Origin of the sequence: Candidatus Tisiphia endosymbiont of Xenochironomus xenolabis, assembly GCF_964264705.1 — a bacterium.
In the GTDB taxonomy this organism is placed as follows: Bacteria; Pseudomonadota; Alphaproteobacteria; order Rickettsiales; family Rickettsiaceae; genus Tisiphia.
Genome location: NZ_OZ183473.1, coordinates 1,153,433 through 1,211,103, shown reverse-complemented (window position 1 = coordinate 1,211,103; position 57,671 = coordinate 1,153,433). Strand labels below are relative to the sequence as shown.

52 protein-coding genes, 1 other RNA gene and 1 pseudogene (2 of these 54 running past the window's edge) are annotated in these 57,671 nt (G+C 32.9%); 41 read left to right on the top strand and 13 right to left on the bottom strand.

Annotated features, from left to right (window positions below):
• Window positions 1-114 carry the 3' end of a class I SAM-dependent methyltransferase gene (locus tag ACFELY_RS05875; protein WP_375333897.1) on the top strand. It extends 1,236 nt beyond the left edge of the window, so the window shows 114 of its 1,350 coding nt (coding positions 1,237-1,350); its start codon lies off the left edge, out of view; its stop codon occupies window positions 112-114.
• A 194-nt stretch (window positions 115-308) separates the two neighbouring features.
• On the opposite strand, the gene clpX is transcribed toward ACFELY_RS05875, so the two are convergent.
• The 3 genes from clpX to ACFELY_RS05860 all read right to left on the bottom strand — a co-directional run bounded on the left by clpX (window position 309) and on the right by ACFELY_RS05860 (window position 3,564).
• Window positions 309-1,574 carry an ATP-dependent Clp protease ATP-binding subunit ClpX gene (clpX, locus tag ACFELY_RS05870; RefSeq protein ID WP_375333896.1) on the bottom strand — a complete coding sequence of 422 codons (1,266 nt, stop codon included), beginning with the start codon at window positions 1,572-1,574 and terminating at the stop codon, window positions 309-311.
• A gap of 212 nt (window positions 1,575-1,786) precedes the next feature.
• Entirely contained in the window at window positions 1,787-3,196 is a 1,410-nt protein-coding gene (gene dnaA / locus ACFELY_RS05865) for a chromosomal replication initiator protein DnaA (RefSeq protein ID WP_094648963.1), read from the bottom strand.
• Window positions 3,181-3,564 carry a rhodanese-like domain-containing protein gene (locus ACFELY_RS05860; protein WP_094648962.1) on the bottom strand — a complete coding sequence of 128 codons (384 nt, stop codon included), beginning with the start codon at window positions 3,562-3,564 and terminating at the stop codon, window positions 3,181-3,183. The genes dnaA and ACFELY_RS05860 overlap by 16 nt, the downstream gene beginning before the upstream one ends.
• A 134-nt stretch (window positions 3,565-3,698) precedes the next feature.
• On the opposite strand from ACFELY_RS05860, the gene ACFELY_RS05855 reads away from it, so the two are divergent.
• The 3 genes from ACFELY_RS05855 to radA are packed head-to-tail and all read left to right on the top strand — an operon-like array spanning window position 3,699 to window position 8,731.
• On the top strand, window positions 3,699-4,001 hold the full coding sequence (locus tag ACFELY_RS05855) for a succinate dehydrogenase assembly factor 2 (protein ID WP_375333895.1): 303 nt from the start codon (window positions 3,699-3,701) through the stop codon (window positions 3,999-4,001).
• 6 nt (window positions 4,002-4,007) lie between these two features.
• The gene (mfd, locus tag ACFELY_RS05850) at window positions 4,008-7,400 is read left to right on the top strand and encodes a transcription-repair coupling factor (RefSeq protein WP_375333894.1); all 3,393 of its coding nucleotides are present in this window, start codon (window positions 4,008-4,010) and stop codon (window positions 7,398-7,400) included.
• Window positions 7,397-8,731: a DNA repair protein RadA gene (gene radA, locus ACFELY_RS05845; RefSeq protein ID WP_375333893.1), complete on the top strand. Its 1,335-nt coding sequence runs from the start codon at window positions 7,397-7,399 to the stop codon at window positions 8,729-8,731. The genes mfd and radA overlap by 4 nt, the downstream gene beginning before the upstream one ends.
• 106 nt (window positions 8,732-8,837) lie before the next feature.
• Here radA and ACFELY_RS05840 read toward each other — a convergent pair whose 3' ends face one another.
• Window positions 8,838-9,557: a metal ABC transporter ATP-binding protein gene (locus ACFELY_RS05840; RefSeq protein WP_094649157.1), complete on the bottom strand. Its 720-nt coding sequence runs from the start codon at window positions 9,555-9,557 to the stop codon at window positions 8,838-8,840.
• Between the two features lie 93 nt (window positions 9,558-9,650).
• Window positions 9,651-10,121 carry an RT0821/Lpp0805 family surface protein gene (locus ACFELY_RS05835; RefSeq protein WP_341748766.1) on the bottom strand — a complete coding sequence of 157 codons (471 nt, stop codon included), beginning with the start codon at window positions 10,119-10,121 and terminating at the stop codon, window positions 9,651-9,653.
• Between the two features lie 135 nt (window positions 10,122-10,256).
• On the opposite strand from ACFELY_RS05835, the gene ACFELY_RS05830 reads away from it, so the two are divergent.
• Both ACFELY_RS05830 and ACFELY_RS05825 read left to right on the top strand, forming a co-directional pair.
• Window positions 10,257-11,165 (top strand): cation diffusion facilitator family transporter, encoded by a 909-nt coding sequence (locus tag ACFELY_RS05830; protein WP_375333892.1) that lies wholly within the window; start codon window positions 10,257-10,259, stop codon window positions 11,163-11,165.
• The gene (locus tag ACFELY_RS05825) at window positions 11,122-11,637 is read left to right on the top strand and encodes a nucleoside deaminase (RefSeq protein ID WP_375333891.1); all 516 of its coding nucleotides are present in this window, start codon (window positions 11,122-11,124) and stop codon (window positions 11,635-11,637) included. Before ACFELY_RS05830 ends, ACFELY_RS05825 begins: the two co-directional genes overlap by 44 nt.
• A gap of 2 nt (window positions 11,638-11,639) precedes the next feature.
• Here the strand turns inward: ACFELY_RS05825 and ACFELY_RS05820 are convergent, their stop codons facing one another.
• The 3 genes from ACFELY_RS05820 to ACFELY_RS05810 form a co-directional block, all read right to left on the bottom strand.
• Window positions 11,640-12,392, bottom strand: coding sequence for a class I SAM-dependent methyltransferase (locus tag ACFELY_RS05820; protein WP_375333890.1), 753 nt, complete (start codon window positions 12,390-12,392; stop codon window positions 11,640-11,642).
• Between the two features lie 25 nt (window positions 12,393-12,417).
• Window positions 12,418-12,930: an RNA pyrophosphohydrolase gene (locus ACFELY_RS05815; RefSeq protein WP_375333889.1), complete on the bottom strand. Its 513-nt coding sequence runs from the start codon at window positions 12,928-12,930 to the stop codon at window positions 12,418-12,420.
• Between the two features lie 97 nt (window positions 12,931-13,027).
• A complete protein-coding gene (locus tag ACFELY_RS05810; protein ID WP_341759110.1) occupies window positions 13,028-14,386 on the bottom strand; it encodes a PleD family two-component system response regulator in 1,359 nt (452 codons plus the stop codon).
• Window positions 14,387-15,105: 719 nt separating this feature from the next.
• Between ACFELY_RS05810 and efp the strand changes: the two genes are divergently transcribed.
• The 7 genes from efp (at window position 15,106) to ACFELY_RS05775 (ending at window position 19,749) form a co-directional block, all read left to right on the top strand.
• Entirely contained in the window at window positions 15,106-15,672 is a 567-nt protein-coding gene (efp, locus tag ACFELY_RS05805) for an elongation factor P (RefSeq protein WP_375333888.1), read from the top strand.
• A 6-nt stretch (window positions 15,673-15,678) separates the two neighbouring features.
• The gene (locus ACFELY_RS05800) at window positions 15,679-16,428 is read left to right on the top strand and encodes an inositol monophosphatase family protein (RefSeq protein ID WP_375333887.1); all 750 of its coding nucleotides are present in this window, start codon (window positions 15,679-15,681) and stop codon (window positions 16,426-16,428) included.
• A 263-nt stretch (window positions 16,429-16,691) separates the two neighbouring features.
• Window positions 16,692-17,003, top strand: coding sequence for a DUF2610 domain-containing protein (locus tag ACFELY_RS05795; RefSeq protein WP_341759108.1), 312 nt, complete (start codon window positions 16,692-16,694; stop codon window positions 17,001-17,003).
• A 17-nt stretch (window positions 17,004-17,020) separates the two neighbouring features.
• Window positions 17,021-17,185 carry a hypothetical protein gene (locus tag ACFELY_RS05790; RefSeq protein WP_375333886.1) on the top strand — a complete coding sequence of 55 codons (165 nt, stop codon included), beginning with the start codon at window positions 17,021-17,023 and terminating at the stop codon, window positions 17,183-17,185.
• Window positions 17,186-17,204: 19 nt separating this feature from the next.
• Entirely contained in the window at window positions 17,205-17,900 is a 696-nt protein-coding gene (locus ACFELY_RS05785) for a phosphatidylserine decarboxylase (protein WP_094649169.1), read from the top strand.
• Window positions 17,901-17,937: 37 nt separating this feature from the next.
• Window positions 17,938-18,699 (top strand): CDP-alcohol phosphatidyltransferase family protein, encoded by a 762-nt coding sequence (locus ACFELY_RS05780; RefSeq protein ID WP_375333885.1) that lies wholly within the window; start codon window positions 17,938-17,940, stop codon window positions 18,697-18,699.
• 3 nt (window positions 18,700-18,702) lie between these two features.
• Window positions 18,703-19,749 (top strand): HlyD family secretion protein, encoded by a 1,047-nt coding sequence (locus ACFELY_RS05775; RefSeq protein WP_375329790.1) that lies wholly within the window; start codon window positions 18,703-18,705, stop codon window positions 19,747-19,749.
• 230 nt (window positions 19,750-19,979) lie between these two features.
• Here ACFELY_RS05775 and greA read toward each other — a convergent pair whose 3' ends face one another.
• Complete coding sequence (gene greA, locus ACFELY_RS05770) at window positions 19,980-20,471, bottom strand: transcription elongation factor GreA (RefSeq protein WP_341759875.1); 492 nt, start codon at window positions 20,469-20,471, stop codon at window positions 19,980-19,982.
• Between the two features lie 76 nt (window positions 20,472-20,547).
• On the opposite strand from greA, the gene ACFELY_RS05765 reads away from it, so the two are divergent.
• The 5 genes from ACFELY_RS05765 (at window position 20,548) to ACFELY_RS05745 (ending at window position 26,291) form a co-directional block, all read left to right on the top strand.
• Entirely contained in the window at window positions 20,548-21,168 is a 621-nt protein-coding gene (locus ACFELY_RS05765) for a hypothetical protein (protein WP_375333884.1), read from the top strand.
• Complete coding sequence (dnaG, locus tag ACFELY_RS05760) at window positions 21,165-22,937, top strand: DNA primase (RefSeq protein WP_375333883.1); 1,773 nt, start codon at window positions 21,165-21,167, stop codon at window positions 22,935-22,937. Before ACFELY_RS05765 ends, dnaG begins: the two co-directional genes overlap by 4 nt.
• A gap of 17 nt (window positions 22,938-22,954) precedes the next feature.
• Window positions 22,955-24,871, top strand: a complete 1,917-nt coding sequence (rpoD, locus tag ACFELY_RS05755) for an RNA polymerase sigma factor RpoD (RefSeq protein ID WP_341759104.1) — start codon at window positions 22,955-22,957, stop codon at window positions 24,869-24,871.
• A 133-nt stretch (window positions 24,872-25,004) separates the two neighbouring features.
• Window positions 25,005-25,418: a helix-turn-helix domain-containing protein gene (locus ACFELY_RS05750; protein ID WP_341759103.1), complete on the top strand. Its 414-nt coding sequence runs from the start codon at window positions 25,005-25,007 to the stop codon at window positions 25,416-25,418.
• A 165-nt stretch (window positions 25,419-25,583) separates the two neighbouring features.
• The gene (locus ACFELY_RS05745) at window positions 25,584-26,291 is read left to right on the top strand and encodes a M48 family metallopeptidase (RefSeq protein ID WP_375333882.1); all 708 of its coding nucleotides are present in this window, start codon (window positions 25,584-25,586) and stop codon (window positions 26,289-26,291) included.
• 11 nt (window positions 26,292-26,302) lie between these two features.
• Here the strand turns inward: ACFELY_RS05745 and rpe are convergent, their stop codons facing one another.
• Window positions 26,303-26,953: a ribulose-phosphate 3-epimerase gene (gene rpe, locus ACFELY_RS05740; RefSeq protein ID WP_341759101.1), complete on the bottom strand. Its 651-nt coding sequence runs from the start codon at window positions 26,951-26,953 to the stop codon at window positions 26,303-26,305.
• A 136-nt stretch (window positions 26,954-27,089) separates the two neighbouring features.
• On the opposite strand from rpe, the gene ACFELY_RS05735 reads away from it, so the two are divergent.
• From ACFELY_RS05735 to ACFELY_RS05675, 13 genes are all read left to right on the top strand, one after another.
• On the top strand, window positions 27,090-28,634 hold the full coding sequence (locus ACFELY_RS05735) for an acyl-CoA carboxylase subunit beta (protein ID WP_375329784.1): 1,545 nt from the start codon (window positions 27,090-27,092) through the stop codon (window positions 28,632-28,634).
• Window positions 28,635-28,772: 138 nt separating this feature from the next.
• On the top strand, window positions 28,773-30,770 hold the full coding sequence (locus ACFELY_RS05730; RefSeq protein WP_341759099.1) for an acetyl/propionyl/methylcrotonyl-CoA carboxylase subunit alpha: 1,998 nt from the start codon (window positions 28,773-28,775) through the stop codon (window positions 30,768-30,770).
• Window positions 30,771-30,777: 7 nt separating this feature from the next.
• A complete protein-coding gene (locus ACFELY_RS05725) occupies window positions 30,778-32,616 on the top strand; it encodes a sensor histidine kinase NtrY-like (protein ID WP_375333881.1) in 1,839 nt (612 codons plus the stop codon).
• Window positions 32,617-32,845: 229 nt separating this feature from the next.
• The gene (locus tag ACFELY_RS05720; RefSeq protein WP_341759097.1) at window positions 32,846-33,094 is read left to right on the top strand and encodes a type II toxin-antitoxin system Phd/YefM family antitoxin; all 249 of its coding nucleotides are present in this window, start codon (window positions 32,846-32,848) and stop codon (window positions 33,092-33,094) included.
• Window positions 33,088-33,366 carry a Txe/YoeB family addiction module toxin gene (locus tag ACFELY_RS05715; protein WP_341759096.1) on the top strand — a complete coding sequence of 93 codons (279 nt, stop codon included), beginning with the start codon at window positions 33,088-33,090 and terminating at the stop codon, window positions 33,364-33,366. Before ACFELY_RS05720 ends, ACFELY_RS05715 begins: the two co-directional genes overlap by 7 nt.
• Window positions 33,367-33,390: 24 nt before the next feature.
• Window positions 33,391-33,669: a nucleotidyltransferase family protein gene (locus ACFELY_RS05710; protein ID WP_375333880.1), complete on the top strand. Its 279-nt coding sequence runs from the start codon at window positions 33,391-33,393 to the stop codon at window positions 33,667-33,669.
• Window positions 33,670-33,698: 29 nt separating this feature from the next.
• Entirely contained in the window at window positions 33,699-33,866 is a 168-nt protein-coding gene (locus ACFELY_RS05705; RefSeq protein ID WP_375333879.1) for a nucleotidyltransferase substrate binding protein, read from the top strand.
• Between the two features lie 16 nt (window positions 33,867-33,882).
• A complete protein-coding gene (locus ACFELY_RS05700; protein ID WP_375333878.1) occupies window positions 33,883-34,128 on the top strand; it encodes a palindromic element RPE2 domain-containing protein in 246 nt (81 codons plus the stop codon).
• A 98-nt stretch (window positions 34,129-34,226) separates the two neighbouring features.
• Window positions 34,227-35,087: a ribonuclease D gene (locus ACFELY_RS05695; protein WP_375333877.1), complete on the top strand. Its 861-nt coding sequence runs from the start codon at window positions 34,227-34,229 to the stop codon at window positions 35,085-35,087.
• Window positions 35,088-35,178: 91 nt separating this feature from the next.
• Window positions 35,179-36,108 (top strand): AEC family transporter, encoded by a 930-nt coding sequence (locus ACFELY_RS05690; RefSeq protein WP_341749552.1) that lies wholly within the window; start codon window positions 35,179-35,181, stop codon window positions 36,106-36,108.
• Between the two features lie 9 nt (window positions 36,109-36,117).
• Entirely contained in the window at window positions 36,118-36,996 is an 879-nt protein-coding gene (locus tag ACFELY_RS05685) for an alpha/beta fold hydrolase (protein ID WP_375333876.1), read from the top strand.
• A gap of 21 nt (window positions 36,997-37,017) precedes the next feature.
• Window positions 37,018-37,950 (top strand): thioredoxin-disulfide reductase, encoded by a 933-nt coding sequence (trxB, locus tag ACFELY_RS05680; RefSeq protein WP_375333875.1) that lies wholly within the window; start codon window positions 37,018-37,020, stop codon window positions 37,948-37,950.
• 70 nt (window positions 37,951-38,020) lie between these two features.
• Window positions 38,021-39,445, top strand: coding sequence for a replicative DNA helicase (locus ACFELY_RS05675; RefSeq protein ID WP_375334157.1), 1,425 nt, complete (start codon window positions 38,021-38,023; stop codon window positions 39,443-39,445).
• 86 nt (window positions 39,446-39,531) lie between these two features.
• On the opposite strand, the gene ACFELY_RS05670 is transcribed toward ACFELY_RS05675, so the two are convergent.
• Entirely contained in the window at window positions 39,532-41,784 is a 2,253-nt protein-coding gene (locus ACFELY_RS05670) for a tetratricopeptide repeat protein (protein ID WP_375333874.1), read from the bottom strand.
• 293 nt (window positions 41,785-42,077) lie between these two features.
• On the bottom strand, window positions 42,078-44,864 hold the full coding sequence (locus ACFELY_RS05665) for a cell envelope integrity protein TolA (protein ID WP_375333873.1): 2,787 nt from the start codon (window positions 44,862-44,864) through the stop codon (window positions 42,078-42,080).
• Window positions 44,865-45,624: 760 nt separating this feature from the next.
• Between ACFELY_RS05665 and gatB the strand changes: the two genes are divergently transcribed.
• From gatB to ACFELY_RS05620, 8 genes and pseudogenes are all read left to right on the top strand, one after another.
• Window positions 45,625-47,073 carry an Asp-tRNA(Asn)/Glu-tRNA(Gln) amidotransferase subunit GatB gene (gatB, locus tag ACFELY_RS05655; protein WP_375333872.1) on the top strand — a complete coding sequence of 483 codons (1,449 nt, stop codon included), beginning with the start codon at window positions 45,625-45,627 and terminating at the stop codon, window positions 47,071-47,073.
• Entirely contained in the window at window positions 47,070-48,110 is a 1,041-nt protein-coding gene (gene tsaD / locus ACFELY_RS05650; protein ID WP_375334155.1) for a tRNA (adenosine(37)-N6)-threonylcarbamoyltransferase complex transferase subunit TsaD, read from the top strand. Before gatB ends, tsaD begins: the two co-directional genes overlap by 4 nt.
• A gap of 561 nt (window positions 48,111-48,671) precedes the next feature.
• Window positions 48,672-49,298 carry a BON domain-containing protein gene (locus ACFELY_RS05645; RefSeq protein ID WP_341759086.1) on the top strand — a complete coding sequence of 209 codons (627 nt, stop codon included), beginning with the start codon at window positions 48,672-48,674 and terminating at the stop codon, window positions 49,296-49,298.
• Between the two features lie 4 nt (window positions 49,299-49,302).
• Window positions 49,303-49,923, top strand: a pseudogene (locus tag ACFELY_RS05640) (septal ring lytic transglycosylase RlpA family protein); the annotation flags it as partial.
• 505 nt (window positions 49,924-50,428) lie between these two features.
• Window positions 50,429-51,415: a pyruvate dehydrogenase (acetyl-transferring) E1 component subunit alpha gene (gene pdhA, locus ACFELY_RS05635; protein WP_341748751.1), complete on the top strand. Its 987-nt coding sequence runs from the start codon at window positions 50,429-50,431 to the stop codon at window positions 51,413-51,415.
• A 4-nt stretch (window positions 51,416-51,419) separates the two neighbouring features.
• A complete protein-coding gene (locus ACFELY_RS05630) occupies window positions 51,420-52,400 on the top strand; it encodes a pyruvate dehydrogenase complex E1 component subunit beta (protein ID WP_375333871.1) in 981 nt (326 codons plus the stop codon).
• A 49-nt stretch (window positions 52,401-52,449) separates the two neighbouring features.
• Window positions 52,450-52,853: RNase P RNA component class A (gene rnpB / locus ACFELY_RS05625), an RNA gene on the top strand.
• 127 nt (window positions 52,854-52,980) lie between these two features.
• The gene (locus tag ACFELY_RS05620) at window positions 52,981-53,847 is read left to right on the top strand and encodes a glycosyltransferase family 25 protein (RefSeq protein WP_375333870.1); all 867 of its coding nucleotides are present in this window, start codon (window positions 52,981-52,983) and stop codon (window positions 53,845-53,847) included.
• Between the two features lie 157 nt (window positions 53,848-54,004).
• Here ACFELY_RS05620 and ACFELY_RS05615 read toward each other — a convergent pair whose 3' ends face one another.
• Window positions 54,005-54,181, bottom strand: a complete 177-nt coding sequence (locus ACFELY_RS05615; protein WP_341748929.1) for a hypothetical protein — start codon at window positions 54,179-54,181, stop codon at window positions 54,005-54,007.
• A gap of 183 nt (window positions 54,182-54,364) precedes the next feature.
• On the opposite strand from ACFELY_RS05615, the gene gyrA reads away from it, so the two are divergent.
• Window positions 54,365-57,082, top strand: coding sequence for a DNA topoisomerase (ATP-hydrolyzing) subunit A (gene gyrA, locus ACFELY_RS05610; protein ID WP_375333869.1), 2,718 nt, complete (start codon window positions 54,365-54,367; stop codon window positions 57,080-57,082).
• 114 nt (window positions 57,083-57,196) lie between these two features.
• On the top strand, window positions 57,197-57,671 hold the 5' portion of the coding sequence (queA, locus tag ACFELY_RS05605; protein WP_375333868.1) for a tRNA preQ1(34) S-adenosylmethionine ribosyltransferase-isomerase QueA. It continues 617 nt past the right edge of the window; 475 of the gene's 1,092 nt are visible here — the first part of the coding sequence; the start codon lies at window positions 57,197-57,199; its stop codon lies beyond the right edge, outside the window.

Below are 57,671 nucleotides of genomic sequence, written 5' to 3'. Positions count from 1 at the left end.
TTGCAACAAGAAATTAGTAACGAAGCATTGTTGTCTGAAGTAAAGACTATATTTGCTCCATTTTTTACTACAGGGATTATGTTGCTTCATGACAAATCAGTAAAACTTTTTTAAAATATACTTAACATTTGTAACTAACTTCAAAAGCTGGAAAACAGCTTTTGAAGTGGTGGGGTTGTATATTAGTATTAGCTCTCGTATATAGATATCCTATTAATTGGAAAGAGAGATTATATAATATTTATCAAAAAATATTATACAACTTTTCGTTAATATCAGAAATTAGCAATAAATCTATAGAAATTACTCTAAACCGCTATACGTTTTTTAGTAGCTTTTACATAATTTTTTGGAGTGACTATCGGCTGAGCTTTGCCATCTATCACATCTTTTGAAATATGTACGTGCATTTTTTTCAAATTGGTAACATTATACATACTGTCAAGTAGAAGTGTTTCGATTATAGAACGGAGTCCCCTAGCACCGGTTTTTCGTGTTAGTGCTTTTTCGGCTATTGCTTCTAAAGCATCATTATCAATTGATAGTTCGACATCGTCTAACTCAAATAATTTATGATATTGTTTGATAACAGCATTCTTTGGTTGGGTTAGAATTGCCACTAAAGATGCTTTATCTAAGTCATCTAAAGTTGCTACTACTGGAAGCCTACCAATAAATTCAGGAATTAATCCAAATTTTACTAAATCTTCAATTTCTAATGATTTTAGTGTTTCACTGTGGTTTTTCTCTTGTTTTGATTGGACATTTGCCGCAAAACCAATTGAACTTTGAGCGGTACGAGCATTAATGATAGTATCTATTCCCATGAAAGCCCCGCCACATATAAATAAAATATTGGAAGTATCTACTTGCACAAAATCTTGCTGCGGATGTTTTCTTCCTCCTTGTGGTGGTACAGATGCAACAGTTCCTTCCATGATTTTAAGTAACGCTTGTTGAACTCCTTCTCCTGAGACGTCTCTTGTTATAGAAGGGTTTTCGGATTTTCTAGCGATTTTATCTACTTCATCTATATAAACAATGCCTCGTTGGGCTTTAGCTATATTAAAATCAGCTGCTTGTAATAATCTTAGCAAGATATTTTCAACGTCTTCACCAACATAACCAGCTTCGGTTAAAGAAGTGGCGTCTGCCATAGTAAAAGGTACATCAAGAATTTTTGCTAAGGTTTGTGCCAAAAGAGTTTTTCCTGAGCCAGTAGAGCCAATAACCAGGATATTTGATTTATTTAATTCGACATCATTATTACCTGATTCGATATATTCTAATCGTTTATAGTGATTATATACCGCGACTGATAAGACTTTTTTTGCTTGATCCTGACCAATTACGTAATCATTAAGAGTAGAAAAAATCTTTTGTGGTGTTGGGATTGAAGATGAAATTTTCTTAAGTGCTACTTTAGTTTCTTCTTTTATAATATCAAGACAAAGTTCAATACATTCATTACAAATGAATACTGTTGGTCCAGCAATTAATTTTATCACCTCATATTGATTTTTACCACAAAAAGAACAGTTTAACTCTTTTCTTTCGACTTCACCACTTGACATAATTTTGCTTTTTTAATTTATGATTTTAATATTATCTTATGTAAGTATATAATATTATCTATGTAAGTATAAATATAGATAAGTTATTTAGCTAAGTCTAATATATTTTCAATGCTATCTCATATTATAGCTAACCAGATTAGTATTTATCTATACAAACAACCGTCATTGCGAGCGAACGTACGTGAACGTGTCAATCCACATTCAGAATTTTAATTTTGCAATATCTTCATTAATAGACTAAGTTCTTCTCGGAATTCTATATCAATCTCACATAATTCTTCTACCTTTTTGATAGCATGCATTATTGTAGTATGATCTTTTTTGCCAAATTTCTTACCGATATCAGTCAGGCTTTTTGGCGTTAATGTTTTACTCAAATACATAGCTACTTGTCTTGGTCTAGCTATTGAGCGAATACGCCTAGGAGAAGACATATCAGAAAATTTAATATTATAACGATCAGCTACTTTTCTTTGAATATCCTCAATGGTGATAATTTTCTCATTGGAACGTAGCAAATCACGCAAGATATTTTGGGTGTTTTCTAAAGTTATTTCCCTACCAACTAAGGTAGAATGAGCGATAACTTTATTAAGAGCTCCCTCTAACTCTCTGACATTTGATGTTATTTTAGCTGCTAAAAATTCCACAACATTTTTAGGTATATGGATATTCATTTGTTCAAGTTTAGATTCTAAGATTCCTAATCTTAGTTCATAAGTAGTACTGTGGACATCGGCAACCAATCCCCAACCAAGTCTGGATTTAATTCGATCTTCGATATTATCTAAATCTGACGGGGAACGGTCACACGATATAACCATTTGACGATTATTATCAATCAAAGCATTGAAAGTATGAAAAAACTCTTCTTGGGTGCTATCTTTACCTGATATAAATTGAATATCATCGATCATTAATACGTCAACTGAACGAAATTCTTCTTTAAAAGACATAACATCTTTATTACGTAGTGCCTTGATGAATTGATACATAAACTTTTCTGCCGACATGTAAATTACCTTACGAGTCGGATTATTATGTTTTATATACCAAGCAATGGCATGCATTAAGTGTGTTTTGCCAAGACCGACTCCTCCATATAAAAATAAAGGGTTAGATTCAGCTACGGCTCCTTCCGACTCAGCAACTGCTCTAGATGCTGCATAGGCTAATTCATTTGGTCCACCCACCACAAAATTTTCAAAAGTAAATCGTAAGTCTAAGGCTGAAAAAATGCCTTCGGAATTGCTATCCATCCCTTCTTTTATTGATGGAACTTTTGCTAAATATTCAGGTATATTTTGGTTTTGTTCTGATAATTCTTTAGTAATGATCTCAATTGATTTGATATCTTTATCATAGGACTGCCAAGATTGCAATATAGCCCTTGCATACCTAGATTCCACCCAATCTCGAATAAAATTTGTTGGTGTAGAAAGTATAACAGTATTAGTAGCAGCTTCTAAAAAGTTAATCTTACTGAACCAGCTTTTATATAAGGCATCGCCGTAATGTTTATTAAGGTCAGAGCAAACTTGTTGCCAAATATCTCTATGATAAGTCACTTCCTTTGCTATAGTCAATTGATTATGGTTAGTATTCACAGAATTTGCCATGGTAAATTATTTTGTTTCCAACCAGCTCCATTAGTTCCTCCTTCAAAACCATCAATTATATTATAGCACTCTTTATAACCTAGAGTACTAGCAAATTGTGCAGCTTCATAGGATCTACCCCCGGAGCGACAAAGGAATAATAGTGTATGTTTATTACTGATTTTCGACATCAACTGGTTCTTAAATTCGTTATTTAGTGACATATTAGGCAATAAACGCCAACTAATAAAAATTATTTTATCTTTATCAAGCTTTGGAATGCCTACTTGTTGCCATTCTTCACCAGTCCTAACATCAATTATCATGTTGTTATTATCTATTTCTAGCAACTTATAAGCTTTTAAGGAAGATATATTTTTAATGCTCATAAAGTTTAGCGTTTCTTTGATATATTAAATATTATTGGATAAAGAAGATTTGGAGCAATTAAGTTCTAGCACCATTTTATACAGTTTACATTTTATTTTATATTTGGTAATTGTCAAACTATCTGAATTATATTATGATGTTTTTTTGTAATATTGTAAATATGGATTATTTTAACAAAACATCTTTAACCAAAAAATTGTTATATCAAAGCAAAAATCGTGGTTGCAAAGAAATTGGCTTAATATTGGGTAAATTTGCTGAAAAATTTCTTGCTAACATGGATGCAGCTAATTTAGCAGATTTTGCTTTAATACTTAACCAAAATGACATAGATATTTATGATTGGATTACCAGTAAAACTGCTCCTCCTTCTCACTTAAACTCAAAAGTAATGTTACAAATACTTAGTTTTGATATTAACAACATAGAAGCTTAGTAAATAATGATACAACAACCACTTCCGCTCAGTGCAAAAAGTTTTTTTGCTAGTGAGTATTTATCAAATAAACATTTATCAAATAAACGTACCAAGAATATTTTACTTATCTTTGCCAGTGAAGATGATTCAATCAATAGCCATAAACAATTATTATTTATGGCACAAAATATTAAAACTAGCAACATATTATATTTTCCTAGTCTTGATACTATACCATATGATCGTATTTCGCCAAATCAAAATATTTTATCAGAAAGAGCGAATATATTGAGTTACTTGGCAAGTAATAACGATACAAAATTGGTAGTGACTAGTGCTATAAATTTACTGACAAAATTACCTCCTCCAGAGTTATTGGTTAAGTCTTTTTTAAGATTACATAATAAAATGCAGCTCTCAGCCGATAAATTAGCGGAATTCTTGGTACATAATAGTTTTACTAGGAGTAGCAGTAGTATTGATAGTGGTGAATTTTCGGTAAGAGGAGAGATAGTAGATATAGTCTTGCCTGGTTCTAAAGCTCATCGTATTAATTTTAGTTGGGATCACATAGAGTCAATAAAAGAATTTGATATTGATAGTCAGATTTCTACTAATAATTGCACAGAGCTAATACTTAATTCTGTTAGTGAGGTGATATTAAATCCAGAAACAATAAAGAATTTTAGAGATAATTATTTAAAAGTTTTTGGAGTTAATTATGTCAATACCCCTTTATATGAATCAGTGATTGAGGGGAAAAAATTCCAAGGATATGAACATTTATCTCCTTTATTTTATAATTCTTTCAGTAGCCTAATTAATTACTTGGATGATCCTGTTATTATTTACGATAATTTATCGTTGCAATCAATTATTGAGCAGGAAAATAATTATACGGATCTTTATAGATCGCGGATTGAGTCTAACAAAATAAAATTAAATACCTTTTATCCTGCATTGCCTCCCGAACAAGTTTATTTTACCAGCCAGGAAATACAAAAGTTCTTGGAACAGGATAATAATATTTTAATTACACCAGAAGATTCGTCTTATGCCCATTCATTAGAAAAAATTACGGTAACTAGTTTTATGGAGGATAAGACAGTTTTTAATAAGCTATTCGAAATTATAGAAAATAATAAAAATAAAATACCGATTATTTTTTGTCATTCTAAAAGTAATTTAGAAAGATTTAAAAGCCTAATAGATAGTTACTCACGAAAATATATCGAGATAGACAATTTACAACAAGCAAAAATTGCAGTTATAAATCTTGCCTATGTTCAACTTAGCCAAGGGTTTTATAGTGATAAATATTTGTTTATTGCCGCTCATGATATTCTAGGAAAAAGTGCGGTGAATTTTCGTCAGCAAGGTGCTAAACGTAAGCTCAAAAACATTTTAATGGAATTAGATAATTTAACTGAAGGAGAGCTAATTGTTCATAAGGATCATGGTATTGGTCAGTTTCTTAACGTTGAAACACTACATGTTAAAGGCAAAGCTCATGATTTCCTAAAAATTCTATATGAAAATAATGATAAATTATATATTCCTGTTGAAAATATAGAACTAATTAAAAAATATGGCAGTGGTGAAGCACAGCTTGCCAAATTGGGTAGTAGTGCATGGCAAAGAAGTAAAGCCAAGCTTAAAAACCGTATTACAGAAATTGCTGAACAATTATTAAAAATAGCTGCGAAGAGAAAGTTAACTGTAGCAAATCCAATAGAATTTGATCATACAGAGTATGAGCAATTTTGTCATAGATTTAAATATACTGAAACTGAAGATCAATTAAATGCCATAAACGACATTAAAAAAGATTTTGACTCTGGTATTTTAATGGATAGATTAATTTGCGGAGATGTTGGTTTTGGGAAAACCGAAGTAGCTATACGAGCAACCTTTATGGTAGCAAAATCAATTACGATGACTTCTCAAGTAGCGATCATCGTACCAACTACTATTCTAGGTAAGCAGCATTATTTAAGGTTTGTTAAAAGATTTAAAGATTTTGGTTTAGATATAGTACAATTATCCAGTCTGGTTAGCAATAAAGATGCTAAAATTATTAAAGAACAAATCAAAAATGGTACAGCTAATATAATAATTGGCACGCATGCTTTATTAAGTAAAAATGTAGAATTTAATAATCTCCGATTATTAATAATTGATGAAGAACAACATTTTGGTGTTGCTCAAAAAGAATATTTAAAGAGTCTCAGAGCTACAATGCATGTTCTATCTCTTTCAGCAACACCAATTCCTCGTACAATGCAAATGTCAATGGTTGGTCTTAAAGATCTTAGCATCATTGCCACCCCGCCAATTGATAGGTTAGAAGTTCGAACAACAGTGATGCCATTTGACCAAGTAATTATCAGAGATGCTTTACTTAGAGAACGTTTCCGTGGTGGTAGAAGCTTCTATGTGGTACCTAGAATTAAGGATATTCCAGATATAGAAAGATATTTACAAATAATTGTGCCAGAATTAAAATATAAAGTTGCTCATGGTCAGATGCCAGCTGGTAAAATAGATGAGATTATGGGTGAATTTTGTGATGGTAAATTTGATATACTAGTTTCTACTACAATAATTGAATCCGGTATAGATATTGCCGAAGCTAATACGATGATTATTCATAAATCTGATACTCTTGGTCTAAGTCAGTTATATCAGCTCAGGGGGAGGATAGGGCGAAGTAAATTCAGAGGTTATGCCTATCTAACCTTAGCAAATTATAAAAAGATGACTGCCCATTCAATAAAACGTCTAGAAATAATGCAGAGTAGCTGCACTCTTGGTTCCGGGTTTACTATTGCTAGCCATGATATGGATTTACGTGGTTTTGGTAATTTAGTAGGGGAGGAACAATCAGGCCAGATTAAAGAAGTAGGGGTAGAGCTTTATCAGGAAATGTTAGATGAACAAATAGCAATTTTTAAGGGTGAAGTTACTGAAAATCCAAAATCTTTTGTTCCGACAATTAATTTGGGGTTACCTGTTTTCATTCCCGATAATTATATTGCAGATTCTTCTCTTAAACTAAGTTTGTATAGACGAATTGGCAATTTAACTGACGATACAGATATTGAAAATTTTAAGGATGAAATGGTTGATCGTTTTGGTCCTATTCCATTAGAGTTTAATAATCTACTTGATATAGTGAAAATAAAACATAAATGCAGTAAACTTAATATTGAAAATTTAGACTCTGGTGAACGAGGATTTGTTTTAAAATTTTACAAAGAAGCGGATATAGCTGGTAAGGTTATGAATTTTGTTATAAAACATCCTCAGCAAACCAAAATAAAACCGGATACTAAATTAATATTTAGCAAAATATTGGTAGGAAAGGATATTATAGAAGAAACAAATAGTTTGTTAGAACAATTATTAGCAGCGTGAGCAAAATTAAAAAACAATATATATGCACAAATTGTGGTAATAGTACGTCAAAATGGACAGGGCAATGTTTTGATTGTGGCTTATGGGGAGGGATTGAAGAAGAGATAATTAGTCAAACGCAAGTTAAGTTAGGTAATAAACAAGAAATACGAAAGCTGGATGGGGTGGTAGTGGATTCGTTACGTATCCCTACGCCTATAAAGGAATTAAATAGGGTGTTGGGAGGCGGGTTGGTATGCTCTTCTGCAATTTTAATTGGCGGTGACCCTGGAATTGGGAAATCAACTTTATTATTACACTTAGTGGCAACCTCCTCTTGTGTTACAATGAAGTGCTGTCTGTATGTAACTGGAGAGGAATCTATTGACCAAATAAAACTCCGAGCTTTAAGACTAGGACTTACTAATAAAACAACCTCCATCTTAGCCGCCACTAGCATTGAAGATATTATCTCAACTATTGATGCCGATAAGAACAATATTGATTTGGTAGTGATTGATTCAATTCAAACGATGGTAACTCGTACATTATCATCGCCCCCTGGTACTATTTCCCAGATTCGTGCCTGTGCTAATGAATTAGTTAACTATGCTAAACATAATAATATTATTATTTTGCTTAGTTGTCATGTGACAAAAGATGGGCAATTAGCTGGTCCTAAGTTACTTGAGCATCTCGTTGATACCGTACTATATTTTGAGGGTGATCATAATAGTCATTTTCGGATTTTACGGTCTATTAAAAATAGGTTTGGTGGAGTAGGAGAAATTGGTGTTTTTGAAATGACTGCTAGTGGTCTTATTGAAGTCTCTAGCCCTTCTGAACTATTTCTGATGAAAAGAGACAAAAACGTTAGCGGTACAACAGTATTTGCTGGAATCGAAGGATCAAGACCTTTATTAATCGAAATTCAAGCATTAATTGCTCCGTCAAATATACCAATGCCAAGACGTTCAGTTGTAGGCTGGGATTTGAATAGGCTAGCAATGATAATAGCTGTATTAAATGTACGATTTGGTCTTAATTTATCTTCTCATGAGGTATATTTGAGCGTTGCTGGTGGGCTTAAAATTTCAGACCCAGCTTCAGACTTAGCTGTTGCAGCTGCTTTAATTTCTGCTGCAAAAAATAAAGCTGTGCCAGAACATAGTATTTTCTTTGGAGAAATTGGTTTATCTGGTGAAATAAGGAAAGTAACTGCGGCAGAAGTCAGAATAAAAGAAGCAACAAAATTAGGATTCAATAAATTAATTTGCTCCAAACTTGAAAAACTGAGTAGTAACCTAATTTGTCCAATTGGTAATCTAAAGGAATTAAAAGAGTTAATATAATAATTGTATATGATAGCATTATGTTATAATTTACAAGTGTAAATCAACTTATAAATGATTGGCATATTTTATTTATAAAGAAGTGAACCCTATTTTCTTACAACTCCTAATGTTTATGGTCATGATGATGGACGTAAAAACCAATTGCTGACAAGGTATTTAGGAATTCTTGGTTTTCTGCTAAATCATTTGGTTTGCCACTACAGCAGATATGACCATTTAAACATATTACTTGGTCGGAATTTTTCATTACCGTAAATAAATCATGTGAGATCATAAAAATTGTAATATTTAGACGTTTTTTTATTTGATTAATGATTCGGTAAAATTCTTGTTGGCTAGTAACATCTAATGATTGAGTTGGTTCATCTAAAATAATTAGATCAGGATTGTTCAGTAAGCTAGCAGTTAGCATTAACTTCTGAAATTGACCACCAGAAAGCTCAGAAATATCGTGATGCTTATAATTATCAAAATCAATAAAATTGCTCAATTCTTGCCAATCCTTGTTAGTACTATTTGAAGCTAATAAATACAAAAAATTTTCGGCTGTAATTGGTAAATCTGAGGCAAAATCTAATCTCTGAGGGACATAGCCAATTTTTAGATTAGGGTGAATTATTATGTTACCAGAGGAAGGGCGATCTAAACCTAAGATTAACCTAGCTATTGTTGTTTTGCCAGCACCATTTGGACCAATTAAAGTCGTTACTTCGCCTTTTTTGATAGTAAAATTAATATTGGTAAGGGGAATTTTTTTGCCAAATTGCTTAGATACATTACTGAACTTTATTAATATAGTATCTTCTGATTTAGAAATAGGCATTAGAATCCTTGCGAAACTTTACAAATGGCGTCATTGCAAGGAAGATCGTAGATCGACGAAGCAATGACGATGTGTTGCTAAATTTATGATAGTCTATTTAACAATTTCCCACTGCCCATCTGGTTTACGACAAGCTTGGCCATAAGCTTTCTCCTGCTTACCACCGACAACGACGGTTTGAGTATACTCACGACAATATTGTCCTTGATCGTTTTTAAAAGCTCTTTCTGGTGTTACATATCCGTAATTACCACTATCCGGATTACGCCACTCTACACTTTGACCACTAGAGCCAGTCTCCAATGCTTTTTGAGAGCTTAATTGTGCCAATTTTCTGTCATTCTCATCCATAGTTTGACCAATATGACCGCCAACAAGTGCCCCAATTAGAACACCTGCACCAGTTGCTACAAGTTGTCCTGTGCCTTTGCCAAATTGAGATCCTAAAAGCCCACCAGCTACACCGCCAATTAATGTTCCACCACCTTGTTTATTCATGCCAGAACAGCCGTGCAACATTGTTGTTGCCAAAATGATTGCCGTAATTTTGAATGTTAAATTCATAAAAAACCATATAATTTTAAATTAAAGATATACAAAAAATCTTATTAAGTGTCGTTAAATTTGATACACCCCTTGACTATAGTACACTAGCTGGATAATAATGTATTTTATATTATAAAACAATTGAAATTTTATATGACGACTTCAGAGCATCAAAATTTAATTAAATCGGCATCTTATGTATCTTTTATTTTAGCTGCATTCATCTTATTTATTAAATCTTATGGATGGATTGTGACTGATTCTCAGTCTATTTTAGCATCTTTAATTGATGCTATACTTGATATTTCATCGTCTTTTATTAATTTGATTGCTATTCGTTTTGCACTGCAACCCCCTGATTATCACCATAGATTTGGGCATGAAAAAATCCAAGATTTAGCAATTTTTTCACAATCAGTATTCTTTTGTATTTCTGGTTTATTTATTTGTTTCTCTTCGATAAAATCTCTTATTGATAAATCTGTTCCAAGCAATATAGAGTCTGGTATCAATGTAATGTATTTGTGTATTATACTAACTTTTATTTTGGTAGCTTATCAAACTTATGTGATAAAAAAGACTAGTTCAGAAATAATAAAAGTAGATAAATTACATTATTTTACAGACTTACTAACAAATATTGCGGTAATCTTTTCTATAAACTTAACTACTCGTTTTTGGTTTATAGATTCATTATTGGGTATAGCTATTTCATTGTACATAATATATGCTTCTTATGCTTTGTTCAGAAAAGCTTTAAAAAATCTTATTGATGAAGAGTTACCAGAAAAAGATAGAAGAAAAATTATATCAATAATTAGTAGCTTTAAAGAAGTAAAAGGCATCCATGAAATGAAAACTAGATATGCTGCAAGTAAGCCGTTTATACAATGTCACATAGAAATGGATGCAGATATGTCATTATATAATTCTCATTATCATAGTGATCAAATTTGTAGTGCATTGCTATTAGAGTTTCCAGGGGCAGAAATAATTATTCATCTAGATCCATATGGTTATGAAGAAAAAGTTAATTACCGTGAAAAGATCAACAGAATTTAACAATTTTTTTATGGAGGAAGCTCTAAAGCAAGCACAATTTGCTTTAGATAAAAATGAAATTCCAGTAGGGGCTATTATAGTCAATAGAATAACTAACAAAGTTATTGCAAAGGCTCATAATATTGTTGAGCAAACCAAAAATCCGGTATTGCATGCTGAAATTGTAGCGATAAATCAATCTTGTCAGATTCTATCTAGTAAAAATTTATCAGATTGTGATATGTATGTTACTTTAGAGCCATGCGTTATGTGTTCTGGGGCAATATCTTTCGCTAGAATAGGTAGATTATTTTATGCAGCAAATGATCCAAAACAAGGGGCGATTGAAAATGGTGGACGTTTCTTTAATAGCAAATCTTGTTTTTACCGCCCTGAAATATATAGTGGCTTTTCGGCAAAAGTTTCTGAAAATCTAATCAAGGAGTTTTTTTACAAGGTAAGATATCAAAAATGTAATCCCCGTTTACTATAAATCTATATTGCCTTATCTGACTTCTTAGCAACAATCTGAATTTCGATGCATAGGCTAGGAATTAGTTTACCTAATTTAAGGTTAAAATCTAACCACCATTTATGATTTTCAAGTGGTCGAAGAATACCTCCTGAAATAACTCGAAATCCTCTATGTTCTAAAATTTCCAATTCAGTATATTTATGAAGTAATTTTGTAAATGTAAGTAATGAAAATGCTTGAACATGACCTCTAATTTTTTTTACTCGACATATTTTATCAATTAAAGGCACTAAATATTGACGTACTAAATGTATTCCATGAGGGAAAATTGGAACCCCCAGAAATAAGATCCCGCCAGGCTTTAATACTCTTTCTATCGATTTAAAAGCAAGTTCTAATTCATATAAATGTTCTAAAACTTGTTCACAAATTACAATGTCAAAACTGTTGCTCGGAACATTTAACATTCCTTGCATTAAATCAGCTTGGTATAAACAACTATAAGATTCCTTCTTATATATATCACCTCTTATTTCAATATCGGCTCCATAATAATCTATCACTTCATTATTTGGTTGGTTTTCGATATAACGCCGAGATACACCAGAAGCAACACCAATATCTAATAACTTTACTCTTTGGTTTTTAGATTTAATTTCACTTACAATACGACTAACATCTTTTGCAATAACGTAATATCTACTTTGACGCAAACTATATTTCTCGCATCTACGAGAATCTACACCAAAAGCCAACTGTTTTTTATTAGTCATAATACCAAATTTAATTTCTAATTTCTTACTTTACAGAACATAGTGTATCATTAATGATCGGAGAAAATTCTTTAACTACAGCTTTATAAAGTTTTCGTTTAAAGGGAATTATAATTGACAATAATTCGTCAAATTTAACCCAACGCCATTCCTCAAATTCTGGGTTACTAGTGTTAATATTAATATCTTCATTAGTGCCTTTAAACCTAATTAAAAACCACTTTTGTTTTTGCCCTCGGAAATTACCATTCCATAATTTAGGTATTAAAATTTTAGGTACGTCATAACTATACCAATATTTGCTTTCTGCAAGAATATCACCTTTATTACAACCTATTTCTTCTAGCATTTCCCTAAGAGCTGCAACACTGGGTGTTTCTCCCAAATCTATACCGCCTTGGGGCATTTGCCAAGCCGATATTTTAGTGTCGATTCCTTTACCAACAAACACTCTATTAGTACCATCAATTATCATCATACCTACACTTGGTCTGTATGGTAATTCATGGTAACATTTACGAAGAGTTTTATTTTTCATATTCTTAAGTTTTGTATGAAAGGCAGATTTGCAAAATGCCCATCTCTCAACCTATTATACCTGATTGCTCTTCATTTGTGTACCTAAATTATTAATCTTAAGTTATTTTAATCACTCTATTTCTCCCTTGTTCCTTTCCTTGATAAAGAGCTTTGTCGGCACGCTCTATAAAATCACTAATAGTTTCTCCAGTTTTATATTCAGTTACTCCTATTGAGATAGTTTTTTTAATAGGATTTTCTTGAGTTTTAACTTTAAACTCAATAGATTCCACTCTTGTTCTTACCCGCTCCGCTACATACATAGCCTCGTCAATTGTTATATCGTTTAACAGGACAGCAAATTCCTCACCTCCATATCTAGCAATTAAGTCTGTAACCCTAAAAATATTCTTCAGAACATTAGCAACGGTTTTTAGCACTACGTCTCCCGCTTGATGACCATAATTATCATTAACTTGTTTAAAATAATCAATATCACACATTAGTAAGCATAAAGGTCTTTTGCTATCATCAGCTTTTTTTACCATTTGCTTTATATGCGTATCAAAATAATGACGGTTAAATATACCAGTCAAACCATCTTTAATAGATAAGTTTACGCTTAATTCTAAATCATTGCGTAATTTATCTTGATAGTGTTTTCTTCTCAGTTGAGTTCTAATTCTAGCTAACAGCTCATTCTTATCTACTGGATACATAAAATAATCATTAATACCCAGTTCTAAACCCTTGATAACTGTTGCTCTATTTTCTTCTTCAGCTTGTAATATCAGCACTATATCATGAAATTTAGTATTAGAGCGTAACATCACGCTTATTCTCAAAGGGTCTCCTTGTTCTAATTGGCAGCTAATAATTACTAAATCTAGAGTATCTTCACTATCTTTCTCCAATTCATTGATATCAGATATTATTTTGATATTGGGGGTAAGAGTTAGAAGCATTTTATTGATATTTCTTGCCTGTACTATATCATCGTTAATTAACAGTATTTTACTATCTGAAAAATTATCTTGTATTTCTATGACAGAGCCACCTAATTCAGCATTAGTAGTGTTTCTTAGTTTGAGTTCATCAATAACCGCCTTCATTCTAGCAAGAGATCGTACCCTGGCAAAAAGAGCAGTATCATCAATAGGTTTTGTTAAGAACTCATCAGCTCCAGCTTCCAGACCTTTGATGCGATCTTCAGTATCAGAAAGGGCTGTAACCATAATAACTGGTATATGCATGGTAGAAATATTAGACTTAATTCTTCTACAGGTTTCAAATCCGTCCATATCAGGCATCATGGCATCAAGCAATACAATATCAATTCTATTAACGGCAAGAACATTTAGAGCGTCTTTGGCGTTATTGGCAGTAAAGACAGTGTAATATTCCCCTAAAAGTTTAGCTTCCAGTAATTTAATATTTGCTTCTATATCATCAACTACTAGTACATTGGCAGTCATAAAATAAATATATTCTCTTTGATGTTTTTTAATAATATTAGACCTCTTGCATAACCTAAAGATAATTGAGGAATTTTTAGGAAAAACGAAGTCGAGTACCGCAGCGTACTAAGATGTACGTGAGGAACGGAGACGAGTTTTGACAACAAAATTACCAATTAGATTAGGTTATGCAATAGGTCTATTGTGATTGTATCATAATTTTTTATAGCACTAAGTAATTTTACTAAATTATTATCAGGATAATTTAAAATTTGCAGGAAAGTACAAGACGTCATTGCAAGGAGCTTAAGTAGCATTGAAGTAATCCATAAGAAGTAACCAAAAATGGATTGCTTCGTTGGCTTACGCCTCCTCGCAATGACGAGTTATACAAGTATACGTCATTGCGAGACCACATAGTGGTCGCGGCAATCCACACATTATTGGATTGCTTCATCGGTTTACGCCTCCTAGCAATGACGTTTTTACCCTGTCATTCCCGCGTAGACGGGAATCTAGACCCTGCCCCAAAGCAGGGGTGACACAAAAATGGATTGCTTCGTCGCAATGACGTCGATTGTTTTTTCCTACGATTTCTAAACTACTCTGAAATTATATTACTTAAATATACTTGTTTTTATAGCAGTTATTGTATATTCTTCCTAATAAATTCATGTCCTTAATAGTTAATTTGGGACTAGATTTTAGATAAGTGATAATAATAAAGTAATAATAATATGAAAATTTCAGCAAATGCTATTAGAGCTGGCAACATTATAGTATATAATAATGAGCTATGGGTTGTGCATAAAACGCCTGAACATACTAAACCCGGTAAAGGTGGGGCTTATGTACAAGTAGAGATGAAAAATTTTAAAACTGGTACAAAGCTTAACGAGCGGTTTAATTCATCTGATTATGTTGAAAAAGCACAACTTGATACCAAAGATTTACAATTCCTCTATTTTGAGGAAGATAATATAGTGTTAATGGATAATGAGACCTTTGAGCAAATTTTAATTAATAAGTCAATTCTTGGTGAAAGTTTGCCATTCCTTGAAGATAATATGGTATTAAAGGTACAGTTTTATGAGGAAAAAGCTTTAAGTGCTGAATTACCACAAACCGTTATTGCTGAAATTATGCAAACTGATCCCGTAATTAAAGGGGCTATGGTCACATCTTCTTACAAACCAGCAATTTTAACTAATGGAGTAAAGGTAATGGTACCACCTTATTTAGTGGTAGGTGAGAAAATAGTGGTAAAAATTGAAGATGTTAGCTTTGTTGAAAGAGCTAAGTAATATCTTATGCAACAACCGATAACCAATTTACTTATTGCTGCTTCACGTAAAGCTGTTAAATTTTTGCATAGAGATTTTTTGGAGCTAGGAATGCTTCAAAGGTCTAGTAAAGGAAATTATGATTTTTGTAATAAAGCTTATGTTAAAGCACAAGATTTATTACGTAATGAGTTGCAAAAATATACAAGTGCGTTATTCTTTCCAGAGGATAAGTTTAAACTAGATAATAGTGAAGAGATGGTTTTACTAATAAATCCGCTGGATGGTTTTAGTAATTTAGAAAAGAGCCTACCATTTTTTGCTCTATCTATAACGTGTTTAAAGAAGATTAATCAAATTTTAACTACGATATGTACGGTGATAAATTTTCCAGCTTTTGATGAGATTTATTATGTTGAAAAAGGAAGAGGGGTATGGTCAGAAAATAATACTAGTAACAATAGTAGATTAAGGGTTTCTGGTTGTAGTAGTGTTGATAATTTTCTAATCGCTACCGATGATCTTAATATTAACCCAGTTTTTTTGAAAAATGCTAGGGTTTTTGGTTGTCATTGTTATGGAATGCTACTACTGGCAGCTGGTAAGATTGATGTTGTTTATTGTTCATCATTAAATTATACTTTGAAAGCTGGCTTTGATCTAATCGTCCGAGAAGCAGGCGGAGCAATAATAAATAATGATGAAATGTTTGTTGCTACTAATTATGAACTTTCTAAAAAATTTGAACATTTATTAGCAGAAAAAACATCTATTTGAAAAATATTTTATTTTTATTTTTTTGTTATATCATGTACATTAAGGTAACCCCAAAGTCATTGCGAGACCACGCAAGTAGGTCAAAGCAATCCATTTCTAACCATTTTCTTGGATTTGCTTCGTCGGCTCACGCCTCCTCTCAATGACGTTTTTACCATGTCATTCCCGCGTAGGCGGGAATCTAGCCTCCTGCTTATGCAGGGGTGACACAAAAATGATTTAGATTTGCTATATAGGGATTTTTAATAATTTGATGTTATATTATGAAGAAATTTACTGTTAATTGTGATTTTGGTGGGCAAATGGCACCGTTTACCATATATGTAGGGCAGCCTGAGCCGGGACATCATCCTTTACATTTTCAGGATGACTGGTTATCAAAGCAACGTGGTGGAAAAATACCCACAGAGGTAATGGATGCAATCACTAAACTACAAGAACTGGCTAATAAGAATAATGTATTACTTGAAGAATTATGTGTGTATGCTCTTGGTTCAGCCCAAGAAGAGGACGATAGAGCTGAAAAAAATGAAGAATCAGAAAGTAATAATGATATTAGCGATGATATAAAGTGACAGGACGAAAAAGTTAGATGTCACCCCTGCGAAATCAGGGGTCTAGATTCTCGAGAAAGCAAGAATTACATCATGTAATCGGATTAGCTATAGTAATAAAAAAAAATAAAAATAAAATGCAATTACCTATTAGTGTCATTAATAATATAATGTATAATAACAATATTGCCAAAAGTAAATAATACAAATTAGAGAGTGAGAATGAAGCAATATAATGATTTGTCGAAGATTATTCATCGAGAAGGCTACATATTTATTGTAAGCTTTGCTGTGATAACTTTTTTACTCTTTACTGTCAATAATACCTGTGGGTATATAGGATTGGTTATGACAATTTGGTGTGTATATTTTTTTAGAAATCCGGATCGATTTACCCCGATTAGTGACGATTTGGTGGTTAGCCCAGCAGACGGAATAGTACAAAAAATAACTGAAGCAGTTCCGCCGATAGAACTTGGTCTTGGCGATCAGGAGATGATTAGAGTTAGTATTTTTTTGAATATTTTTAATATTCATGTAAATCGTATTCCAGCTAACGGTAAGATTTTATCTCTACATTATAATCCAGGAAAGTTTTTTAATGCTTCTCTTGATAAAGCCAGTATATATAATGAACGTCAATCTGTTTTAATGGAAACAAAAAGTGGGCATAAAATTGCTTTTGTCCAAATAGCAGGATTAATAGCCAGAAGGATATTATGTGACTTAGAAGAAGATACTGAGGTTAGAATTGGTGATAGATATGGTATTATCCGTTTTGGTAGTAGAGCGGACGTTTATTTGCCACTTAAAACTGCCCTTTGTGTTACTGAAGGGCAAACTGCAGTTGGTGGAGAAACTATTATTGCTGATTTTAAGAACAAAAAAACATCTGAACTTAAATTTGAAAGAAGGTGAGGCTATTGCTACTTTAATGTAAGTATATAGGTATAAATTGATTAGAATACGCAAAGTTAGAATAACAAAACCAATTCCGTTTATAAAATTGCTTCCTAATTTTATCACTCTATTGGGGCTTGTGATTGGTATTAGTGCCATTAAATTTGGATTGGATGGTATATGGGAAAGGGCTGTATATTGTACCTTAGTTGCTGCTATAATAGATGGAATTGATGGTAGGATAGCACGGATGCTAAATGCTACTAGTCCTTTTGGTGCTGAACTGGACTCATTATGTGATTTTGCTAATTTTGGAGTAGTGCCGGCTTGTCTTGTATATTTATGGTCTTTTCAACAATATGAATATAAAGTATTTTCATGGGGAACTATATTGCTATTTATCGTATGTATGGCATTAAGGCTTGCGAGATTTAATACTGCTATTTTTCATGAGGCAAATAATAAGAAACTAGAATATTTTTTTACTGGTGTACCTGCTCCTTGTGGAGCTTTACTTGCTTTAATTCCCATGATTTTAGATTTTGAAGTGAGTGGCATTTTAGGTATCAATATTCGTACCCATACCATTATAATAGGTCTATATATTGTGGTAATTGCTTTTTTACTGGCTAGTAGGTTGCCAACATTTTCGACAAAAAATATTAAGATAAAACACGAATATTTATCATTAGCTATGATGGTGTTTGCTGTTATCATCATAAGTTTTATTATATATCCATGGTATTTATTACCATTCATTGCCTCTATATATATTTTGTCTATACCAATTTGCTGTTTTATTAGTAAGAAAATTTAAATTATGTTAGAAGCTTTTGAAAAATATAAGTCTCATCCATTTTTTAAATATTTTCTAGTTTTGTTCAGTGTAATAGTTGTATATCTAGCTTATAATATTTATATTTGGAGTCATACAGAGTCGACTGATAATGCATATATTGAGGCAGACATATCTAGCGTTAGTTCTGAGATTAGTGGAGTGATTAAGAATGTATTGATTTCAGATAATATGAGAGTAAAAAAAGGTGACCTTATTGCTGAAATCGATGATCAGGATTATAAGTCACGCCTTGCGTCGCTTGAATCTTCTATTAATGCATCTATTAAAAATATAGAAATCATAGAACAAAAAACTTTAATCACACAATTTAATTTACAACAAAGTAAAGAGGCTGTTGATTTTGCTAATACTAATTTGGAAATTAATTCAACTGAGTATACAAGAGTTCAAGAACTTAACAAAGGGAATTTTTCTAGTAAGAAGACATTAGATGAATCTAGAATGTCTTTTACTAAAGCAAAAACTGATTATAATCAAGCAAAGTTAAACTTGCAAATAGCCCAGCAAAAATTACTACTTTTAGCTTTGCAAAAAACTGCTGAAGAAGAAAAATTGAAAGGGTTATTGCAAGATAAAAATATAATAGCCAGGAGTGTAGTAAATACCAAAATTACAGCTCCGGTTAATGGAATAATAGCAAATAGTAGTTTGCAGGTAGGAAATTTCATTAGCCCGGGTAGGGTATTATTTTTTGTTGTACAGGATGAACGAATATATGTAAAAGCTAATTTTAAAGAAACACAAATTGCTAAATTTCAGTCAGGGCAAAAAGTTAAATTACAGTTTGATTCTTTACCCAAAAAAGTTATATATGGTATAATACGTAACGTATCACCAGCTACCGGCTCGAAATTTAGTCTAATTCCCAGTGATAATGCAACTGGGAATTTTACTAAGATTGTTCAACGGGTTCCTGTATTAATAGATTTTGAGGTTCCTAAAAATGGTACTAGTAATTTGATGCCAGGAATGTCTGTGATAGTTTCGGTTAGGACTGATGAGACGTAAGTATTCACGAAAAAAAGTTAAAATACAAATGTCTATTAGCGAGGCTTGCAATATCTTTTAACGTCATTGCGAGCGAACGTATTTGAGCGTGGCAAGCCACACATTTATTAGATTGGATTGCTTCACCGACCTACGTTCTCCTCGCAATGACGTTTGAGGCTTTTTACTCCTTGCTAATAGACGTCTTGTACTTTAACTTTTTTCCGTAAACATTCACTTTATAATTACTGTCAAATATCTACTAGTTCTTGATAGGTTACTTCCAAAACCTCATAAGATTTTGAACCTTTAGGAATTGTCACTTCTACTACATCTCCAACTCCTTTACCGATGAGAGCCTTAGCAATTGGCGATACTATCGATACTCTCTTTTTAGTTATATCTGCTTCATATTCTCCAACAATATGGTACACAACTACTTCTTCTGTTTCGTCATCGATCAACTTAACTGTGGCACCAAATTTTATGCTGTCACCTGAGAGCTTTGAGGTATCAATAATTTCCGCCCTTGCCATTTTATCTTCAAGATCTAAAATACGACCTTCAATAAAACTTTGTTTTTCCCTTGCTGCATGATATTCTGCATTCTCAGATAAATCTCCAAAATCTCTAGCTGTTGCTATAGCCTCAATTACTTTTGGTCTTTCTACATGTTTAAGGTGCTTGATTTCTTTCTCTAGACTATCGAACCCTTTATGTGTAATAGGAAATTTTGTCATAATAATATGTCTTGTCTAAGTTAAGTTTTCTAGTATATTTGTTGTGTTAAACTTTGTCAAACAGCCCTTTTAGATTATCATGCAAACTAAAATATTTAAATTTGAGATACAACGTAAAACTTTCCATTTATATAGCTTAATTGTACCGCTTTTTTATTTATTTTCATCTAAATTAGTTGTTACTACACTATTATTTTTACTTACCGCCTGTGTATTATATATAGATATTGCCAGGAACTACAATTTATATGTTAAGAAATTTACAGATAGATTTCTTAGAAAGTTTATGAGACCCGAGGAACGGAGTGGTTCATTCAGACTAAGTGGTGGTAGTTTTATGGCAATTGGATTTTTTTTGACAGCTCTTTTATTTTCAAAAGGTTTAGCGATTTCATCTTGGTTGATATTGATAATAGCTGATTGTCTTGCTGCGTTAGTTGGTACCAAAATAGGTAAGCCTTTAGAAAATGGTAAATCATTGGAAGGTTCTATTGCCTTTCTAACTTCTGCAATTTTTATTAGTATGTTAGTGTATTTTTTCATTGGCTATCATACTAGTTTTACTGTTATCATCATTAGTTCTATAGTTACTACTATTGGTGAATTTTATGCAAAGGATTTATTGATCAACGATAATTTATTAATACCTCTTACTTACTGCTTTTCTACGATTATATTCACCTTTATTTTAGGTTTATGAGAATTCCATTAGAATTTTATGAACTTCTTAGAACCCGGATTAATTTATCAGATATTGTTCGGCAGAAAGTAGTTTTAACTAAAAAATCTGGAAATTACCTAGGGCTGTGTCCTTTTCATGTTGAAAAATCTCCATCATTCACTGTAAATGATGCCAAGAGATTTTATTATTGTTTTGGCTGCACTGTTCACGGAGATGTTATAAAATTTGTTGCTAGTCTTAGCGGTTTATCTTACAAAGAGGCGGCTATTAAACTTGCCAATGATTATGGCATTGAATTGCCTAAATTAACCGTAGAGCAACAAAAATTGCATGAAGAATCGGATGAACTACTTGATATCTTAGAGATGGCAGCAAGGTTTTTTACCTCACAATTGTCACAAGAAGTATGTAATTATTTACGTGACCGCGGTATTAGTAAAGAGTCAATTAAAGAATTTTCCATTGGTTTTGCTCCTCCGGCTAAGGAATTGCAGAAATTTTTTGAAAAAAAATCAATATCTTTGAAAAAACTTCAAAAAGCAGGCTTAGTGGGCAAGGGAAATGATGGTACAATGTATGAGATATTTTATAACCGGATAATTTTTCCGATTAGGAATATTTATAACAAGGTAATTGGGTTCGGGGGACGAGTAATTGGTAATGGATTGCCTAAATATTTAAATTCTCCGGAAACCATATTATTTCAAAAAAATGAAACATTATATGGAGAGAATAATGCGATTAGTGTTGCTTATAAGAAAAACCATTCAATCTTGGTTGAGGGGTACTTAGATGTTATTGCCTTGCATCAAGCTGGTTTTAAAGAGACAGTAGCAAGTCTTGGTACTGCGGTTACAGAGAATCATTTGCAGAAATTATGGCGTGCCGGAGATGAAATAGCACTTTGTTTAGATGGTGATATGGCGGGGATAAAAGCTACTCAACGAGTAATTAACCTAGTATTGCCGTTGATAAATGGTAATAAGAAAATTTCCTTTGTGATGTTACCTGGCGGCAGTGATCCTAATGATATTATCAATAAAGATGGGGCAGGGGGCTTTACCAAAATTTTTGATAAAAGGATTAATCTATCCGAAATGATTTGGCGTTCCGAATATGAAGGTAAGATTTTTGCAACCCCGGAAGATAAAGCTATTTTGGAAAAAAATCTTGAAGATTACTGTAAGCAAATAAAAGATAGGACACTTAGCCATAATTACTATAGATATTTTAAAGACCAAATATGGCAAAATTTAATTAAACGCCAAAGTAAAGGGATTGCAAAAAATTCAAATGTAATATTTTCAGCTCCTGACTATTCGGAAATTGAGATGTTAGAACAAGTTTTTTGTATGATGTTAGTAAAATTTCCAGAGATAGTTAAAAAGCAAGAAATAAAGGGTTTTTTATTAACGTTACATTTTCAAAATAAAATGCTTGAAGATTTTCGTGATTGGTATTTTGCAGAGATTATTAGCAATGATATGTTAGATCAGGAGAATATTATTGATTTGGCAGAAAAAGCTGGATTTTATGAGACTTTTTCGCTATTGTCAAAACCTAATAACCTATTCCTAGATATATCATTTAATAAGAATGATATAGATTCTGAGTTGCTTTGGCAATGGTTGCATAAGAAACATCACCTAGTACTATTAAAACAAGAATATAGTTCCATTATTCAAAATGGAACGGATGAAGAATTGAAAAAAGCTATGCTATACCGAGAAGAAATTATGAAGGTCTCTAAAGAACTTTATAATCTAAACGAATCTTTTACTAATTGACTTAAGGTTTATAAATTATGACAGAAGTGAAAAAGAATATAGATGAAAAAGGCGAAGCAGTTGATAACTTAGTTAAATCAGCCAAAGCAAAAGGTAAGGCAGTTACTTATTATGATATAAATAAAGTTATTCCAATCACTAATAATATATCAGTAAATGATCTAGAAAAGGTAATATCAAAGTTTTCTGAGGCTGGAGTTGATATTATAGAAGGTGATGAAGATGAGATTAAACTTGATATTAATGTAGATGAAGAATTTAAACTATCTAATAATGTTGATAGTGAGCCTGAAGATGACAGTGAAGAAGAAAATATAGGCTCAACCGATGATCCAGTAAGATTATATTTACGAGATATGGGCGGAGTAGGACTCTTTTCTCGTGAGGCTGAAATAGAAGTAGCTCAAGATATTGAGGAAGGTAAAGAGATAATGGTTAAGTCACTTTGTGAAAATCCAATATCGATGAAGTTCTTTATTAAATGGCATGAAGATTTAGCTAATGAAAAAATACTACTTAGGGATTTGATTGATTTAGAAGCTAATATGGTTCACGAATATTGTGGTAGTTCTGAAGAAAATCACAATAACGATCTGGAATCAGAACATGAAGAGCATGAAGAAGCTAGTAATTTATCAATAGCTACTATTGAATTACAGTTATTACCTGCTGTTGTCAAGCGTATGGAGAAAATTTCTAAACTTTCTGAAGAGTTGTTAGTTGAAGCAAAAAAACATTATACACGTTATTCTCAGCCTAAAGGATTGCAAGATAACAAAAAATATGTCAAGAATCTACAATTACTAATTGTTGAAATTTCTGGCATCCATTTTCATTCTAAAAGGACGGAGGAAATTCTTAATAGGATATATAGTTTGAATAGAGAATTAGTAAATAAAGAAGCTAATTTTCTTAAATTAGCTGAAAAATATGGCGTAACTCGTCAGTGTTTCCTAAGTGAATATATGGGAGCAGTAATTGATGAGAACTGGAAGAAGCAAATGCAAAAAAATAAGAATTCTAATTGGAGGAATTTCCTTACTAAAGAATCTGATGTTACTGATCAAATGATTAGCGAATTAAAGAGCATGGAGATGATTAGTGGTTTGCCAATTATTGAATTTAAAAAATTAGTGCATACCATACAAAAAGGTGAAAGACAGGTTCTCCGAGCAAAAAAAGCTATGATAGAAGCTAACCTTCGTCTAGTTATTTCGATTGCTAAAAAATATGCAAATCGTGGATTGCAGTTTTTAGATTTAATTCAGGAAGGAAATATTGGATTAATGAAGGCTGTTGATAAATTTGAATATCGTAGGGGGTATAAATTTTCTACTTATGCTACTTGGTGGATTAGGCAAGCTATTACTAGAGCCATTGCTGATCAAGCTAGAACCATACGTATTCCTGTACATATGATTGAAACGATCAACAAAATTATCCGTACTTCTAGGCAGATGCTGAACGAACTAGGTTATGAACCAACTCCAGCAGAAATTGCTGCTCGCCTTTCTATGCCAGTTGATAAAGTACGTAAAGTGATGAAGATAGCTAAAGAGCCAATTAGCTTGCAAAATCCAGTAGGAGATGATGATGGTAGTTATTTGGGAGACTTTATTGAAGACCCGAATGCCATATTACCACTTGATGCAGCAATTCAATCGAACTTACGAGAGGTTACCACTAGAGTATTAGCAACTCTTACTCCTCGTGAAGAAAGGGTTCTAAGGATGAGATTTGGTATAGGGATGAATACTGATCATACTTTGGAAGAAGTAGGGCAGCAATTCAATGTTACTAGGGAACGTATTAGGCAAATAGAATCCAAAGCACTGCGTAAATTAAAACATCCGACTAGATCTAAAAAACTTAGTAGCTTCCGGAGTGGTTCTAGAAAGCACAACAATTCTTCAGAATCTGCTTTTGGTGGCTAATTTACATAAGATTGTTTAATGATTTGTGTCCAAATATAATTGAATCCAAATCAATTAATTATTATTTGTTTACTTTCTAATAGAGATACCTTAATATTTACAAACATTAATTTTTATAAACAAAGCTTTATTTATGGTAAACTTACAAACCAAACTTAACTCATTAATGATTCAAAAAAATATCAATGCGGTAGAGATAGAGAAGAAAACTGGAATAAGTAGAAATACTGTTTATAGTATTTTGTACGGTAGTTCAAAAAACCCTAGTGCTACTAATTTACAATTAATTGCTAAGGCATTAGATGTTAATTTGGAAGCTCTTGTTGTTGATAACGAAGCAAACCTTGAGGTGATGACTGTTGATCAGATGAAAATCTTTAGCAAAGCCACTAGTTTAACTATTAATATATTAACTGAGAAAAATTTAAACTTTTCATTTGGCAATCTTACAGCCCTAATAAAAGAAGTATATGAATATGCTCTAAAAAAGCAGTCTGTTGATAATACATTTATAGATTGGATGATTGATAAATATCATAAACCTTAATCTTTCTTTGTGAGCGTTCACGGAGGTGAAACTTCTCCTTCAAATTCCTCAGCATAAGCGAGTTTTGCAAGGGGTCTAATATGTGTTATTTTATCAACTTTAATAGTATCATATGATACTATCATTTGCTATAAATAACATTAGATAACATAGATAATATTAGGTATGAATAATCAGCTGCAATTAATACCAAATTTTATTACTTTAGATAAGCTTGGTTATGGTATTGACATTCCAATAAGATGTAGTAATAAAGCCAAACGCATTGCAATTAAAATAAACCACAAAGGAGCTGAATTAGTTCTGCCTAATAAAAATTTTTATGCAGGATATAAATTTTTATTAGACAAAGAATCTTGGATAAGACGGAATTTATCAGACTATTCAAAACAAGACCCTATAGATAATAATACTATAACAGTCTTTGATAAAATGTACTCATTACTACATATTGATGCAGATTATAATAAAGTACAAATAGGAGAGGATATTATTCAGATATATTCTTTACCTTCCCAACACAAAAGTACTTTAACAAGGTTCTTGCAAGATAAATTGTTACTAGAAGCAGTAAACCTGGTGACTTTTCTAGGCAAAAAACATAATATAAATTTTAGTAAAATAAAAATTACGAATAATAAGAACAAATGGGGGAGTTGTTCCAGTAATGCTGTACTTGCTTTTAATTGGCGACTTATTTTTGCTCCAAAAAAAATATTAAAATACTTAGTGGTACATGAAATATGTCATATAATGGAAATGAATCACAGTAAACATTTCTGGCATTTAGTGGCAAGACTCTATCCGGATTATAAGTTGGCTAGATTATGGCTTAAGGAAAATGGCAATAAATTGCATCAATATCTACAATAGATTTAACCAAACTAATATTTTAGTAAATCTATTTGTTTTTGATAATTTTTTGATTGAAAAATAAAGTTACCTGATACTAAAAGATCAGCTCCTGCTTTGATACAATTTTTACCGGTAATATCATTTATTCCTCCATCGACAGAAAGCAATATATTTTTGCCGGAATTTTTAATCTTTTCTGAAATAATTTTTATTTTTTCTAACTGATTTTCTATAAATTTTTGACCAGAAAATCCAGGGTTTACAGTCATTACTAGTATCAAATCCAATTTATCAATAATATAATCTATATAATTTGGATTAGTGGAAGGAAGTAGTGCCACTCCCACTTTTACTCCTAAATTTTGAATAATGTCTAAAGTTCTGTCAAGATGAATAGTTGTTTCAGGGTGTATAGTGATAATATCTGCTCCACTATTCGCATAATCTTTAATTGAATATTCTGGGTTATTAATCATTAAATGTACATCAAATGGTAATGTAGTATGAGTTCTCAAGGATTTTATTATAGGATATCCAAATGTTAAATTAGGTACAAAATGTCCATCCATAACGTCTATATGAATCATATCAGCACCAGCTTTTTCCAAAGAACTAATTTCTTTTTGTAAATTAGCAAAATCTGCTGATAGTAAAGAAGGAGCAATCTTAATTATTTTCACTTTTATCCTTTAATATAAAATTTTTAAGTAAGCACATTACATTCTATAAAACTAATTCAGATAAATTTCTACTATCTTTTCGTCATTTTGTTATTATACTACGAGTTATGATTATAATGAACTATAATAGCCATATATGAGTCAACATATTGCAAATTCTTCTGATTCACTTGATGAAAAGCGTAATAATGCCCGTCAAGGGGGAGGAGAAGAAAGAATTACCTTACAACATAAGAAAGGTAAGCTCACTGCTAGAGAAAGAATAGAAGTGTTGCTAGACCCTGAGAGTTTTGAAGAAACAGGAATGTTCGTTGAACATAGATGTAGTAATTTTGGAATGGAAGAAAAAAAATTCCTAGGGGACGGTATAATAACTGGACATGGCACCATAAATGGTAGGTTAGTTTTTGTGTATAGCCAAGATTTTACTGTATTAGGTGGCTCTCTTGGTGAGTATCATGCTAAAAAAATATGCTCTATACTCGATTCTGCTTTGGCAGTAGGAGCACCAGTTATTGGGATAAATGATTCGGGAGGAGCAAGAATCCAGGAAGGAGTTGATGGTCTTGGTGGTTATGGTGAATTATTCCAACGCAATGTAATTGCTTCTGGTATTATTCCACAAATCACCTTAATTATGGGACCTTGTGCTGGAGGAGCTGTTTATTCTCCTGCCTTAACAGACTTTATCTTCATGGTTAAAAATACTTCTTATATGTTTGTAACCGGACCGGAGGTAATTAAGACTGTTACAGGTGAAGAAGTAAGTCAAGAACAACTTGGTGGTGCAAAGATGCATACTACCAAGAGTGGTGTTGCTGACTTTGCTTTTAAAAATGATATAGAACTACTTCTAGAAACTAGAAGATTCTTTAATTTTTTACCTCTATCAAATCGTAGTCCACTACCATGTCGTCGTACTGAAGATCCAGCCGATCGAGTTGATATGTCTCTAAACACCTTAGTCCCAAATATTCCAAACAAAGCTTACGATATGAAAGAATTAATTGAACGTATTGTGGATGAAGGAGACTTTTTTGAGTTACAACCAGATTTTGCTAAAAACATTATAACCGGCTTTGGTTATATGGAAGGAAGATCTATAGGATTTGTTGCGAATCAACCATTACATTTAGCTGGCTGTTTGGATATTAACGCATCAAGAAAGGCAGCAAGATTTGTACGTTTTTGTGATGCATTTAATATTCCGATAGTGACTTTAGTTGATGTCCCAGGCTTTTTACCTGGTATTGCTCAGGAGCATAACGGTATTATTAAACATGGTGCGAAATTATTATATGCATACGCTGAAGCAACTGTACCGAAAATTACCATAATTACTAGAAAAGCTTATGGTGGGGCTTATATCGTAATGAACTCAAAACATCTTCGTGGTGATGTCAATTATGCGTGGTTCAACTCGGAAATTTCAGTACTTGGAGCTGAAGGGGCTGCTGAAATAATATTTAAAGCAGAATGTAAAGACCCAGAATCGAAAAAACAAAAGATTCAGGAGTATAAAGATACAGTTACTTCTCCTTTCGTTGCAGCATCTAGAGGGTACCTAGACGATATTATTAAGCCTCAAAACACTAGATGGCGTATATGTAAAGCCCTAAACTTTCTTCAACACAAGAAAGTACAGTTACCATGGAAGAAACATGATAACTTACCGCTTTAGCATATTCTTCTATTTTAAAAAATTAACCAAGAATGCTAATCGGGTTAGCTATATAAAAATTAGTGAAATTATCTATTAGTGAGGAGCAGGACATCTGGTATAATGTCTAATATTATATTTAATTAAGCACGAGATTTTATGACTAAACCATTATTTGATAAAATTTTAATCGCCAATCGTGGTGAAATAGCTTTGAGAATAATGCGAACACTAAAAAAGATGGGTATTACATCAGTTGCTGTATATTCTGAAGCCGATACACACTCAATGCATGTACAATATGCTGATGAAGCTTATTATATTGGCAATTCCCCTGCTACTGAAAGTTATTTGTCGATTAAAAATATTATAAATGCTATTAGAACAAGTGGAGCTTCGGCGGTGCATCCAGGATATGGGTTTCTATCGGAAAATTCAAATTTTGCAAATATTTTAAAAAGGGAAGGAGTTACCTTAATAGGTCCAAACGCTTCTGCCATTAAGAAAATGGGTGATAAAATTGAAGCAAAAAAAATTGCTTTGGAAGCAGGAGTGAGTACAGTTCCTGGCTATATGGGTACTATCAGCAATGTAAACCAGGCAATAGAAATTGCAGAGGAAATAGGTTTCCCTATTATAGTTAAGGCAACAGCTGGCGGTGGCGGTCGTGGCATGAGAGTGGTAAAAAACTCTGAAGAAATGGCTAATGCTTTTGAATCAGCTAAGCTTGAAGCAGTAAATAATTTTAGTGATGGTAGATTATTCATTGAGAAATTAATTAAGTCTCCAAGGCATATTGAAATACAATTATTAGCTGATCAATATGGTAATAGTGTTTGTCTCGGTGAGCGAGAATGTTCAATTCAACGTTATCATCAAAAAGTTATTGAAGAAGCTCCAAGTTCTTTTATTACTGAGGAAATACGACAAAAAATGTATAAAGAAACCATAGCTTTATCTAGTAAAGTTGGTTATTACTCTGCCGGTACAGTTGAATTTATAGTTGATTTAGATAAGAATTTTTATTTTCTTGAAATGAATACTAGACTACAAGTTGAGCACCCAGTGACTGAGCTGATAACTGGTATTGATATAGTAGAAGAGATGATAAAGATTGCGGCTGGTGAGAAATTATCATTTTCTCAAGAAGATATAAAATTAAAGGGGCATGCATTTGAATCGAGAATTTGTGCAGAAAACCCAATGCGTGGATTTTTGCCATCTAGTGGTAGAATTACTGAATATTCAGAACCGCCAAAAAATGCTAATATTCGTGTGGATACTGGTTTAGGGCTTGGAGGAGAAGTCAGTATGTTTTATGATCCAATGATTGCCAAACTTTGTACTTATGGAGAAACTAGAAAGCAAGCTATTGAAGTTATGCGTTCTGCTTTAAGTTCTTACATAATACAAGGCATTTCTCATAATATTAGTTTTCTGGAAGCGGTAATATCGCATCCTCGCTTTATAGCAGGTGATATAAATACCGCGTTTATCGAAGAAGAATATCCAGATGGTTTTTCTGGAGCAAGTTTAACTTCTGAAATTACTAAAATATTCCTTGCTACAGCCATTTTTGTTTATATTACCGAGCAAAAACGTGCCTCATTAATTTCTGGTCAAATAATCGATCAAACTCATAAAATTGGCACTAGATGGGTTGTATCAATTGATGATAAACTATTTCCAGTTTTAATTACACCAGTAGATTATGGTTATAATATAAGACAAGAAAATGATAGAATATACATACGTAGTAATTGGAACTTAGGTAGTAGACTTTTTTCCTGTATTGTAAATGGTAGAAAAGCCAATATAAAAATTCAAAATATCGTAACAGGTTATATGTTATCGCATTCAGGCATTACTGTTAAAGCTTATGTTCGTTCTCCAAGGATGTCTGAACTAGAAGCGTTGATGATTACCAAAAATATCCAAGAAGAGCAAACAGAGATGCAAGCTCCGCTTGCAGGACAAATTATTGCAATTAAAGTGCAGGAAGGTAGTGAGGTAATTGTTGGTCAAGAGATTATGGTTTTAACTGCTATGAAAATGGAAAATATACTTATTGCTGAGCGTAGTGGAAAAATTGCTAAAATCCTAGTTAATGAAAAGGAGCAGGTGGTTAGTGGTCAAGTATTACTAGAGTTCGTTTAGGTTAAAAATGTTGAATCACTTTTACCGAAATCTTAAAAAATATTGTGATAGCGGTAAATTAGTATTTATCCTAATAATTATAGCCGTCATATTGGCTTGCTCAACTTATTACGTGATTTCGATTGAGCCAAAGTCTCTTGGTCCAGACCCAAGTAGAGTTATAGGGCTGATATTGGTAGATCTTACTATATTCTTACTTTTAGGCATTTTATTAGCTCGTAAATTTTTACGAGATTTTGTTGATAAAGGAAAGAGCGATGGCTCTTCAAAGTTACAAAATCGTATCATCATTACCTTTAGTTTGGTTGCTACAATTCCAACGATTATTGTTTCAGTATTTTCAGCATATTTTTTTAATTTTGGTATTCAGTCTTGGTTCGATAAAAAGATTTCTGCTGTACTTGATCAATCGATAATAGTAGCAGAATCTTATATCAATGAGCATAAACTGCAATTGCGAGAAACAGCGTTATCTGTTGCTTATGATTTAAGTGAAATGTATTATGACTTAATACATAACCCCATTTTATTTAATGAGACATTAAATTCTGAAGCTGAGATGCGTTCTCTTGACGAAGTTATAGTTTTACATAAGCCTACTAATACTGTTATTGCTAACACCTTTTTAAGCTTTGCAACTTCATTTGCTACTATTCCAGCTCATTTAATGAAAAGAGCTGAGATAGGAGAAATTGTTGAGATAAAATCGGATCCAGCAAAGATTCGCATGCTTATAAAACTTAAGGAGCAGAATGATGTATATTTGTTGGTAGGTAGATTGATTGATGCTAAAATTACCGATCATATTAATAAAACTAATGGAGCAGCTGAAGAGTATTATCGTCTTAAAGAACATATATCCAGTATGCAAATCAAGTTCTCTATAGTATTTATTTTTATTGCTTTATTATTACTATTAGCTGCAATAAGTTGGGGAATGATCTTTGCTATAAAAATAGTAACTCCTATTCGGAAATTAGTAATTGCTGCTGAAAAAGTTAAAGACGGTGACTTAACTATCCAAGTGCCAGAAGATGTTATTAATAAAGATGAAATAAGCGTTTTATCTTCAGTTTTTAATAGGATGGTTAAACAGATTGATCTTCAACAAAGAGATTTAGTTATAGCTCAGCGTGCACTTGCTTGGTCTGATGTTGCAAGGAAAGTAGCTCATGAGATCAAGAACCCTTTGACTCCCATTCACCTTGCCTCCGAAAGATTGTTTAGAAAATTCGGCAATCAAGTTGAGGATAAAGCAGAGTTTAATAAATACATACAGATGATTGTACGTCATACTGATGATATTAAGAAGATTGTCTCTGAATTTGTTAATTTTGCAAGATTACCAGCTCCAGTATTTACGGATTGTGATCTAGTAATTCTGATAAAAAATATGGTTGAATCCCGAAAATTAATTAATGATAAAATATTATATAAATTTATCACAACTGATCAGCATATAGATTTTATTTGTGACACAACTCAAATTAATCAAATTATGGTTAATTTATTAAAGAATGCCGAAGAATCTATAGGGATTACTAAGTTACAACAAGGGGTTATTATTGTTTCTATAGCTAAATCTGACCATCAGATTATTATTACAGTAGATGATAATGGGGTAGGTTTTCAAGAAAATTTAATTGATAGAGCTACAGAACCTTATATAACAACTAGATCTAAGGGAACAGGTTTGGGATTAGCTATTATCAAAAAAATAGCACAAGATCATTGTGCAACACTAGAGTTAGCAAATAGGTTAGAAGGTGGTGCCATTATCAATATAACGTTCAACCTTGATGAATTAAAATTAAAGACTAATAATTTGAAGCAGAATATTTTATAATAGTGAACGTTTACAGAAAAAAGTTAAAGTACAAGACGTCTGTTAGCGAGGAGCTACTTTAGTAGCATTGATGCAATCCAAGAATAATGGATTACTTCGACCATTACATGGTCTCGCAATGACGTTTTGTACTTCAGCTTTTTTCCGTGAACGCTCACTAAAAAATTGCCTTTACAGTGTGTACGTAAAGTGGTACTTTCTAGTATTTATATTCTATGAGGTATCTACTATGTTTATTTATTCAGCAACTATTGCAAGATCAAAATTATTTAAACTAATTGATGAAATTCACAAAACGCATGAACCCATATATATAAAAGGAAAACGTAATAATGCTGTGATATTATCGGAAGAAGATTATGCTTCTATGCAAGAAACTTTATATTTGTTATCAATTCCTAATATGAGAGAGTCTATTTTACAAGCTAGTAGAGAGCCTATAGAAGAATTCAAAGATTATACTGAAGTAGAATGGTAGATTTAGTACAATATAAGGTAGTGTTATCTAAAGCTGCCCAAAAAGATATTGCAAAATTAAAAGCGGCTAATTTAGAAGATAAAGCAAGGAAATTATGCGAAATACTAAGTGTTAATCCTTTGCAAATATCCCCGCCTTATAAAAAATTGTTGGGGGATCTAGTAAATAAATATTCGAGAAGAATTAATTTACAACATCGGTTAGTTTATGAGATAGATGAGAATATGCAAATAGTAAAAGTACTCAGAATGTGGAGTCATTACGAAAATTAAAATGTATCTCGAATGGATAAATAAGTGAAAGTGCAAGACTATAAATTTTATAATGATTTAATATCACAGAATGTGGTTGAAGAAATTTGGTTATTTGGTTCTAGAGCAAGGAACGATAATCAGGATAGAGCAGATATTGATTTAGCTATAATATGCCCTAATGCTACCATTAAGGATTGGTTAAAGTTGCAAGAAATTATTGATAATGCTGATACACTTTTAAAAATAGATTGTGTAAGATTTGATGAATTGGATGATTCATCAGACTTAAAATTATCTATAATACGAGAAGTAGAGCTTTAATATCTTTAGAAGATATTGCATTTAAGCCTGTGCTAGAAGATCGAAGTAACATAGACGCTAGCATTCAAAGATTTGAATTTACAATAGAATTATTTTGGAAATTATTAAGGGCGATTCTTGAGAGCAAAGGAGTAGAAGTACAATATCCTAAAGATGTTTTAAGAGAGGCTTTTAAAGGACATCTGATTAGATCATGAACAAGAATGGCTAAAAATGCTTCTAGATAGAAATATCATAGTCAATTCAGGAGAATTTGGGGCTAGGAGCGATGGAGCGACGCCTATAAGTAATAGGCGAGCGACGAGTGACAACGTCCCCAACTTCTCATCAATTGACTATACTTCGCACACTTATGATCAGCAGCTAGCAGATAAAATTTATAATAATATTAGATCTTATATTCCCATATTAAGAAGTACATTTGATAGTCTGAACTTTCTTAAGGATTCCATCATTTGACAAAGTGCTGTAAAACTGTTAAGCTATTTTTACTGTAACCATGAGCTTATGGCTAAATCCTTTAGATCAAGAGCAATTTAATTACTAATACTTCAAAAATGCTGATTATTGATAATCAAAAAATATTAAACGAATTTTGTCGGCAGTTATTGGATTGTAAGACTATAAGTGTTGATACTGAATTTTTGCGTAAGAATACTTATTTTGCTCAGCTTAGCATAATACAAATCATGACTAGTAGTCACAAAGTGATAATTGACACTTTATGTGATTTGGATCTTTCGCCTCTTAACGAAATATTTTTGAACGAGAAAATTCTTAAAATATTTCACGCTCCTAGAGAGGATTTTGAAATATTTTATCATTTATTTAAGAAATTGCCAAGAAATGTTTTTGACATACAAATTGCTGCTGGTATTTGTGATTTTGGTAAACATTTAAGTTATTCGGATATATGCAGTAAAATTTGCTTCGTTCATATTGATAAAACTTATCAAAGATCTGATTGGTTAAAACGTCCCATTAGTGCTAATCTGCTAGATTATGCTATTAAAGATGTTGAATATTTAGAACCAATTTACAAAATATTACAATCAATAATCCAAGATAATAATCTGCAAAATGAATATGACGAGCAAATAAAATCTTTGCTTAATATTGAAAATTATATTGTTGATACACAAAAGGCTTGGCAAAAAGTCAGATTCCATAATCATTCAGAGTTTTTTATTAATAAAATGAAAATTATGGCAGCTTATCGGGAAGAACAAGCAAGTACCATAGATTTACCAAGGAGACATTTTATTAGTGATGAGGAATTAGTAAAGATTTGTCAACATTTACCTACCAGTAACAAAGATTTTGAAAATCTTAAACTAAATGGTCGCTACCTTAGTAAGCAAAAATATAGAACTCAATTAGCAGATCTGTGTCTTGCAATACAAGAATTAGGTGAATAAAGACACTTTATTTATATTAATTGTAAAATAAAATTGCTATTTTCTCAAAGGTTGACTAAAACAGAAATCTTATATATTCTGGCTTTATTGCATGGCAATGTTTAGTATAGTTTTTTTTAAAACCATTTCTGTTTTACTGAGTGTAGTAATTGGTTTCCTAGCAGGAAGATATTCTAAAGTTGAAAGAGATAGTATAGCTTCGTTGTTATTCTATTTTATATCTCCTATTGTTTTTTTTGCTATTCCTGCCAGTACTACTTTAACTTTATCATCATTAAGCGTTACTGTAGTTATTTTTTTTATTGCTACTTCCTTATCAATATTTTCCTACTATTTTTTTGGACGATATTGGTTTGATCATACACGAAACATTATAGCATTATCTGCCGGTACAGCTAATGGTGGTTATTTTATGTTACCAATAGCTGCTGCTCTCTTTGATGATTATGTTTTAAGTATCTATATGATGGCAGTTATAGGTGTAAATATTTTTGAATGCTCGGTGGGATTTTATATTTGTGCCAGAAGTTTTGCCAATAGTAGTGAAAGTATCTTGAAAGTTGTAAAGCTACCAATTTTAAATGGTTTTTTACTTGGTTGTTTATTTAGTTTCGCTGGCTTTACTTTACCTGATTTTTTAGATGATTTTATATATAATATGCGAGGGTCATTTTCTATACTTGGTATGGTTATGGTTGGTTTAGCTCTTTCAACTTTGCAAAAATTTGAAATAGACATAAAGTTTACTGTTGCCACTTTTATGGCAAAATTTCTATTTTATCCAATAGGAATTAACTTATTTATCCTTTTAGATAAATTTGTTTTAGGATGGTATGATGAGAATTATTACAATGCTTTTAGGCTTCTTGCCACTGCCCCTATGGCAGCCAATCTGATTGTTATAGCAAGTCTACAAAAATTCCATCCAGAAAAAGTTGCTACTACAGTATTCCTTTCCCTAATTTTTAGTGTAATATATATACCATTTATGGTAAGTATATTTTTAAGCGATTTGAATTAATTAGAATAGATGATACAAAAATTCATCCAAGTTGGACCGTATATTAATTGGTTTGGCTCACAATATATCCCATCTCATAAGCTGGCTTATCTTGAATTTGGCAACCCTAATAATAAAAATGTCATAGTCTGTGCCCATGGCTTGACTAGAAATGCTCATGATTTTGATAAAATTGCTATGGCATTAAGTGATAAATTTCGAGTAATTGCTATAGATTATCCAGGGCGTGGAAATAGTGATGTTTTTAAAAAGAAAGAGCATTATAACTATCCAGTATATATAAAAGATACAGTACTTTTTCTAAGGAAGTTAGCTATTAAGAACTGTATTTGGCTTGGTAGTTCCATGGGCGGAATAATTGGTATGGTTCTAGCTAGTCGATATAACAAACTTATCAAAGCCATGATTATCAATGATATAGGTCCTTTTATTCCGTCATCCCCTTTAGTTAAAATTGGTCTATATGCAGGTCAAGTACCCTTATTTGTTGATTTAGCTAGTGCCAAGCAACATTTAAAGCTAATATATAGCCAATTTGGTATTAGTAGTGAGGAAGATTGGGATTATCTTACCAAATATAGTTTTATAAAGACTCAAGATGGAAAATATAAAATGAATTATGATCCTGACATAGTACATGGTATGAGTGCTAACGCGAGTAAGCAAAAAAATGTTGATATGTGGGCTATATGGAATAAAATTATTTGTAAATTATTGGTTATCCATGGAGCTAAGTCTGATATTTTACAACAATCTACTATTGAACAAATGAAAAAAAATAAAGAGCTGGAACTTTTTGTTGTTGATTATGCTGGTCATGTACCTTCGTTAATGACTAGTGATCAAATTAACTATATAAAATTCTGGTTAGATGGCTTGGCTAGATAATTTTTGACAAGGATATTAATTATGACTATTTCTACTAAAGTACTTATTATAGGTTCAGGTCCTGCTGGCTTAAGTGCGGCAATCTATACAGCTAGGGCAGCACTAAATCCGATATTATTACATGGTATGCAGCCAGGCGGGCAGCTAACCATTACGACAGATGTTGAAAATTATCCAGGTTTTGCTGATCCGGTGCAAGGTCCTTGGTTAATGGAGCAAATGACTCAGCAGGCAAAAAATGTTGGGGCAGAAATTATCTACGATTATGTAGAAAAAGTAGATTTATCAAAAAAACCCTTAGTGGTGACCACTGGATCTGGTATAATTTACTGGGCGGATAGTCTTATAATATGTACTGGGGCGGAAGCAAAATGGCTTAACATCCCTTCCGAAGGACAATTCAAAGGATATGGGGTCTCAGCTTGTGCCACTTGCGATGGTTTCTTTTTCAAAAATCAGCACGTATTAGTTATTGGTGGAGGTAATAGTGCTGTTGAAGAGGCATTATATTTAACCAATCATGCATGTCAGGTGACTATTGTGCATCGCGGGGATAGTTTTAGAGCCGAGAAAATTTTACAAGACAGATTATTTAAAAATCCTAAAATATCTGTTGTTTGGAATCATAGACTGATTGAAGTTATCGGTACTGATAATCCTAAATCAGTTACCTCAGCTAGGCTAGAAAATACCCAAACAGGTGAGGTTAGCTCAATTGACTGTACTGGTATATTCATAGCGATTGGGCATATGCCAAATACTAGTTTGTTCAAAGGACAACTAGATATAGATAGTGATAATTATATTATTACTAAACCAAATTCAACGGAAACCAGTATTAGAGGTGTTTTTGCCGCTGGAGATGTACAAGATAAAATTTTTAGACAAGCAGTTACTGCTGCTGGTACTGGATGTATGGCAGCTTTAGAAGCAGAAAAGTTTTTAAACCATTAAATTTATGGCTCGTAGTAAAGCGATTGATAAAGCAGATAAGTTAAACGGCTCGAATGAGTCAGCTATAGTCATGCCTGTTGCTCGAACTTTACCGGAAAACGTTCAAGCTGAGCAAATGTTAATAGGAGCGATTTTAGTTAACCATGATTACTACAATATTGTTTCAGAATTTCTAAGACCAAATCATTTTTTTCAGCCACTACATCAAAAAATCTATAATTCTATTGAAGTTATTACAGAAAAAGGCTTAATCGCTACTCCAATAACGCTTAGAAGCATGTTAGAAAAAGATGAATTATTTCAGCAATTAGGTGGTAGCGACTATTTAAATAAATTAGTCACTCTGTCAATGATGGTAATTAATCCACTAGATTACGGAAAAATAATCTATGATTTGGCAATAAGGCGTAATTTAATTCAGATAGGGGAAGAGGTAGTTAATAATGCTTATGATGCTTCTTTAGAATATGATTCAAGTCAGCAAATAGAACATGCAGAAGGTAAGCTTTATAACCTTGCTAGTGAAGGAGTGAATGATAAGAGCTTTGTTAAAATTGGGCTATCTCTCTCAGAGTCTCTAGCTAGTATTAACAGAGCCATGAAGAATTCTAGTCATGTAATAGGTATTTCTACCGGCTTAATTGATTTGGATCATAAATTATCAGGTTTTCAGAACTCAGACTTAGTTATCATTGCTGGACGTCCATCAATGGGGAAAACAGCTTTTGCTATAAATCTTGCAGTAAATAGTTGTAAAGTTCTACAGCAAAAAAATAATGAACAAGAAACAGAAAGTCAATCAGTAGGATTCTTCTCTCTTGAAATGTCATCTGAGCAGCTTACTACTCGTCTTCTGTCAATGCATACTGAAATTAATTCATCTGCCCTTCGGTCAGGTCATGTGAAGGAAGAGAATTATAATCGATTACGCAGAGAAGTTACAACTCTTTCTGACTTACCATTTTTTATTGATGATACACCGGCTTTATCTATTGCTGCCATTCGTACTAGGGCTAGAAAAATGAAGCGTAAGCATAATCTTGGTATATTATTTATAGATTATCTGCAGTTAATTAGAGGAATAAACAAATCAGAGAATAGGGTAAATGAAATTTCAGAAATTACTCAAGGGTTAAAAGCGATAGCCAAAGAATTAAATATTCCTGTAATTGCTTTATCACAATTATCTAGAGCTGTTGAACTTAGAGAAGATAAAAAGCCGATGTTGTCGGACTTACGGGAATCTGGATCTATTGAACAAGATTCTGATATAGTAATGTTTATTTATCGGGAAGAATATTACTTAACCCGTAAAGAACCTTCGGCGGGTGATGCAAAACACGCAGAGTGGTTAAGTAAGTTAAATCAGGTATATAATGTTGCCGATATTATAATAGCAAAACATCGTAATGGTCCTGTTGGCAATGTTCAGCTTCACTATGATAGCCAGCATTCAAAATTTGGTAATTTACAAAAAAAACTACTTGGGAAATAAAGGGCTAAAAATCTTTGATGTTAGTACTGGGACTAGGCTCTGTGAACAAAATTTAAAGTATAAAATGTCATTGCGAGGAGCCGCTTTTACTGTTCTTCTGCCCATAAATCCATATTATATTTTTTACAATACTTGAACATAGATACAGTATTAGGGTGATTTATCCCAAATTCTTTTACTTGCTGCTTACCAAAAAATTTATAATTAGATAACTCTTTTGCTTTACATGATGCTTTAGCTCCTTGACTATACAAATCACTAACTTGTGCCACATTTTTACGATTATCTCTATATAAATAATAATATATGTTATAAGCTTTATTATAGGAATTTATAGCCTCTTTTATCTTATCTTCAGCAAATAGAATATTACCTTGCACTACATAACTAGCAGCTAAATCTGGGTCTTCCGAATAATCTGCATCTTTGGGAGTTCTACGCTCATCGGTTAAAAATATGAAAATAGCTTTATTAATATGATCTGAGGCTTGCTCTAGTTTACCCAACCCTAACTCACTTCTTGCCATCTGGAGATAAATACGACTAAGTATCTCAGGGAACTCTTTTTTATGAGATTTATACAAATTATATAATTGTTTAAGTTGAGCATATGCTTTTTGGTATTTTTTAAGATAAAGCAATATTTCTATTTTATCTAGATAAGGATACATAAGAAATAAATCATTAGGACTTATTCCCTTTTTAATAACTGCTTCTATAGATTTATTATTTTGCTCTAATGATTCACTATATTTACCTTGTACAAATGATAAAATTGACTTAGCACTATGTATATAAGCTATGTCACTTTTATCCATTAAACCTTTATTAAACATTTGTTGCATAATTTGAATGTTGCTTTCTGCTTCTTTAACTTGTCCTAATTTAACATTATGCTGTACTAAATTATAAGATAAACTCCATTTGCAATCTTCATAACCTTTTACATTATTTAATATTTCTTGTGCTTTTATACAATAATTTATTGCTATCCTATAGTTAGAATAGCTCCGATGATACAAACATATTGCATTCATATATCGTGCATATATATATTTTTCATCATCATTCATTAACCATAATTTAAAATTATTTTGTTGTTCAATTGTATTAAACCACTGAATTTTTTTTCCTAGTTTACCATAATTATGAGTATTATAATACTGAACCATTAATTGGAGGTTAAGTTTCATAATGTTATATATATTTAAGCTATATTTTTCTGAATTTTTTAAAATTATTTCAAAATTCTCAGATATAGTTTTACTGGTTCTAAAAAGACGAGCTTTTATTAAGCTCTTTGGTATGTAATTTGTTAACTTGGTAATAATATTATCTAAATCAGTTGTATTATTACTATTTCCATTGATCTCAGCTATTTTCTGAGCAATAACATCGTGCATTTCAAAGATAGGGTTAGTGTCATGTGAGTCAATGTTAGATATTAAAGCAAATTTAGATAATTGATAGAGATCATCATCAAGAGTATTTTGATTATCCGTAATAATTTTTAAAAGTTCTTTCGAGAAACCTTGGTTATTTATTAAGGCTATTTTATTTAAAAGTTTCTTAGTACTTGGCTTTAACTCATTGATAACTAATGTAATGTTTAATTCAATTTTATCTGTTGATTGTTGAATTTTTTTTGTATACCCTTCTCTATTTAAACCTTGTACATTGTTTAATAATTGTACACCTTGTACTATCATGATAGGGTAACCAGCAAATTCTTTACTTAAAAATTCTGCTAATTTGGTGTTATCACTTCCTAGAATATTATTAGCCAGAGTAATCGCATCACTTTTTTTAAAGGCAGTCATCTTGACTATATTCGGTAATATTTCACTATCTTGGGAACAAAATATAACATGCCCATTATTTTCCCAATCAACGAACTCCTGAACTTTCTTATTTTTACCTACCTTTAGATTATCGAATACCAGCAACCATTTATCTTGATTCGACAAATAGCTCATTAGTTCTTTTCTCACTAATCTCATATCTTCTGATATTATATTAGATTTAGCGGTGCTATTAATAGCTTTTGCTAGCTTTATCAATTCTTCATTAATATCTAAATTACAGTCAATAAACCAAATAAGTGTATAATCATCTTGATTCTCATAACAATACATTCTAGCAAGCTGTGTTTTCCCCATGCCACTAGTGCCTATAACACTTGCTTGCCGATATTTAATTAAATTATTTTTGAGCAGATTTAGTTGTTTAACGTGATTAACAAAATAACTAACTGGCATAACAAAACTAGATATCTTTTCTTGAGCAAATGAATTATGCGGCATTATTAATAATATTATTAATGTTAAATATTTATTCATTTTATTATTTTTTTTACATTTATTTACCTTACACATACCCCACAACTGTTAAAAGTTAGAAGGTAGAACGGGTTTTAGATGGCATCATGGCAGTTTAAAAGTTACGGAAAAATAACCGTGTCATTACGAGGAGACATGAGCCAACGAATCAATCCATTTTTGGTTGCTTTTATGGCTCGCTTTCACTACTATGTAGTCTCGCAATGACGTTGGAAGCTGAAATCGTCATTGCGAGGAGGTATAGCCGACTAAGCATCATTCCCGCCTAGGTGGGATAACACATAGCTGTTTTTCTACATATGGTTCTCAATCTCCGGAAGAAGACCTTGGAGATACGTCTCTACCTTGTCTGTGCCACGAATTGCACAATAATTTTTGTAATAGTCAGCTGCGTAAGGTGTGTGTCTCATTATAGATAAATCATTTGAAACTCTTACTAATACATCTGCATTGGGTGCACAAAGGTAAGCTTTTATAAGACATGCTGCCTCTCCTTGAGCACCGTGGACTAATTTCACATAGTGGGAAAATTCTAGTAATTTTTGAGCAAGGCTTGGATCCTTATGGTTAAAATTCTGTGTCTTAGATAAGTACCAATACCCCACTTCATGATTACCTGATTCATATAGGGACTTTAAAGTTTCCACAGCAACATCTTTATATATATCATGATTATAAGAAGCAGCCTCCCCAAACTCGTTTGAAGCTTGCTCCTTCTTTCCTAAAGACAAGAGAATCTTACCTTTAGATAGAAAGAGTTCAGCTTGCTGTTTCTGGTTGTTCGTTTGACTTTTAGCGGCAGTAAGAGCAGCAAGTTGTATATCTGTATCTGTTGTTTTTTCTGCTATTGCTTTTAATAACTGATAATTCTCTTCAGAAGTTGTCCTTGAATTTTCAAAAGATTTAATAAAAATTTTATAGACTTCTTTGTCATTTGAATCGTTTGAATTAAGCAAGTTAATTACTGTATCTACTAGAGTGTTAGGGGCATTAGCACCGACAGTTTCCTCAACGACATCCTCAACAGCGGTTTTAGCATCAGTAGCAGTGGGGTCAGCAGTTCTAGAAGTAGGCATAACAGCTGTTATAGGGGCAGTTTTATGAGTTCCAGCTGTATAAGAGTATGGACTATTATTATATACATTAATTGAAGAGCTGGCTTTAACAGCAGCGATATTATCAGCAGCGAGTTCAGCTTTAAAAGCACTAATACTCGGATATATGCCCTTGGAAACAGACTTCTTTGAAGAGTCACTGGTTTCAGCTACATTTGAAGAGTCACTGGTTGTAACTACATTTGAAGAGTCACTGGCTTCAACTTCCTTTGGAGGGGCAGTGGGTGTAACTAAAGTATCTTTTGTAGATGAACCTTGTCCGCGTATTTCCGATAATTGAGTGCTTTTTTCAACTTCGATGTCAAGTTTTTGTTTATTTTTTTTAGCTTCGAGTCTAGCCATAAGTTCAGCTTCTTCGGCTTTGAGTTTATCCCTAAGTTTAGCTTTTTCGGCTTCGGCTTCAGCGTCAAATAGGGTTTCTACCTTGATTACTTCAACCTTAGCTTTAGTATTAATAAGTTTCGTACCAAGTGTCACTTGTGCCTTTTCCAATGCTTTAAGTTCTTTTAGTGCTTTTTCTTCTTTCTTACTTACAGAAACAGTTGGTTTTTCCTGAGATACCTGTACCTCTTCCTTTTGAGGGGTGTATTGTATAGCACGCTCATTAGCTTGCTTAGCAATATCTTCGTACTTAGCCTTAGTCTTAGGATCAACACTTGCAAGAGATTCAAAAGTATCATGTAATTTTTGAAAGATTCCAGCAAGAGTCTTACTTTTTTCTATTGTAGAGCTTGTTGTCATAAGACATTGGTTCCAACATTCCTCAAGTTTCTGAGGGGCAGCTTCTTTTATACAAATCTCAACATACTTCTCCAGTGTTAGAACAGTGTTGGCATATTTTATCAAAGGCGTTATCTCATCAAGAGCTGCCTCATAATTGTTTGAATTAAGGAATGAACCCACTACCTCAAAAGCTTGTTCTAACAATGGTTTATATAGTTGTGTAGTAATTTTTAGTTCTGGATTTTGTACATTGTTTGCTACTTTTTTTTGCAGGTTTATTATTTTGTATAGTTCTATTATAAAGTCATTTCTATTAGCACTAATACTACCACACGCCTTTAAATATGTACTTGCGTCTTGATCTGCTGGTTTACCTGCTCGGACAGCACTAATAGCTTGACACTTGTTTAAGTCAAAAGATAGTTTTGTTTTGATCTCATCTGAAAGCGAATAGTCCTTGATAGTTTTAACTAAACTATCATATATGCTCTTACTTGATTGATATTCCGATGAATCAAGAGGGTTATTAATTTTTGTTATATCACCAGTTTCTTGAAGAAATTTAATGCGTTCTTCAAGGATTGTTTGTAGCCCTGTCATAAAGTCATCTGCATTAGCACTTTTCTCCCACGCCTCTAAATATGTACTTGCGTCTTGATCTGCTGGTTTACCTGCTCGGACAGCACTAATAGCTTGACACTTGTTTAAGTCAAAAGATAATTTTGCTCTGATATCATCTGAAAGCGGATACTTTTTCATAATCTTAACTAAAGCATCATATATGCTCTTACTTGATGTATATTCCGATGAATCAAGAGGCTTATTAATTTTTGTTATATCACCAGTTTCTTGAAGAAATTTAATGCGTTCTTCAAGGATTGTTTGTAGCCCTGTCATAAAGTCATTTGAATTAGCACTCTGCCATGCCTTTAAATATGTACTTGCGTCTTGACCTGCTCGGACAGCAATAACAGCTTGACACTTGTTTAAATCAAACAAAAATTCGGCTTTGTCAGCAGAGGATGGAAATTGGGTGGTTTTTTTTGCAGTTGTATTTAAGTTGTCATATTCCTTCAAGGCTGTTGAATAGTCCGATTTGTTTAGCGGTGTGTTAACTATAGTTATATCACCAACCTCTTTGAAAAGCTTAAGCCTGTTAATCAAGCCTCCTATTTTGAGTGTTATAGAGCCTGAGTCTACGCTATCATTTTGAGGGTTGGTTTCATTGTGCGTCTTAGACATAATATCCTCTTATATGTTCATTTAATTAATTTAGTAACAGACTCTTGCATAACTTATTTAATTATAAAGTAATTTTGTTGTCAAAATTAAGCAAAAAATCGTACTAAATATTTTATTAGTGGAAGTTCTTTGCTTAATTTTTCTTTCCAAATTTCTCTTTCAATAAAGCTATACTAAAGAACCTATAATTTAAATTAAGACAGATTTATACTTAATAATCAAGTAATATTAAACACTTTTTCTTAAGATATAGACAATAATTAGTAACCTTTCTGTAATTTATGATATTTTTACAAGCTCTAGAATTCTTCAACTATAGTCAATTCAGGAAGATTTGGGGCTAGGAGCTATGGAGTAACGCCTATAAGTAATAGGCAAGCATTAAGCGACAACGTCACCAACTTCTCATCAATTGACTATAAAATTTCTTAATATTTCTATAGTGTACATCAAAATTTTTTTTCACTAAGTAAAAAAGTAATTAATTTTCAATATTTTTGTGAATTGCTTAATTGTTCTTTAGAAAATAAAAAATTATAAAAAACTACAATTTTTATTGAAAATATGATAAAGACTTAAATGTAGCTAACCCGATTAGCATTGTACCAAATTTACATACGCCATTGCGAGGAAGCGTAGCTGACAAAGCAATCCACATGACAAGCTGCATGGATTGCCACGCTCACATATGTTCGCTCGCAATGACGGCTAATGATGTTAGGTAAAAGTTATATATTTAGTAAACTTAAAGAGATTTTAAATGGCTTATATTATTGGTAATACAGGTAAATGGCAATATGTGATAGGCGTTGAGATACATGCCCAAATTTCTTCAAAATCCAAACTTTTCTCTGGTAGTTCTAACGAATTTGCCGTTCCTCCTAATTCACAAGTATCTTTGATTGATTCAGCAATGCCTGGAATGTTACCAATGTTAAATGAATATTGTGTTCATCAAGCAATTAAAACTGGTCTTGGACTTAATGCGAAAATTAATCTTAATTCAAGATTTGATCGTAAAAATTACTTTTATCCTGATCTACCGCAGGGTTATCAAATTTCCCAATTTTATCATCCAATTGTCCAAGATGGCTATTTGGATATAGTAACTGAACAGAGAACAACCAAAAGAATTAGAATTAATCGTTTGCATTTAGAACAAGATGCTGGTAAGTCCATTCATGATCAATCAGCTCATTATAGCTTCATTGATTTAAACCGTTCTGGTGTAGGATTAATGGAGATTGTTACTGAGCCAGACCTTGATTCGCCGGAAGATGCAGCAGAATTTGTTCGTAAACTCAGGACTTTGTTGAGATATATAGGAAGTTGTGATGGTGATATGGAAAAAGGCTCATTACGTTGTGATGCTAATATTTCGGTTAGGCTTCCTGGAACTCCACTTGGCACAAGGTGTGAGATCAAGAATATCAATTCGATTCGTAATATTATGCGAGCAATAGAGTTTGAAGCAAATAGGCAAGTAAATTTAATTGAAGATGGGCAGACAATAATACAGGAAACTAGATTATTTGATGGAGATACTGGGGAGACTAGAACGATGCGTCTAAAAGAAGAAGCTCATGATTATCGATATTTCCCTGACCCAGATTTATTGCCAATAGTTATATCTGAGGAGCTAATAGAACAATTAGCTCAAGAGCTACCAGAATTACCGGATGCAAAAATTCAAAGATATATGACAGAGTATAGTTTAAATGCTTATGATGCTGAAGTTTTGGTAATTGATGAACAGGTGGCAGGTTATTTTGAAGCAGCAGTTAGCTTATGTAATCCAAAGATACTTGCTAATTGGATTATTAGTGAGTTATTTGGTCAGCTTAATAAAAATTCCATTAGCTTAAGTGACTGTAAAATTACCCCAAAAATGCTTGCTCAAATGGTGAAGCTAATAGAAGATGGGGTGATTTCCGGCAAAATTGCCAAAGTAGTTTTTGAAACTATGTTTGAAACTGGACAAGAACCGGAAAAAATTATTGAAGAAAAAGACTTAGTGCAAATGTCAGATAGTGGTATACTAACTGCTATAATTGACGGAATATTGTTGGAAAACCCTGACTCTGTTGATTCTTATAGAAGTGGTAAAGATAAATTATTTGGTTTTTTCGTTGGACAGGTAATGAAAAAAACTGAAGGAAAAGCAAACCCTAACCTAGTGAATGATTTATTAAAGGAGAAATTACAATAATTAAAATATTAGGTATTGAATCAAGTTGTGATGATACTGGCGTAGCAATAGTTACCTCAGATAAAGAGATTTTATCAAATATTGTTATTTCCCAACACCAAGAGCATAAGGCTTTTCAAGGGGTGGTGCCAGAAATCGCTGCTAGGTCACATTTGCAAAATTTAGAAAAAGCAGTTAGGTATGTTTTAGATGAAACTCATCTTGAACTATCTAATATAGATGGAATCGCAGCTACTTCTGGTCCTGGCTTGATAGGTGGAGTAATAGTTGGCTCAATGTTTGGCAGAATAGTTGCTAGCGTCTTAAAAAAGCCGTTTATTGCAGTTAACCATTTAGAGGGGCATTTACTTACTGCTAGATTAACCAATAAGGCAGAATACCCATATTTATTTCTATTAGTTTCAGGTGGGCATTGCCAATTTGTTGCAGTCCAAGCATTGGGTAAATATAAAATTTTAGGACGGACTATCGATGATTCGGTAGGGGAGTGCTTTGACAAAGTAGCTAAAATGCTAAATTTGCCTTTTCCTGGAGGCGTAGAAATTGAGAAAAGAGCAAAATTTGGCAATCCATCTAAGTATGTTTTACCAAAACCCATTATTCATCAAGCTGGCTGTGACATGTCATTTTCAGGTTTAAAGACGGCAGTACGCATATTAATATCCAAATTACAGCCTATAGGTGAACAAGAAATTAATGATATAGCTGCCAGTTTTCAATATGTAGTTGGAGAAATCTTGTCAGTAAAAATGCTTAATAGCTTTAAAATGTATGAGGAATTTATCAGTAAGTCGGCATTACCACAAAAAACCTGCGTACTTGCTGGTGGAGTTGCCGCTAATGGTTATTTGAAAACTATACTTAAGTATCAAGCAGAAAAACAAGGATATGTACTTTTAGTACCACCAGCACATTTATGCACCGATAATGCGGCTATGATTGCTTATGCTGGGCTAGAACGGCTGCAAAATAATCTTACTAACTCACTCAATTTCTGCCCTAGAGCAAAATGGAGCTTAGAGGATTTATATAGCTAACCAAGTATATACGTCATTGTGAGGAGCTACTTTGTAACACTCCGTCATTGCGAGGAGCCGCTTTGCGGTGACGCGGCAATCCAAAAATGGTCAGGAATGGATTGCTTTGTCGGCTTACGCCTCCTCGCAATGACACCAGAATGTGGATTGCCACGCTCACGTACGTTCGCTCGCAATGACTAGGTGTTACAGAGCAGCTCCTCACTGACAGACATTTAAGGAGTTATAACAATATCAAAAGCCTATACGGGTTGTTATATTAGAATTTCTTGGCAGAAATTAGTTGTGCTTACTATAAAACTTACTATAATAAATTCATTTAGAAAGCTTTGTAGCTAATCAGAATAAGTTTTAGATATCCCAGGCGTCATTGCGAGGAGGCGTGAGCCGACGAAGCAATCAAAACATTGATTAGAAATGGATTGCCACGACCTACTTGCGTGGTCTCGCAATGACGATTGTAAGTACATACGTTTTCTCGCAATGACGAAGATGTTATCTAGAACATTAACGGGTTAGCTTTATCTTAAGGGCGGATATTACGTAGACGTAAGGAGGGTTATGTATAGAATTAACTTTATTATTATAATCTTATCTTTCATACTCACAGGATGTTTTCCAACAATTTTTACTGCAGCAACTAGTTCTACTATCGCAGCGGCAAAAGATCAATCAATTTCCGAAACAATTGATGACATAAAAATATCAACGAAGATCAAAGCTTCTTTTATAAAAAATAATTTCAGGGAATTATACACTAAGATTAAGGTTGAGGTAGAACAGGGGAGGGTGCTACTTACTGGAATCATAGACAAAAAAGAAGAGGCATTAAAAGCTGTAGAACTTGTTTGGGATATAACAGGAGTTCGTGAAGTTATTAATGAACTGATAATAGATAAAAAAAGCGATCATTTTGACTTAGTGCAATATACTAAAGATGCTATAATTACTAGTCAGATTAAAGCTAGGACTTTTATTAAGCGAGATATAAAATGGGTAAATTACACTATTGTTACAGTTAACAATATAGTATATATATTTGGTTTAGCAAGGTCTGAGCAGGAGTTAGAAATGGTCACTTCTATTGCTTCTCAAATCAATGGTGTAGAAAGAGTCGTTTGTCACGTTAAAATAAAGGAAGCTGAAAAGATTGATAATAAACATGATGTAAATGAAAGTGAAATTTAGACCTATTCTTTTGTTGCTAGTTTATTGTATAGGACTTAGCTCTTGTTCTACTTTACCAAAGACTAGCCTATATAACAAATTATCGAAGGAAGATCCTAAAAATATTCATTATAAGGGACATTATAAGATAGGCAAAAAATATACTATTAAAGGTAAGACTTATAAGCCTAAGGAAGATGTTAATTGCAATGAAGTAGGTATGGCATCTTGGTATGGTTTCAAGGATAATACCCATGGGAAAAAAACAGCCAATGGTGATATCTATAATAAACATATGCTAAGTGCAGCTCATCGTAGTTTACCGCTGCCTAGTTTAGTCAAAGTTACTAACTTAAGTAATAATAAGTCCCTGATTGTGATGGTTAATGATCGTGGACCTTTTAAAAAGAACCGTATTATAGATGTTTCAGAAAAATCTGCTGAGATTTTAGGATTTAAAAGACGTGGTATAACAAAGGTTAGAGTGCAATATATGCCTAAAGATACTAAAGAATTTTTGAATAATATTGCTTTAAGACCTGAGGAAAATTGTATTGCCCAAAGAAAAGTAGCCAATCCTAAATGTAGCGTTAATTGTCATATAAAATTAGTAAATCTAAAACATAAATTGACAGTTAATCCTTGATAATTTTAGGATAGTAGTGGATTGCTTCGTTGCCAGTAAACTGGCTCACTCGCAATGACATTTGGGTAAAGCACTTCCGTCATTGCGAGCGAACATATACTCTTCTGCTTTGAAGAATTGGTTCCGTAAAACTTCGGGGTATTCGCGTACTCACGTAGCTCATCTACGCTGCGTTCGCTCACCCCTTGTTTTACGTTCCAATTCTTCAAAGCAGAAGAGTATATGTGAGCGTGGCAATCTAGGAGTTTGTCGGAAATAACTAAAGTAATTCTATATTTGGCTCTTTTTGGCTGCGAATAAACATGATTTTTTTGAAATAGCTACACTATTCCTGCAAAAATCATATATATTCTCGCCAAAAAATAGCTCAAAATATAATTAATTAGTTATCTCCGACAAACTCCTAGAAAAAATAAGCAATATCACAAAAATAATGAAAACAGCTATTAGTGGATCAAAAAAATCTGTTATATTATATATAATTGAGAATATAGAGGAGTCATAGATGATTGTTCCTGGGAAATATAAACTAAATAGTACTCAATATCTCGAATCTTATAAAAAGATATTGTTGCTTAGAAGATTTGAAGAAAAATGTGGACAATTATACGGTATGGGTCTAATAGGTGGGTTTTGTCACTTATATATTGGACAAGAAGCGATAATTACTGGTATAGATTTAGTAAAACAGGCTGGTGATAATACTATTACCAGTTATAGGGATCATGCTCATATTATTTCAGCCGGGACTGAAGCAAAATATGTGTTAGCAGAGCTAATGGGTAAGGAAACTGGTTGCTCGAAAGGCAAGGGTGGTTCAATGCATATGTTTGACGTACAAAACAAATTTTACGGTGGGCATGGCATTGTAGGAGCTCAGGTGCCGATAGGTACTGGTTTGGCTTTTGCTGAAAAATATCGAAATACTGATAATGTGTGTTTTACCTTTTTAGGAGATGGGGCAGTTAATCAGGGGCAAGTATATGAAGCTTTTAATATAGCGGCATTATGGCATTTACCGATAATTTATATTATTGAAAATAATCAATATTCAATGGGTACCTCAGTAGCCCGTTCGACCTTTATGACTGACCTTTACAAGAAAGGGGAGTCGTGTGGTATTACCGGCTTTAAAGTAAATGCTATGTCATTAGAATCGGTTTATGATTATGCTCGGCAAGCTGCAGAGTTTACAAGAAATGGTGGCGGACCAATAATATTAGAAATGGATTGTTATCGTTATCGAGGACACTCAATGTCTGATCCAGCCAAATATCGTAGTAAGGAAGAAGTTGATATCTATAAAGAACAAGACCCCTTATCGCGAGTGAAGGATATAATCCTGGATAACAAATATGCTAGTGAGCAGCAGTTGAAAGAAATTGACAAAGAGGTCAAAGATATTATTGCAGAAGCAGTTGAGTTTTCAGAAAGCTCAGCCTTACCGGATGAGAAAGAACTATATACTAATATTTATGTTGTGAATGAGTAGGAAGATGTTACAAATAACAGTACGGGAAGCTTTGCGTCAGGCAATGCAGGAAGAAATGTTGAAGGATGATAGCATCTTTATTATGGGAGAGGAAGTTGCCGAGTATCAAGGAGCATATAAGGTAACCCAAGGATTGTTAGAGCGATTCGGGGCAAAAAGAGTAATTGATACACCAATAACAGAACATGGCTTTGCTGGGGTGGCTATTGGTGCAGCTTTTTCGGGGTTGCGTCCAATTGTTGAATTTATGACATTTAATTTTGCTATGCAAGCAATGGATCAAATAGTTAATTCTGCAGCTAAGACTCATTATATGTCTGGTGGAATTATTAAATGTCCAATAGTATTTCGTGGACCAAATGGAGCAGCAAGTCGAGTTGCTGCACAACATAGTCAAAATTATACAGCTTGTTATAGTCATATTCCGGGGTTAAAAGTAGTAGCTCCCTATAGTGCAGAAGATCACAAAGGGTTGTTAATGACGGCTATTCGTGATGATGGTCCAGTGATTTTTCTAGAGAATGAAATTCTCTATGGGCATAGTTTTGAAGTTCCAGAAATAATCGAGCCTATTCCTTTTGGGCAAGCTAAGAAACTTATTGAAGGTGATGATGCTACCATAGTAACATTTTCCTTACAAGTTAAGTTGGCTTTAGATGCGGCAAATAGTTTGCAGGATAATGGCATTAACTGTGAGGTGATTGACCTTAGAACGATCAAGCCTTTGGATATAGAAACTATATTACAATCAGTCAAAAAGACTAACCGATTGGTTATTATAGAAGAAGGTTGGTTTTTTGCCGGGGTTGGGGCAACTATAGCTAGCATGGTGATGAGTCAGGCATTTGATTATCTAGATGCTCCTATAGAAATTATCTCGGGTAAGGATGTTCCCCTACCATATGCTGTTAATTTAGAGAAATTAGCCTTACCAACTATCGAAGATGTTATTAGTGCTGTGAAGAAAGTGTGTTATGTTCAATGATATTTGTAAAATAATCATTGACGAGGCAACTATATTAAAACATAATTAACTAGATGGTCGTGCAGTTGCGTAAAAATCTATACTAGAATTTACGAGGAAAGTCCGGACTCTACAGATGTATGGTGCTGGTTAACGTCCAGCGGGAGAGTAATCTTTTAGGGAAAGTGCCGCAGAAAATATACCGCCAAATTATAATTTAACATAGTTTGGTAAGGGTGAAATGGTGTGGTAAGAGCACACCGGTAGGTTGGTAACAAGCTACGCATGGTAAACCCCACCAAGAGCAAGATCAAATAGGCACTACAGAACTTACGTGTTCCTAGGCATCTCTGGCTAGAAGTAGTGCGGGTAGATCGCTTGAGGTAAATGGTAACATTTATCCTAGATAAATAACTGCAATAGATAATAGAAATATTATCTATACAAAATCCGGCTTACAGACCATCATTTGGTTTTGAATTTAGAATTGGTGAGTTTAAAAAATAGAGTATGTTTGGGTAGTTCCACCGTCAAAAGTCTAGAAATATAACATCTAAAGAATTTCCGCTTAGGTGGGAATCTATAGCTAAAATGGGTTTTAATGCATAAATATAATAAATATATAGTATTGTTATTAACAGTAATTATAATTTCTTTTTCGTTGTTTAAATTTCTACCTACAGTAATATTAACAACTAAACCATTATTAGAAAATGATATTAAGGTTTTTGTAATAAATTTAGACCGTACTCCACAAAGATATCAGAAAATAACTCAGCAACTTCAAAAAAATGGGTTAAATTATGAAAGATTTAATGCTATTGATGGGTATTTATTAGAAATAGTCGATGATAAGGGATTAAAATTTTCTGGTCAAGACATAAAAAGTAACCCTAAACTCTTATTGCCAAATAGTTATTATACTATTCGTTGTCCTTCAGAAGATGTTGAATATTATTCTGATTTCTCAATGTTAGCTCGTACTTTAACTGCTGGGGAATTTGGTGTATATTGCAGTCACCGAGAAATTTGGTATAAAATGGTTCAAGAAAGTATTCCATATGCGTTAATATTAGAAGATGACTCAGTATTTAGTACAAATTTTCGAGAAGAATTTCTAAAGGCTATAAGTACACTACCATCGTATTGGGATTTCGTTTATTTGCACATGATATTACATGCTAAAACAAAGGCGTTGCAGAATGTGTATAATAATCCACTTTTGAAAAAAATAAGAACTAATAATATAGGGTTTACTTCAACAGCGGCATATATGATTAGCCTGCCTGCAGCAAAAGCACTACTTGGTTATAGTAAAAAATTTACTTGGCCAATAGATCATGTACTGGAGCGTAGCATCGTTTCAAAAAAAATGGAGGCTTATGCTATATGGCCATTCCCAATTAACCCAGAAGGAGATTCAATTATTGGAGAAATGTTCCCTAAAAAGAATGATATTCGAAATTAGTTCTTGTCATATAGATTGCTTCGTCGCTACTAAAGTAGTTCCTTGTGCAATGACAATTATAGGTGTACATACGTAATTGCGAGCGAACATGAGCGTAAAATAATGTAGTGTAAAATCTTATACCCTTATACAATCGGTCTTTCAGACTTGTACCTTATCAAAAATCATTGAAGTAGGGATATGTATCACTATATCTTTTGTTTGATTCTCCTTTTTCTTCAATTGGTGAATCTGCTCTACCTTCTTTATCAAAAGAATTCCCTGTTGGTATTAGTGACAATTTCTCAAAAATTTCCATCCATGTCAGTTTTTTATTTTGGTTTTTATCGTCCATAAATATTTCCTAAATATACTTACCTCAAATAATTATTATATATCATTAAATATATAATCTCAATCATCTTGAAAAAAATATCTTTCCTAGCTAGCCTATGCTCATTCAACGATAGATTTCTTTCCGAATATGTACTATACTTAAACCATTCGAATATTACTTTAATAAATGTGGGTTCTAACTGTGGCTATTATAGATCATCAAAACTTAATATCTGTTAACATTGAAGATGAGATGAAAGGCTCATACTTAGATTATGCAATGAGTGTAATTGTCAGTAGGGCTATTCCAGATGTACGCGATGGTCTAAAGCCAGTACATCGCAGAATCCTTTATGCAATGTATGAAGCTTCTAACTACTTTAACAAACCTCATCGTAAGTCAGCGAGAATTATTGGTGATGTAATGGGTAAATATCATCCACATGGTGATGCGGCAATTTATGACTCATTAGTAAGAATGGCACAGGATTTTTCTTTAAGATTACCACTAATTAATGGACAGGGTAATTTTGGTTCGAGAGATGGTGATGCACCTGCTGCTATGAGGTATACAGAGTCAAGACTGGCTAAAGTTACTCATACATTACTTGAAGATATTGACAAAGAAACCGTTGATTTTGCTCCAAATTATGATGGTTCTGAGAGAGAACCTACAGTATTGCCATCAATGTTTCCAAATCTCTTGATAAATGGTACTAATGGTATTGCTGTTGGTATGGCCACCAATATTCCGCCTCATAATCTTGGAGAGATTATTGATGCTTGCTGCCTATATGTTGATAATAATGATATAGAAATATTAGAACTTATGTCAGTGGTTAAAGGTCCTGATTTTCCAACGGCTGGTATTGTGCTTGGTATAAACGGCATTAGGTCGGCTTACTTAACGGGCAGGGGGAGTATTCTAACTAGAGGTCGAGCAGAAATTGAAGAGATTGCTAATAATAGACAGGCTATTATTATTACAGAAATACCATATATGGTTAATAAAGCTAAATTAGTTGAGAAAATTGCTGAATTAGTCAAAGAAAAACGGATAGAGGGTATCAGCGATCTTAGAGATGAATCAAATAAAGATGGTATTAGAGTAGTAATTGAAATAAAGAAAGACGTGGTAGCCGAAGTAGTGCTAAACCAAATATATTCTTATACTCAGTTACAAACCAGTTTTGGGGTGATTATGTTAGCTCTAAAAGACGGGCTACCAGAAGTTATGAACTTAAAAGAAGTAATAGCGGCTTTTGTTAATTTTAGAGAAATAGTAATCACTCGGAGAACGATATATTTATTAAATAAGGCTCGGGATAAAGCTCATATTTTATTGGGACTAATTATTGCCGTTAGTAACATTGATGAAGTTATTAGAATTATTAAATCTTCAAGTGATCCGGCAAGTGCTAAAGAGCAATTAATGCAAAGGACTTGGGATGCATCAACTATCATAAATTTAGTAAAACTTGTTGATGATAGAGCGGTGATAGCCGATGATGGTAACTGTTATTTTACTGAAACACAGACAAAAGCTATTCTTGAAATGCGGTTACAACGTTTAACTGCTATGGAGAAGAATAAATTAGAAAGTGATCTAGGAGAAATTGCTGAGGAAATTACAGGCTATACTGCTATTTTATCATCCCGTGAAAAGCTTTTAGAGATTTTAAAAAACGAGTTAATTAGAATTAAAGATGAATTCGCTACACCACGTCTTACTAGCATTGAATTTGGTGATTTCGATCAGGATATAGAGGATCTTATCCAAAGAGAAGAAATGGTTGTGACCGTAACATTAGGCGGTTATATTAAACGCGTACCTCTTGCTACCTATAGAGCACAGAACCGGGGAGGGAAGGGCAGGTCAGGGCTGTCAATGAGAGACGAGGATATTACTACTCAAATATTTGTTGGTAGTACTCACACACCAATGTTATTTTTCTCAAATATTGGTCAAGTATATAGCTTAAAATTATACAAATTACCGCTCGGTAATCCTCAGAGTAAGGGCAGACCAATAGTCAATATTTTACCTTTAAAAGAAGGAGAGCATATCAATAATATTATGCCATTACCTGAGAATCAGGATGAGTGGGATAGTTTGAATATTATTTTTGCTACAAGCCAAGGTAATATCAGGAGAAATGATTTATCAGACTTTAAACGTATTCAATCAAATGGTAAAATTGCTATTAGGCTTGATGATAATGACCTTTTAATAGATGTTAAAGTTTGTAAAGATGAAGATCATGTGTTACTGGCAACAAAATCTGGTAAAGCCATAAGATTCCCTGCTAGTTCAGTTAGGGTATTTAAAAGCCGCACTTCTGATGGAGTAAGAGGGATGAGACTTGCTTCAGGCGATTATGTTATCTCTATGACCATATTAAAAGGCATCTCCTGCACTATGGATGAAAGAGAAACTTACCGATCAATTCCTCTAGAGGAAAGATTGTTAATAGCTGATGGTAAAGAATTTACTCCAGAAGAATATGGGGTAAATTTAACTAAAGAACAAATTTTGGAAATGGCACTGTCTGAAGAATTTATCCTCACTGTTACGGAAAATGGTTTTGGCAAGAGAAGTTCGGCATATGAGTATAGGATTACTAATCGTGGTGGAAGCGGTGTTGTTAATATGGATGTGTCTAATAAAACAGGCTTGGTTGTTGGCGTAATGCCGGTTAATATATCTGATGAGTTGATGCTAATTACTAATAACGGCAAACTAATTAGGTGTAAACTTGAATCGGTACGTATCACTGGACGTAATACTAGCGGGGTAATATTATTTAAAACTGAGCAAGAAGAAAAAGTAGTTTCTGTTGCGTTGATTGCTGAAAGCCCTGAAACAGAAGAAGAAAATATGCAAGATGGTAGTGATGATGGAGAAGTATTGCCTGAATAGACCTCTTGCCAAGCGTCATGGCTCAGAGCTGCTTTGCGGCGACGCGGCAATCCAAATGGATTGCTTCGTCGGCTACGCCTTCTCGCAATGACGTAAAGTTTTGCAGGAGAACTAATGAAATTATCTGATTTTGATTTTACTTTACCGAATGAATTAATAGCCCAGAACCCAGCAAAAAAACGAGATGAGTCTAATTTATTGGTAGCTGCCCCAAATAATCACTTAGTGCAGACCAAGTTTCATGATATAATCGACTATCTATGCCCTGGTGATTTAATGGTATTTAATGACACGAAAGTTATTAACGCTAAATTGCTACTGAATAAATCTGGTAAAAAGATCGAATTATACCTAAACAAGGCAATAAGTGATAATTATTGGCATGGTTTTGCCAAGCCATCAAAAAGACTTGCCATTGAAGATCAGTTTGAGTTTGCTGGTAATAAGATTATTATAAGTAAAAAGCTTGGAATGGGACAAGTTGAGGTGGCTTTTGCTCTAGATAATATCTCAATTTTTGAGTTTTTAGAGAAATATGGTGAAATCCCACTACCTCCTTATATCAAAAGGGGAGAAAGTTTACCAAAGG

What these genes read in the sequence shown, in the direction of transcription:
- clpX (WP_375333896.1), bottom strand. Translation starts at nt 1,574, where the DNA reads ATGTCAAGTGGTGAAGTCGAAAGAAAAGAGTTAAACTGTTCTTTTTGT.
- dnaA (WP_094648963.1), bottom strand. Translation starts at nt 3,196, where the DNA reads ATGGCAAATTCTGTGAATACTAACCATAATCAATTGACTATAGCAAAG.
- ACFELY_RS05860 (WP_094648962.1), bottom strand. Translation starts at nt 3,564, where the DNA reads ATGAGCATTAAAAATATATCTTCCTTAAAAGCTTATAAGTTGCTAGAA.
- ACFELY_RS05855 (WP_375333895.1), top strand. Translation starts at nt 3,699, where the DNA reads ATGATGTTTTTTTGTAATATTGTAAATATGGATTATTTTAACAAAACA.
- mfd (WP_375333894.1), top strand. Translation starts at nt 4,008, where the DNA reads ATGATACAACAACCACTTCCGCTCAGTGCAAAAAGTTTTTTTGCTAGT.
- ACFELY_RS05840 (WP_094649157.1), bottom strand. Translation starts at nt 9,557, where the DNA reads ATGCCTATTTCTAAATCAGAAGATACTATATTAATAAAGTTCAGTAAT.
- ACFELY_RS05835 (WP_341748766.1), bottom strand. Translation starts at nt 10,121, where the DNA reads ATGAATTTAACATTCAAAATTACGGCAATCATTTTGGCAACAACAATG.
- ACFELY_RS05830 (WP_375333892.1), top strand. Translation starts at nt 10,257, where the DNA reads ATGACGACTTCAGAGCATCAAAATTTAATTAAATCGGCATCTTATGTA.
- ACFELY_RS05825 (WP_375333891.1), top strand. Translation starts at nt 11,122, where the DNA reads ATGAAGAAAAAGTTAATTACCGTGAAAAGATCAACAGAATTTAACAAT.
- ACFELY_RS05820 (WP_375333890.1), bottom strand. Translation starts at nt 12,392, where the DNA reads ATGACTAATAAAAAACAGTTGGCTTTTGGTGTAGATTCTCGTAGATGC.
- ACFELY_RS05815 (WP_375333889.1), bottom strand. Translation starts at nt 12,930, where the DNA reads ATGAAAAATAAAACTCTTCGTAAATGTTACCATGAATTACCATACAGA.
- ACFELY_RS05810 (WP_341759110.1), bottom strand. Translation starts at nt 14,386, where the DNA reads ATGACTGCCAATGTACTAGTAGTTGATGATATAGAAGCAAATATTAAA.
- efp (WP_375333888.1), top strand. Translation starts at nt 15,106, where the DNA reads ATGAAAATTTCAGCAAATGCTATTAGAGCTGGCAACATTATAGTATAT.
- ACFELY_RS05800 (WP_375333887.1), top strand. Translation starts at nt 15,679, where the DNA reads ATGCAACAACCGATAACCAATTTACTTATTGCTGCTTCACGTAAAGCT.
- ACFELY_RS05795 (WP_341759108.1), top strand. Translation starts at nt 16,692, where the DNA reads ATGAAGAAATTTACTGTTAATTGTGATTTTGGTGGGCAAATGGCACCG.
- ACFELY_RS05790 (WP_375333886.1), top strand. Translation starts at nt 17,021, where the DNA reads ATGTCACCCCTGCGAAATCAGGGGTCTAGATTCTCGAGAAAGCAAGAA.
- ACFELY_RS05785 (WP_094649169.1), top strand. Translation starts at nt 17,205, where the DNA reads ATGAAGCAATATAATGATTTGTCGAAGATTATTCATCGAGAAGGCTAC.
- ACFELY_RS05775 (WP_375329790.1), top strand. Translation starts at nt 18,703, where the DNA reads ATGTTAGAAGCTTTTGAAAAATATAAGTCTCATCCATTTTTTAAATAT.
- ACFELY_RS05765 (WP_375333884.1), top strand. Translation starts at nt 20,548, where the DNA reads ATGCAAACTAAAATATTTAAATTTGAGATACAACGTAAAACTTTCCAT.
- dnaG (WP_375333883.1), top strand. Translation starts at nt 21,165, where the DNA reads ATGAGAATTCCATTAGAATTTTATGAACTTCTTAGAACCCGGATTAAT.
- rpoD (WP_341759104.1), top strand. Translation starts at nt 22,955, where the DNA reads ATGACAGAAGTGAAAAAGAATATAGATGAAAAAGGCGAAGCAGTTGAT.
- ACFELY_RS05750 (WP_341759103.1), top strand. Translation starts at nt 25,005, where the DNA reads ATGGTAAACTTACAAACCAAACTTAACTCATTAATGATTCAAAAAAAT.
- ACFELY_RS05745 (WP_375333882.1), top strand. Translation starts at nt 25,584, where the DNA reads ATGAATAATCAGCTGCAATTAATACCAAATTTTATTACTTTAGATAAG.
- ACFELY_RS05735 (WP_375329784.1), top strand. Translation starts at nt 27,090, where the DNA reads ATGAGTCAACATATTGCAAATTCTTCTGATTCACTTGATGAAAAGCGT.
- ACFELY_RS05730 (WP_341759099.1), top strand. Translation starts at nt 28,773, where the DNA reads ATGACTAAACCATTATTTGATAAAATTTTAATCGCCAATCGTGGTGAA.
- ACFELY_RS05725 (WP_375333881.1), top strand. Translation starts at nt 30,778, where the DNA reads ATGTTGAATCACTTTTACCGAAATCTTAAAAAATATTGTGATAGCGGT.
- ACFELY_RS05720 (WP_341759097.1), top strand. Translation starts at nt 32,846, where the DNA reads ATGTTTATTTATTCAGCAACTATTGCAAGATCAAAATTATTTAAACTA.
- ACFELY_RS05715 (WP_341759096.1), top strand. Translation starts at nt 33,088, where the DNA reads ATGGTAGATTTAGTACAATATAAGGTAGTGTTATCTAAAGCTGCCCAA.
- ACFELY_RS05700 (WP_375333878.1), top strand. Translation starts at nt 33,883, where the DNA reads ATGCTTCTAGATAGAAATATCATAGTCAATTCAGGAGAATTTGGGGCT.
- ACFELY_RS05695 (WP_375333877.1), top strand. Translation starts at nt 34,227, where the DNA reads ATGCTGATTATTGATAATCAAAAAATATTAAACGAATTTTGTCGGCAG.
- ACFELY_RS05690 (WP_341749552.1), top strand. Translation starts at nt 35,179, where the DNA reads ATGGCAATGTTTAGTATAGTTTTTTTTAAAACCATTTCTGTTTTACTG.
- ACFELY_RS05685 (WP_375333876.1), top strand. Translation starts at nt 36,118, where the DNA reads ATGATACAAAAATTCATCCAAGTTGGACCGTATATTAATTGGTTTGGC.
- trxB (WP_375333875.1), top strand. Translation starts at nt 37,018, where the DNA reads ATGACTATTTCTACTAAAGTACTTATTATAGGTTCAGGTCCTGCTGGC.
- ACFELY_RS05675 (WP_375334157.1), top strand. Translation starts at nt 38,021, where the DNA reads ATGCCTGTTGCTCGAACTTTACCGGAAAACGTTCAAGCTGAGCAAATG.
- ACFELY_RS05670 (WP_375333874.1), bottom strand. Translation starts at nt 41,784, where the DNA reads ATGAATAAATATTTAACATTAATAATATTATTAATAATGCCGCATAAT.
- ACFELY_RS05665 (WP_375333873.1), bottom strand. Translation starts at nt 44,864, where the DNA reads ATGTCTAAGACGCACAATGAAACCAACCCTCAAAATGATAGCGTAGAC.
- gatB (WP_375333872.1), top strand. Translation starts at nt 45,625, where the DNA reads ATGGCTTATATTATTGGTAATACAGGTAAATGGCAATATGTGATAGGC.
- ACFELY_RS05645 (WP_341759086.1), top strand. Translation starts at nt 48,672, where the DNA reads ATGTATAGAATTAACTTTATTATTATAATCTTATCTTTCATACTCACA.
- pdhA (WP_341748751.1), top strand. Translation starts at nt 50,429, where the DNA reads ATGATTGTTCCTGGGAAATATAAACTAAATAGTACTCAATATCTCGAA.
- ACFELY_RS05630 (WP_375333871.1), top strand. Translation starts at nt 51,420, where the DNA reads ATGTTACAAATAACAGTACGGGAAGCTTTGCGTCAGGCAATGCAGGAA.
- ACFELY_RS05620 (WP_375333870.1), top strand. Translation starts at nt 52,981, where the DNA reads ATGCATAAATATAATAAATATATAGTATTGTTATTAACAGTAATTATA.
- ACFELY_RS05615 (WP_341748929.1), bottom strand. Translation starts at nt 54,181, where the DNA reads ATGGACGATAAAAACCAAAATAAAAAACTGACATGGATGGAAATTTTT.